Below are 57,671 nucleotides of genomic sequence, written 5' to 3' on the forward strand. Positions count from 1 at the left end.
ATTCCGTTAATCACTGAATTTCCTTACATCAAAAAAATGGACTCAAAGAATTTAGATATACTATGGAAAGAACTTGACATTAAAAATAAGTTGATCTCACTCATAAATTCAAAAATAAGTTAAATGAAATCTTTGGATTCAAAAGCTCCAAATCAAGATTGGCACCCAAATATTTGGCCACCTTTTACACAAATCAATACAAGCAAACCACAAATAGAAGTAACTCATGGTAAAGATGCCCTTCTATTCACTAAGGATCCTAAAAAAGAACTTATAGACGGAATAAGTAGTTGGTGGGTAACTCTTCATGGTCATAGTAACGAATATATTGCGGATGCCATTTTCGATCAAGCAAAAAACCTTGAGCAAGTTATCTTTGCGGATTTCTTACATCCTCAGGCAAAAAAATTAGCAGAAAGGCTTAGTAAATTAACTAAACTAGAAAGACTATTCTTTTCTGATAACGGCTCTACTGCAGTGGAAGTAGCCTTAAAAATTGCCTTCCAATCATGGCAAAATAGAGGTGAGACAAGATCTCAAATAGTGGCTTTTGATGGTGCATATCATGGTGATACATTCGGAGCAATGGCTTTAGGTGAGAGAAATATTTTTAATGAGAATTTCGATGATCTTATGTTCCCAGTTAGGAGAGTCCCATGGCCATCAACTTGGATGAATGATGAAACAGTAGAAAACAAAGAAAAAGAGGCAATTCAAAATTTAGAAACTCTACTTAAAACTCCCACAGTAGCAGTTATCCTTGAGCCTCTTGTTCAAGGAGCAGGAGGGATGAATATGGTTAGGCCACAGTTTATTAAAAAAGTTTATGAAACTATAAAAAATAATAATTCTTTATTAATTGCCGATGAAGTATTGACTGGGTTTGGAAGATGTGGAAGCCTTTTTGCGTTTCAAAAAGCAAAAATCATTCCTGATTTAATAAGTATTTCAAAAGGCTTAACTGGTGGATTTTTACCGATGGGAATTACTTTATGTAAAGAAAACATTTTTCAATCCTTTATTGATGATTCTCCAAGAAAAACTTTTTGGCATGGACATAGTTTTACTGCAAATCCTTTAGGTTGTGCTGCGGCAAACGCTAGTCTTGATTTATTAGAAAAAGAACCTCAAAAATACCTTTCGCTCGAAAAAAAACATTTATCTTATTTAATTCAATTTAAAAATTTACCATACATAAAAAAAATTAGAGTCTCTGGTACAATTGCAGCCTTCGATTTAGAAATTGGGAAGAAAAAAGGTTATTTCAATAATATTGGGAAAGAAATAAAGAGTCGAGCGATGGAGCAAGGTTTATTTATAAGACCCCTCGGGAACGTTATTTACCTCTTGCCACCCCTTTGTATAACCGATGATCAATTAGAAAAAAGTTACTGGATAATCAGGCAAATCTTAGACAATCTGTAGATAACAAATTTAAGGTCCTTGAAGTATTGCATTTTCTACATCTTCTCTATTAATACAATACGAAAATAGCCTTTTAGTTTCTTGTCCTCCAATTTCCCAGTTAACACTCAAATCTTCTTGTTCAAAAATAATAGTGGCATTCCAATTTGATAGTAAGAGATACCATTTAGATGGATTATTACTATCCTTCACAGCACCTAAATCAGTTAGCCACAATTCCAATGATTGCAGTGAATGTTGGTTAATAGGTTTTTTAGAGTGATTCACAAACTTTTTAAAATAATTATTTTATTAACCAAAGGGGTATTGTATCTAATTCTTTACCAGTAAAAGACGCAATAAAAATTGAACAAATCAAACTAATAGAAATGATCATTATTAAGAGGAATAACGAAAACAATTCTCCATTTGAAAAAGGTCTTCTATTCCCTATTAAATTTTGATTATTAGAATCGATTAATAAATTATTGAAAACGTTAACATTATTTTTTCTTCTAGATTTTTCCTTTAGTTTATCATCATATATTTTCCTCAAATTACTATTATTTAAATTTTCATAAGCTTCTAAAACTTCTTGGAATTTACTTTTAGCAACGTCTATTTCTAATGAAGTTGTATCAGGATGCAACTCTATGGAGAGTCTACAAAATGCCTTTCTTAATTCATGATTTGATGCATTTTCATTTACACCTAAAATTTTGTAATAGGAAGTTTCCCCTTTCAAAATAATCTTTTATTAATATTGTAATTCTAATAAATTTTTTCTAAATAGAATGTTTTTAATGGTGAATTTAAAATTGATATTTATAACGAAATGAAAAAACAAAACATTCCAGAAGAAATCTTTTCCTTAATAAATGAACGAGAAATAAATATGTTTCAAGAGTTACAAATTAAAATTAGAGAATTAAATAATAAAACTAATCTAACGAGATTAATTAATGGCGATGATTATTGGATTTCACAAGTTTTTGACAGCATTTGGCCATTTAAAACTTTCCCTAATATTAATTATGATAATAAAAAATTTTTAGATATTGGATCTGGATGTGGCTTTCCTGGTTTAGCTTATGCCATAACTCATCCTAGTTCAGAGATATACCTTATTGATTCTTCAAAAAAGAAAACAGATGCATTAAAAATCTTAATTAAAAAGATCAATTTCAAAAACAATATTCATGTAATCAATAATCGAATTGAAAACATAGCTCATCAATCTTCATTTAGAAATAGTTTCAATATAGCCACCACTAGAGCGGTGAGTAATCCATCAACAGTTTCAGAATATATACTGCCAATGCTAAACAAAGAGGGGTTGGGAGTTTTATATTGTGGCAAATGGGCTGATGAAGAAAGTAAAAATCTAAATAAAACTTTAGAAATTTTAGAAGGAAAATTTAAAGAGAAAAAGAAAATTTTGTTACCAAGAAATAAGGGTACCCGAAATGTTATTCTTATTGAACCAAAAAATTTTTGCCCTGAAATTTACCCAAGAAAAGTTGGCAAACCTGAAAAAAATCCATTATAAAATTATTTCTCTGATAGTCTTTTAGCAACCCTATCTCCAAACTTTTCTTTTAAAATTCTTAATTTATTTATAACTTTTTTTGGATTTATATGGGCTTCTAAAACTTTTAATAATTGGTCTTCAGATACATCCACATCTAATAAGTTAGCGTTACATCCTGGGAACCAATGACTTCCATTACCAAGCAATTGATATCTAGCTTTTGCAAATCCCTCCAAGTCTAACCACTCTACTAAATTTGAGAGCCAAAGCAGAACAGGAATATTAATATTTCCTGGAGTATATTCCCAACTCGGTAAATTTCTATTCCAATTGTGATACCAATCTAAACCTAAAGAATTAACTGATTCCTGCTTTAATTTGTTTATTATCTTTGGAATATACTTATCAGATTCTGACAACAACGAGACAGCTTCTAAATGAAGATCAAAATCTGCCTCTTTTGCAATACCCACACTAAGAGTATGGACATTTTTATTTCTTAAGCAAAAAAGATCATTAAAAACTATAGGATGAAGTGGACTACAAAGTTCCAACATTTTGTTTGAAGGAGTATGCAGATGTCCCCCTTTATCAGTGGGACTTATTATGAAAACACCAAGATCATACTTATTTGCCAAATTTATAACCTTTGTATTTTCTTGATTGATGAAATACCAGTGCAAATTTACATAATCAAATAAGTTTGTTGATATGGCTTTCTCAATAAGTGAAGATTTTCCATGGGTCGAAAATCCAATAGATCCAAGTAATTTTTTTTTTTGCAAACTCCTTAAAATATCTATACAGCCTCCATCTTTAACAGTCTGATGTAAATGTTCAGCTGTATTAATGCCATGTATTGCTAGCAAATCAATTCTTTTAACTCTTAATTTATCAATACTTGTCATAACTTCTCTTTCAAAAATTTTTGGATCGCTATTTGGAGGTATTTTTGTTTGAATAATGTTTGGGATTTTTTTAGTATTTTGAAAACCCATTCCTAATTGAACCTCAGATGTTCCATAGTATTTGGCAGTTTCTACGTGACTTAAGCCATATTTATTTGCCAGATTTAATATGTTTTCTACTTTATTTTGTTCTTCATATGATATCTCCGAAAAATCTAATTGATCCCAACTTTTTTGAAATCTCATCCCACCCAAAGATAAAATAGGAATGTTTAAATTTGTTCGACCAAATCTCCGATATTGCATCTTTTTGAAATTAGTGCTTATTCATTCTTGGTGGTTTTCCAAATGATTGAAACATGTCCCTATCTAGGCTATTCTCCAAGTCATCCAATTCTTCAAACTTGACCCAGTGAATACAATCAACAGGGCAAGTATCTATAGCTTCTTCTATAAGATCGATACTATCTCCATCTTGTCTAATAGCTCTACTTCTACCATGAAATTCATCAACTATGAAAGTGTTCGAAGCAACGTGTACACAATATTTACAACCAATACATTTTGCCTCATCAACCCATACGGCTTTCTCTGCTAATTGTCCACCTAATACAGGCTCAAAGCCTGTTATTTCGATATTCTCTTCAAAATTATTAAATGGATCTATAGAATCCATATTGTGCTATCAGCTATCCCACTTGGTTAAAACCAACTCAATAGAACCATCATTTTTGTTTTTTTGTTCCACAATTTGGTATCCATCATCTATTGTTTTTGAAATAATTGTTTCGTAAGCATACATTTGAGTAACTTTAGAAATGAATCTTTCAACTGGGATCTCGAATTTCCATAAATCTAAGTCAGTAACTAATTCATAAGCATTTGAATTTTTGTCCCATTTAAACCCAACTTTTGTATTACAAGGTAAATTCATGCTTATATCAACTGGTGTAAATTGGCCTCTATAGCCTTTTACTAACTTTTCTTCTTGATTAATAGGATAACCCAGATTAGTTAAAGCCTTGATTAAGGGTTCGGCTTCTTTAAGCTGGGTTTTTATAGTACTAAAATGTGACATTAGATTCGTTGTTTTGTTGGTTTAAGTTTTCATTTTGATTAGAGATGAAAGCATCAGATGTTTTATTCTTAACTATTACTTTACCGAGAGCATCTTCGAGATTTTTAGTAACTTCATTGCATGAATTACCAGTAAATCCCTCAACAGTCTCTTCAACTCTTCCATCTTGATGAATTTTGAATCTCAATGTTTTTTGAGGCATTAAATTCAAGTACTGAGTACTTTTACTTTATATAGAATAACGAAAATATTTTGTTTCAGTTGGTACAAGTTAATTAATTTTAATTTTTATATTGAATATCTGATAAATTAATTATCTCGGTTGTGAGAGATTTAAGAAAATTAAAAAATTTAGTTATAAAAACCTTGCATCCCCATTGAATCCAAAGCTGTTTTTGCTTCTTCCATAACCGAAGGTTCTTTATCAAAAAGGGCTATCTTAGTACATTCATCAACAAAACTTTCTTGAAATGTATTGTTTAATTTTTCGTACAACCTACATAATGACCAAATGCAATTACTTCTAACACCTGATTCATTATCTATCCTTAAACTTATTAAAAGCTGTTCTGCAGCTAATTGAGCGTTTTCATAAGAAACATTTCCAATTTCAGCTAAAGAACTTGACGACCATAACCTTACTGCAGCAACATCATTCTTCAATGCATTTATTAGCGGCTTTAAAACAATTTGATTATCATAATTAGCCAAACTCCATGCAGTCGCTCTTCTAACATAAGCGTTGTCGTCAGTCTCTAAAAGACTGACAAGTTTCTGGACTGCGCTAGGGAATGGATTACGACCTAAAGCGTATACCGCGCTCATTCTCTCTACAGGACAAGGTTGATCAAGTAAAGGTAACAAAAAAGTAAAAGATCTTTGATCTCTATATTCACAAAATATTCTTAAGCCCTGTATTCTTTCTTCTCTATTACCTCTTAGCATTTTCAAAGCTTCATTACACTCTTGAGCGATATTTAAACCTTTTGAAAAAGAATCTTCATCAATCTGCTCTAATGGATCTACTTCAATTTCTAAAGCCAATTCTTGGGCTAAAATATCCGGATCAACAGCGATTTCAGCTAAGCCTTCTTTATTAGGATCTTTATTTTTTGTCATTTTCAAAAACTAAAAATATTAATTAAGTGGAGCAGGTGACATCATATCTCCGGGTAACCAAATTCTTGCGCTAACAGCAAAGAAGGCAATCCCAAAAAGTGAGACGATAGCAAAAGGTAAGATTTTTGTCTTAATAAATCCCAAAGAGTCAAAATTAATTATCACAATAATAACGTGTTTAAGAGACTTTTTAAAAATAATTCTTAGATAATATTATTTCTTGCATTTTGTCTCAATTGACCACATGCAGCATTTTTATCTAGACCTCTGCTTTTTCGAAAGCTAACAGTGATGCCATTATTAGCAAGTCTAGATTGGAATAGCTGAAGAATTTTTAAAGAGGATCGTTTAAATTCAACACCATCAACTTGGTTGTACTGTATTAAATTTACATGGCATTGAAAACCTTTGAGCAAATTACTCAATTCATTGGCATGTTCTAGTTTGTCATTAACTCCACTTAGCATTAAATATTCAAAACTTACCCTACGACCAGTATCTCTTACAAATTGCTTACAGTCTTCAATTATATTTTTGATGTCATAGTTTTTTGCACTTGGTATGATAGTTTCTCTTATTTTTTGATTTGAAGCATGTAAGCTGATTGCTAATGTAAATTGACAATTACCTAAAATTTGAAAAGATTTTGCTGATAATTTTTTAATCATTCTTGGAACTGCAACAGTACTTACAGTTATCTTTCTCTGGCTAATCTGAAAATCCTCATTTATAGATCTAATTGCAAAAAGCAAATCATCAATATTCAATAAGGGCTCTCCCATACCCATAAAAACAATATTATTCACTTTTCTGTTCATTTCATTTTCAATAAATAAAATCTGATCTAATATTTCACTTGTTTTTAAAGATCTCTTTAAACCCTCCTTACCAGTCGCGCAGAATTTACAGTCCATAGGACATCCCACTTGACTCGATAGACATGCAGTAAGTCGTTTTTCTGTAGGTATGCCAACACACTCAATACTTTCATTGTCAACTGTAGAAAGTAATAACTTTAGAGTGCCATCACTAGCTAAAGTCTTTTCTTGCAAACTAAGTTCGCTTACTTTAAAACCATCATCCTTTAATTTTTTTCTGAAATCCAAAGGTAAAACATCGATTTGATCGATGCTTTTTTTCTTATTTCTATAGTTATAGATCCATTTATAGATTTGGCGGCCTCTGAATGCCGCCTGACCATAATCTAAAGCTACATTTTCTAAATCTTTTATAGAACTTCCAAGAAGATTTTTCAAATTATTTTATCTAAAGTTCGAAACTATTTTCACCATAACAGCAAACCATGTTTAAGAAAGAATTCTGTAAGAATAAGCGCAATAAATCCAACCATAGCCATTCTGCCATTAAGTCTTTCATTATAAAAATGAAATCCATAACGAGGTAATTTTCTTTTGGGAACAATCTCTGGCTTAATCATTGCTTACAACTTAAAAATCTATTCTAGTCCCTAAAAATTATAATAGAAAATATTTACTCATCGGACAAAAGTCCTTCCTCTTGTAATCCTTCTAAAGCAGCAGGATCTGGTAATTGATCTTCAGAAAATTGATTTTCAGCACTTGGTCTCGCAAAGGCAGCAAAATTACTGGAAGAAGGATCAATTCCATGTCGATTCCTAGTAGTTTCAAGATCTTCATCACTAGGATCATCAAGTATTGCACTAGAACTGACTGCTGGTGATTGTGGCATATCAACTGTATAGTCTGGTCTTAAGTTTTGAGCTCTTCTATATCCACCAGATTCTTCTGCGAGAATATCAGGATGGGGGCCAGCCTCTGAAGCTAGTTCCTCTACAAATCCACTAAATCCCGTACCTGCAGGTATTAATCTACCAATAATAACATTTTCTTTTAAACCTCTTAACCAATCAGATTTACCTTCAATTGCAGCTTCTGTTAGAACCCTTGTAGTTTCTTGGAATGAAGCTGCTGATATAAAGCTATCTGTATTAAGTGATGCTTTAGTTATACCCAACAAAACAGGAGTGAATTCTGCTGGAGCTCCTCCTGTGATTGCCATTGCTTGATTTGTATCTTCCACTTGCCTCAACTCTATAAGTTCTCCAGGTAAGAGAGTAGTATCTCCAGCATCTTCTATGCGGACTTTACTTGTCATTTGTCTGACAATAACCTCAATATGCTTATCATCGATTGCAACACCCTGGGACTTATAAACATTTTGGACTTCATTCACCATACTTCTTTGTAGTTTCGATATAGATTCTCGAGCTGCATCAATTAATGGTTTTTCATCTTTTAAATCGCTGAAATAACAATCTAATAATTCATGCGGATTTATTGGACCATCAGTTAAAGATTCTCCCCCTGAGACTTGTTGACCATCACTAACCATAATATTTTTTCCAATTAATAGCTGATACTCGTTAACTGAATCATCTTTTTCAATCACAGATAAAGAAACTGATTCTTCGTCATGTCCTTGTTTAATCTGAACAATTCCTGATTTTTTACTTAAAATTGCAGAATCTCTAGGTCTCCTAGCCTCTAATAATTCTTCAATTCGAGGCAATCCTTGAACAATATCTCCAGTTTTCTGTCTCTCAAACACAAGTAAAGCTAAACCATCTCCCCTAAGAACTAAATCTCCATCCTTGACATGTAAAACAGAATCAGGAGAAACCATATAAGGCCTTCCAAGTCTTAAGGTTACTGAACTACTAGAAATTTCTTCAATTTCTCCACAGGAAGTAGATTTCTCAGATTTACTAACAGGATCACCATCAACTACACGATCACCTACCTTAACTACTGCTTTGGTAGTGATCTTAATTTGAATCTTATCTTCTTCTCTTTCAACAATTAACCTTCTAATAGGCTCATCATCAACAACATTTGGCAATTGAACCAATCCTTTTTCTTTACAAAGAATTTGAGTCGTAGCTATTACATCTCCTGCTTTAACTATTTGATTATTTTTAACCTGTAATTCTGTATGCGTTGAGCCATGGCTGGAATCAGATATCGTATCTCTTCTTACAAGAATAGATTCTAAAATTACTAAATTCAATCTATTTATAGATGTATCATTTTTATCTGCAATTGACTCTACATCAATAGTCATCTGAGGAGTAGCGTCAAAACTTTCAACACTTAAATGTGTTCTAAGCAATTCAACTCCTTCAACTGATTTTATCAATTCTCCATCTTTATATGTAAGCCTTTGGATAGCTTTTAAGCCTAAATGCGGTCCTTTTTCCTGTTTAACATGAGTTAATTCAGGTAATTCTGCTTGATCAGGAATAGTAAACTCTTCAACAGTTCTTAATAACAAGCCCCTACATTTGGAAGTTTCTAATTTCTGAACAAATAAGATTTCTTTATTGTCGATATCATCTAAAATCTTTTCCCCCGGATTTACTAAACTCCCTTCTTCTGTAAATCTATTCAAAACTTCTTCATCGTCGCACTCATGAAAAGTTCCATTTCTAACTGTTATTTCACGAAGAATATCATTTTTCTGAGTCACAGTAACAATTCCTGATGTTTGGCTAAATATATCCTTAACTACTTCGGTTCCTGCTTCAATCCATTTCATATCTTCAATCATTAAAAGAGAGATATCCTTGTTTATTTCATGTGTCTCTTGAGGAATCCAAAGCAATGTTCCACCTTGACTTACTTCAAAACCATTTTTAGATGATCTTGCTTTTTTGACACTTAATCCAGGTGAGTATTTTACTAAACCACCAGTTTTTGTACGGAACCTTTCATCACTTAAATCTGCTATGACCTCACCATTACTGATCTTACTACCGGGTGAAGTATTCAAACGATAAGAGGTTCCATCGTTAGATTCCAAATTATAAATTTTGCCTGAATGCGTAGATTCTTCAATGAATTTAAAATTACTCAAAGACATTGAAGTAGTAACAATCTGAACTTCTCTTGAATCTCCTATTGATTCTCTTAATCTAACTTGTCCACCAAACTCACTTGATTGACTTGCCTCTGCCAGAACAGTTCCTTCATCTACAGATTTTCCAGATGTGACAACAGGTCTTGCATTGGGGGGCAAATTATAAACATCACCCGCTAAAACCCATAACCTTCCTAATCTTTGAGCTTTTAAAGTAATATTTCCCTGCCTATCAGTAACCTCCTTTGGTTGAATAACCTTATCGTACTTTACTTGACCAGCCAAATCACAGATAACATCCTTTGTTGCTTTTTCTACGCTCTTCTTTACTGCTCCAACAGTAATTTGGGCGACTGTTATGTCAGAATTAATTTCTTCATCATCTTCAACGAATAAAAGAGATCCACTCGAAACTTCAATTTTTTGAACTTTGCTAGTAGTATTTCCCTGAGGAACTATTTTTAAAACAAAGTCAACTTCTGCTTGTTTGGCTTCTACGCCATGTGGAGTTCTGTAACCTCTTACCTTTGCTTTTGAACTGAATTCAACTCTTCCAGCAACCTTTGATCTTACTACTCCACTTTCAGCAGTTGATACACCTCCTGTATGGAAAGTTCTCATTGTCAGTTGAGTTCCTGGTTCACCAATAGACTGAGCAGCAATAATTCCTACCGCTTCTCCTAAGTCAACCAAATGATTATGAGCCAAAGCCCATCCATAACATCTCCTACAAACAGATCTGTTAGCTTCACATGTTAATGGGGATCTTATTTTTACTGTTCTTATAGATGCTGTCTCAATTTTTTTTGTAAGTAAAGGATCTATTGCAGTATTGTGAGGGACAATTAACTCACCTTTCGAATCTAAGATATCCTCTGCCGTCAGCCTGCCAAGCAGTCTCGTTTGAAATCTACCATCTTCAGCTTCTACTATAATTGATCGTTCTGTCCCACAATCTTCTTCTCTAACAATTACATCTTGGGCAACGTCTACTAATCTTCGAGTCAAATAACCAGAATCCGCAGTTCTCAAGGCAGTATCCACCAACCCTTTCCTTGCTCCATAAGAAGAAATTACATATTCAGTAACTGTAAGGCCTTCTCTAAAATTTGTTCTTATTGGCAGATCAATAATTTCTCCTTGGGGATTAGCCATTAATCCTCTCATACCAACAAGTTGTCTTACCTGGGACATATTACCCCTTGCGCCTGAATTAGCCATCATCCAAACAGAATTTAGAGGATCATTTTGATTGAAGTTATTTTTAACGGCATCCACTAATCTCTCATTAGTTTCAGTCCAAGTATCTATAACCTTTGTGTGTCTCTCGACTTCTGTGATTTCTCCAAGTCTATAGCATTCCTCTGTAGCAGATATTTGCTCTTCAGCTTGTCCTATCAAATCTTGTTTTGCTTGAGGAACTTTTAAGTCATCTACTGAAATAGAAACCGCTGCTTGGGTAGCATATTTAAATCCCAAGTCCTTTAAATTATCAGCCATGGCAGCAGTTATGGCAGTACCATGTGTTTTATAAGACCATGAGACTAAATTTTTTAGGGCTTTCTTATCGACTACTTTATTTTTAAATGACGGTGGCGTTTTAGCTAAAGCAGGCATAGTCACTGGATTATTCTTTTTTGAACTTTTAGTACTTTTACGTACCCTAGATGTTTTTTTTGGTTTAGATGATGTCATGATTGTTAAATGAGTAAAAAGTTTTTAAAGATTAAGTTTGAGATATTGAATCAATGATTGTGTAATTCATCACTACCCTCCCGACAGTTGTAAGAACAAATCTACTTATTAAGTTATTCTGAGAGTCAAATCTATCTCTTTTAAAATTCCATATCTCTAATCTTGAGCCATCTTCTAACTCTTGAGTTTTTTTAGGAGTATTCATTTCGTCTTCATCTTCAACTTCTCCATTAAATCTAACCCATACCCATTCGTGTAAGCTTAGTCTTTTATCTTCAAAAGCAAAAATTACATCTTCTAGTGAAGCGAAAGTAATCTTATTATCTCCAAAATCAGGTTTTCGGTAATTCGGTTGCAAAGCGGTCAGATAATAAGATCCTAAAACCATATCTTGTGATGGAGTAACAATTGGTTCCCCAGTAGCAGGAGAAAGAATATTATTACTAGCTAACATAAGCATACGAGCTTCAGTTTGTGCTTCTAAAGCTAAAGGAACATGAACTGCCATCTGATCACCATCAAAGTCAGCATTAAACGCAGGGCACACTAAAGGATGGAGTTGTATTGCTCTACCTCCAACTAATTTTGGTTCGAAAGCTTGAATACCTAATCTATGCAATGTAGGTGCTCTGTTTAAAAGAATTGGGTGACCGTCAATAACTTCTTGAAGTACCTGCATAACTTCATCGTCAGCTTTTTGTATTAATTTTTTGGCAGCTTTGATATTGTTTACAATATTTTGGCGTATTAATCTATGAATTACAAAAGGTTGGAAGAGCTCAATAGCCATTTCCTTTGGGAGACCACATTGGTGCATTTTTAATTTAGGTCCCACAACTATTACAGATCTTCCTGAATAATCAACACGCTTACCTAGGAGATTCTGTCTAAATCTTCCTTGTTTACCTTCAATGATGTCACTAAGAGACTTGAGTGCTCTATTATTCGCTCCTACAACAGTTCTTCCTCTTCTTCCATTATCTATAAGAGCATCAACTGCTTCCTGAAGCATCCTTTTTTCATTTCTCACGATGATTTCAGGAGCTAAAATTTCTTGAAGCCTAGCTAGTCTATTATTCCTATTAATTACTCTTCTATAAAGATCGTTTAAATCAGAAGTTGCGAACCTTCCCCCATCAAGCTGAACCATAGGTCTAAGATCTGGTGGTATAACTGGAATTGCGTCTAAGACCATCCATTCTGGTTTAGCATTTGTTGCAATAAAATTATCAATTACTCTTATTCTTTTTATAAGTTTTGCCCTTTTTTGCCCCTTACTATTTGTAATCTCTTCTCTGAGCTCCTCAGCAACCTGATTTAAATCAAGGTCCTCAAGTAATTGCTTGAGGGCTTCAGCACCAATTCCCACAAAAGGTTCATTTTCAATTGTTGAATCTTCAGCATAGATTTCATCTTCAATTTCCAGCCATTCATCTTCAGTAAGTAGTTGCTTATATTTGAGTTCTTTATGATCGCCGGGGTCTAAAACTACATAACAGTTAAAATAAACTATTTGCTCTACATCTCTTAGTGGAATATCCAAAAGTATTGCGACATAACTAGGAATTCCTTTCAAATACCAAACATGCGAAACTGGCGCAGCTAATTTTATATATCCCATTCTATGTCTTCTAACTCTACTCTCAGTTACTTCAACCCCACATCTCTCACAAACAATACCGCGATGTCTAACTCTTTTATATTTACCACAATGGCATTCCCAATCTTTAGAGGGTCCAAAAATCTTTTCACAAAACAATCCATCCATTTCTGGTTTGAGCGTCCTGTAATTAATAGTTTCAGGTTTAGTCACTTCACCCACGACTTGTCCATTGGGCAAGGTCCTCTGTCCCCAATCCATTATTCTTTGTGGAGAGGCTATTGAAATTTTGACGTAATCAAAGTGATTTTCAGTTCTTAAGTTGCTGTTAGTCATTTTTGGAAATTTAAATTAGAAGTTTTAATTGAATATTTAATCTTCCTCATATTCCGAGGTTCCCAGAGATTCGTAAGTCGGCCTCGATGGAGTATTTCTTCGGGGATTTATATCTTGCATTAAATCTACCTCTTTTCCTTCATCTGTATAAACACCAATATCTAATCCTAGAGATTGTAATTCTCTCATAAGTACTTTAAAGGACTCAGGAGTACCAGGCCTAGGGATTGGCTTACCTTTAACAATTGCATTAAGAGCTTCATTTCTTCCTTGCATATCATCAGATTTAACTGTTAATAATTCTTGAAGAGTATATGCTGCTCCATATGCTTCAAGAGCCCATACTTCCATTTCTCCAAGCCTTTGCCCACCTTGCTGTGCTTTTCCACCCAATGGCTGCTGTGTGACCAAAGAGTAGGGACCAGTAGATCTTGCATGAATTTTGTCATCTACCAAATGTACTAACTTGAGGAAGTGAGAGTATCCAACCGCAACTGGCTGATCAAATGGTTCACCTGTTCTGCCATCTTTGAGTAATAATTTCCCAGGATCATCAGGATTATAAACCCATGCTTTACCGGGCTGTTTTGAGGCCTCTTCTAGGAATGCTTGTACTGTCTGGTGTGACTTTTCAGCACCATACATTTCATCAAATGGGACAACTTTAACCCTGCAATTTAAATTGGAGGCTGCCCAGCCCATCAATAATTCAAAGACTTGTCCTACATTCATCCTACTTGGGACTCCTAGGGGATTAAGAACTATATCTACAGGGGTTCCATCAGGCAAATAAGGCATATCTTCTCTAGGTAAGATCCTGCTAATAATGCCTTTATTACCATGCCTTCCAGCCATTTTGTCACCAACTTGGATTTTCCTTCTCTGGGCTACATAAACTCTAACAACCATATTGGCCCCGGGAGGTAATTCATCACCTTGTTCTCTGGTATATATTCGAACATCCAATACTCGCCCCTTTTCAGTCTTTGGAACCCTTAGGGAGTTATCTCTAACATCTCTAGCCTTTTCTCCGAAAATTGCTCTCAAAAGTTTTTCCTCAGGTGGTTGATCTGATTCACCTTTTGGAGTAACTTTTCCTACAAGAATATCTCCACTCTCGACAAAGGCACCTATCCTAATTATTCCCATTTCATCGAGATTATTCAAGCTTTCTTCGGAGATATTAGGAATCTCTCTTGTGATTTCTTCAGGCCCTAACTTTGTTTGTCTTGCCTCAATTTCATATTTTTCAATATGTACCGATGTATATAAATCATCAGTTACCATCCTTTCACTTACAAGAATTGCATCTTCGTAGTTGTAGCCCTCCCATGGCATATAAGCGATTAAAACATTCTGACCTAATGCTATTTCCCCTCCTTCACATGCCGATCCATCTGCTAATACTTGTCCAGAGATAACTTGATCTCCAATTTGTACTATAGGTCTTTGGTTTAAGCAGGTATCCTGATTTGATCTTTGATATTTTTGAAGATAATGAAAATGTTCATTACCTTCAGTATCTTTAACAACGATCTCATTAGCATCTACATATGAAACGATTCCATTAACTTTGGTGATAGGAACCATCCCCGAATCTCTAGCAACTTGAGATTCTAAACCAGTCCCAACCAAAGGACGTTCTGGCCTAAGTAATGGAACAGCTTGTCGTTGCATATTTGATCCCATCAACGCTCTATTTGCATCATCATGTTCCAAAAAAGGAATGAGTGAAGTAGCGACTGAAATTACTTGAACGGGGGAGAGCTGAACATAATCGACTTGATGAGGAGGTACTTTTTCAAAATCTTGCCTGTATCTAACAGGTATTAAATTTGCAAGTATATTTCCATCCTTGTCAGTTGCAACATCTCCTGGAGCTACTCTGCACTCGTCTTCAAGATCAGCAGAAAGGTAAACAGGATTGCCTTCTTTATTAACCCTACCATTATTAACTTCCCAAAAAGGTGTTTCAATAAAACCATACTCGTTAACTCTTGCGTGTGTAGCAAGAGAGTTTATAAGTCCTGCATTAGGACCCTCGGGTGTCTCAATGGGACATAATCGTCCATAATGTGATGGATGAATATCTCTTACTGCAAACCCTGCTCTTTCTCGTGTTAAGCCTCCAGGACCAAGGGCAGAGATTCTTCTCTTATGCGTTAATTCAGCCAGAGGATTAGTTTGATCCATAAATTGACTTAATTGACTTGATCCAAAAAACTCCTTTATAGCAGCCACCAAAGGTTTAGGATTAACTAGTTGAGCAGGAGTAAGAGAATCAGTTTCTCCAACGGTCATCCTTTCTTTAATAATTCTTTCTAGACGGTTAAGCCCGACCCTTACTTGATTTTGAAGAAGTTCTCCTACAGATCTCACCCTTCGATTACCAAGGTGATCAATATCATCTAAACTCGCGCCGCCAATATCCAATTCAAGGTTTATTAAATAATCAATAGTAGAAAGAACATCTTCATGTGTAAGTGTTCTAACTTCATCCGGTACAGTAAGTCTCAACTTTTTATTTATTTTATATCTACCAACTCGGCCTAAATCATATCTTTTGGGATCAAAAAATCTACTATGTAATAGTTGTTGTCCTCCAGAAACAGAGGGAGGTTCACCCGGGCGAAGTTTCTTGTAGAGCTCAAGTAAAGCCTGATCTTCTGAATTTATCCCTTCATCATTCGCTGAGTCAATTGAACTCTGATAAAACTCAGGATGCCTAAGTTTATCAACCACATCATTATCAGAGAGTCCCATTGCTCTCATGAGAACATGTGCATTAATTTTTCTAGTTTTATCAACTCTTACATAGAGTAAATTATTTTTATCAGTCTCGAATTTTAACCATGCACCTCTATTTGGGATAACACTCGCGTTGTAAGTTCTTCGACCATTCTTGTCCTGTTCATCTTTGAAATATACTCCTGGACTACGAACAATCTGATTAACAATTACTCTTTCAGCTCCATTAATAATGAAAGTTCCTCTCTCAGTCATTAACGGTAATTCTCCAATAAATACTTCTTGTTCTTTAATTTCCCCTGTCTCTTTATTAATTAATCTGCAAGTCACATACATTTGTGAGGCGAATGTTGCATCTCTTCTTTTTGCCTCTTCAACGTCGTGCCTAGGTCTTTTCAACCTATAATCTTCACCAATAAAATGTAATTCCAATTTACCTGTGTAATCAGAAATTGGAGAAAAGTTTTGTAATTCCTCTATTAAACCCTTTTCCAAAAACCATTTAAAGCTTGCTCTTTGTACTTCAACCAAATCTGGTAGATAAGTAGCTGTTTTTGCTACTTGTAAAGCGCTACTGCTCATCCAAGAAAACCTGAGATTATGTAAGATTTACTATTTACTTTAAATTTACTCAATATTTAGTTGTTTAACTCTTCTTTTTAGTTAAAACCAAACATAAATCTCGATTTCAACAATAAATCAATCTAACAAAAACTAAAAAAAAGTTAGCTTAATAGTTTATAAGATCATTAAATAAGCAGTTAAAACTAAAAATTAAGAAAAATTTCCAGTAATTACTAATACTAGCAGCTTCCGTGTCAACTTAACAAGTCAAATTTAAATAAATCTTCAGCATTCTTGGATGACTCTTTCGCAATTGTCATGAGATCTGTAGATCTTAAATTTGCCATAAAATTTGCAACATTTTCAACGAATGCAGGTTCATTTCTTTTACCTCTATGTGGAACAGGAGCCAAAAAGGGTGCATCAGTTTCAATTAAATATTTATCATTTGGGACTATTTTTGCACAATCATGTATTTCATGTGCTTTAGGAAAAGTTACTATTCCACTAAAACTGATATAAAATCCAAGATCCAAGAATTGCATCATTTCTTTTGGAGTTCCTGTCCAACAATGAAGTACACCTTTAGGACATCTTCCTTCTTTAGTGAGCTTATTACATATCTCGATCATTTGATTTGCAGCATCTCTGCAATGGATAATCACAGGCAAGTCAAGTTCATATGCAAGGTCCATTTGAGGAATAAGAGCATCAATTTGTTGGTTTTTATTTTCATTTTTAAAAAAATCTAGGCCCAATTCCCCAATAGCTACAACTCTTCTATCTTCTTGAGCTGATATTTTTAAAAGAGATTTGGAACTTAGTTCCCATTTTTTTGCTTCAAGCGGATGCAAACCTACTGAATAGTAAATTTCATTAAATTCATGGGCTATTTTTTTTAATTTAGGAATTTCTGTTAATTCACAACAAGCATGTACTAATTTTTTTACACCTTTGGATCGCAATCTAAGAACAACATCCTCGAGATCTTTCTCAAAATTTTCGAATATCAAATGACAGTGGGAGTCTATGAGTTCAATATCGCTCATAAATTATGACCTAAAGTTTTACTTTGCTGTAAGAGTAGTTTTTACAAAATTGTTGATTTTTGTTTTTTTGTTGGCTCCGTTATTCTTATGGAGAACATTCTTTTTAACTGCTTTATCAATTAAACTAAAAGTTTTATTAAGACTGTTTTGCACTAGATTCTTATCATCATCATTAGGCTCTTTTTTATATTTCTCGCAATTCTCTTTAGTTTTTTTAGTCAAAGTTCTTACAGTAGATTTATATGACTTGTTAATTAAACGATTTCTCTCTGCAATTTCTATTCTCTTTTTAGCTGATTTGTTATTGGCCACAGAGGGTAAATAAATATATGATCTTCATCATAACAAATAGATCGACTTCTAATCAATCATATATAATTTGTAAAGGAATAAACTTGGGTTTTAGGCCTTTCAATTTGAAAATTTAAGAATATGAGGATTATTAATAATAAAAAAGAAGCTATCCAAGAATTGAAAAGGATTTCTTCTCGAACTAATTCAGAAAACAATAACAAGATTAATTCAATTGTCGAAAAAATTCTTGAGGAAGTAAAAAATTATGGAGATATAGCAGTGGAAAAATATACTAACAAATTTGATGGTTTCAATCCTGACCCTATGCAAATTAGTGCGGATGAATTAAAGGATGCATGGAATGCAATGGATAGCAATTTAAAACGCTCACTTGAAATAGCTTATAAAAGAATTAGAAAATTCCATGAAAAAGAAATTCCACCATCCTTCACTATAAAAGGCGAACATGGTGATGTAGTTCAAAGAAGATGGAGACCGGTTAAAAATGCAGGTATTTATATCCCTGGAGGTAGAGCTTCTTATCCAAGTACTGTATTAATGAATGCAATACCTGCAAAAGTAGCGGGAGTAGAAGAGATCATAATGGTTTCTCCTGGAAATTCAGAAGGAAAAATAAACAAAACTGTTTTAGCTGCAGCGCACTTATCAGGGATAAATAAAGTTTTTAGAATTGGTGGAGCTCAAGCAATTGGGGCTTTAGCATTTGGCACAAACCAAATCAATAAAGTTGATGTAATTACAGGTCCGGGAAATATCTATGTAACTACTGCTAAAAAACTAATTTATGGCGCTACAGGAATTGATTCTTTAGCTGGTCCAAGCGAGATATTGATTATTGCAGATGAGACGGCTCAAAGCACCTACATAGCATCTGATCTACTAGCTCAGGCAGAACATGATCCTTTGGCTTCTTCAATACTTCTAACTACATCAAAGAACCAGGCAAAAGAAGTTTTAGAGGAAGTTTATAGAATAATAGATGATCATCCAAGAAAAGAAATTTGCATGCAATCTATAAAGAATTGGGGGTTAATAGTTATTTGCGAGAATTATGAATCATGTATTGAATTAAGCAATAACTTCGCTCCAGAACACTTAGAAATATTAGCTTTAGATTCAAAAAAGATTCTTGAAGGCATAGAGAATGCTGGGGCAATATTTTTAGGTAAATGGACCCCAGAAGCTGTGGGAGATTATTTGGCGGGACCAAATCATACTTTACCTACATCAGGAAATTCTAGATTTAGTGGGTCTCTGGGAGTTGAAACTTTTATGAAAAATACTTCAATAATTGAATTTAATGAAAATAGTTTAAAAGTTAATAGTCTTGATATTATCAATCTTGCTAAAAGTGAAGGCTTACATAGTCATGCCAATTCAGTACAAATAAGATTTGAAGATTAACCAACTTTTGAAAGTGAGTAAACAACTGGATTATTGTTTTCAATCTTGCCAACCAATACTTTGTCTGTAAGATCAACGAATAATCCATTTTCTAATACTCCAGGAATATTATTAATACTCATTTCAATATCTTTTGGGTTTTTAATCCCATCATTAAACAATACATCAATGATTAGATTGCCCTGATCAGTAACAACTGGACCAGCTTTTTTATTAGCCATTCTTAAGGTAGAAGTGCCATTCATCTCTAAAATTACATCCTGAACTTGCTTCCATGCATTTGGGAGAACCTCTACAGGTAAAGGAAAAGATTGATTTAAGTTTTTTACGAGTTTAGTTTCATCAACAACAATCAACAATTGATTGGCTTTAGATGCTACTAACTTTTCTCTGACATGGCATGCTCCTCCACCTTTTATTAATTGAAAACTTGGATCAACTTCATCTGCACCATCAATCGCTAAATCTATTTCAGAAACAGAAGCTAAATCAATAAGCGGTATATCTAGTTCGAGCGCTAAAACTTCAGATTGAAAAGAAGTTGGAACGCCTTTTATATTTTTTAGTTTTCCAGATCTTATTTCATCAGCAAGGCTTTTTATCATAAGCGCAGCTGTAGATCCGGATCCTAATCCGAGAGTCATGTCACTCTTTACTTCCCTAATTGCTGCATCAGCAACTATTTGCTTCATTTGAGTTTGTGAATCCAAAATTTTGTTTCTTAGTTTATAGATTATTAAATTTCAATGGATGACTTATGTCAAACCTGGGAGAGGTTCTGGTTTGATATTAATCTGTATCTCTCTATTATCTCTCAAGACATTTAAAAGAAATACTTTTCCAATCTGCGCTTTTTCTACTTCATCTAACAACGCTTTAGGTTCTTCTATGGATATATTTTCGGCTGCTATAACTAAATCGCCTCTTCTCAAGCCTGCTTTTTCAGCAGGGCTGTTAGGTATGACCGATTGAATTAGAGCACCATTTCTTTCGGGCAGTTGAACTAGCGAATTAGGATCTTGATTATGTTCTTTAGCAATTTTAGGATTCAAAGAAATCAATTGGACCCCTAAATATGGATGAACAACTTCCCCATTTTTTAGAAGCTGATCGGAAACAGTTTTAGCTAGATTGATAGGTATTGCAAAACCTAAACCAGCTCCGGGACCACTCCTTACCAATGTATTGATTCCTATTACCTCTCCATTTGAATTTATGAGAGGTCCGCCTGAATTTCCTGGATTTATTGCTGCATCAGTTTGAATAAGATCAAGCCTTTTATCTGAAAATCCTAGGCTATTAATGTCTCTATGTAGACTACTTACAATCCCTAAAGTAACTGTCTTTTCTAAGCCGTAGGGAGTTCCTAGAGCTATTGCCCAGTCTCCAACTTCAAGTTCTTCAGAATTTCCAAGTGGAGCAAAATTAGAATATGTAGAATCCTCAATTTTGACTAAAGCCAAATCAGTTACAGGATCAGTTCCCAAAACTTGGCCATCACAAATGGTTCCATCTGCCAAAGTCACTGAAACATCATCAACTCTCTCTACGACATGAGCATTTGTAAGAACTAATCCATTCTTATTGATAATTACTCCAGAACCTTGACCTCTCTCTCTCTCTGGAGTGATCCCTTGTTCACCAAGCAAGTCTCTCAATAAAGGGTCTAATAGAGTTGGATCAAATTGTTGCCTCTCTACCAATCTCTCAGTATCAATTTTTACGACCGCAGGGCCAACATTTTTAACCGCAGATGATACAAAATTGTGACTTTCATTTGAGGTTAAAGCTAAAACTTCAGCTTTTTGAGAGAAATCAACTAAACAAAAACTAAAAACAATGATAATTTGGATTAAATTAATAAATTTAATCTTGAAAAACTTCATTTATTTACTAATTCTGTGAATTGATTAAATCAATCTAATTGAAGAAATAAATTATTGTTGTTTTTTTGTTTACATCCAGAAAATACAAATTTCTGAATTTTTACAGAAAAAATTTCTTTATTATGTGAAAATTATTTTACATACATTTAAGCTAAATAGGTTTGAATAAAATTAACAACAGTAAAATAGAAACTCTTTTAAAAAAAGTTGCCAATGTACGGGCGTTGCAAATCTGCAGTTTAAATATAAAAACTCATCAAAATCCAATAGTTATAGAAATTTTTATAAAAAAAACTAATGGTGATGATATTTCACTAGATGATTGTGCACTATTTAGTACCCCAGCATCTGAGGAAATAGAAAATTCAAATCTTTTAAATTGTTCATATGTGTTAGAAATTAGTAGTCAAGGGGTCAGTGATGAATTAACCTCAGAAAGAGACTTCAAAACTTTTAAGGGTTTTCCAGTTAATGTTGAGTTAAACCAAAAGAATTCAAAAATAAAATTTCTGAATGGTTTACTTTATGAAAAGTCTAAAGATTATTTAGCTATTAACATTAAAGGTAAAATTAAAAAAATCCCTTTTGATGAAGTACTAAAGATTAGTCTTTCCACATTAAAAGATTAATTATTTTCAACCATTATTCATTTACCCATCATAGATGGCATTAGTTATTCTCCCAGGTTTAAACAATCTTATTGAAGATATTAGTGAGGAAAAGAAGTTGCCTCCTAATATTGTTGAATCAGCCTTGCGCGAAGCCTTATTAAAAGGATACGAAAAATATAGAAGAACTTTTTACATTGGAGTTAACGAAGATCCATTTGATGAAGAATACTTTAGTAATTTTGATGTTGGACTAGATCTAGATGAAGAAGGTTATAGAATTTTATCGAGTAAGATAATTGTTGAAGAAGTTGAGAGCGAAGATCATCAAATATCTCTTACAGAAGTAAAACAAGTCGCTGATGATGCTCAAATAGGTGACACAGTTGTTTTAGACGTTACTCCTGAAAAAGAGGATTTTGGGCGAATGGCTGCTTCAACAACTAAGCAAGTTTTAGGCCAAAAGTTAAGAGATCAACAAAGGAAAATGATCCAAGAAGAATTTGCAGATTTGGAAGATCCTGTTTTAACTGCAAGAGTCATAAGATTTGAGAGACAATCAGTTATTATGGGGGTTAGTTCAGGTATTGGCAGACCTGAAGTTGAAGCCGAACTTCCTAAGAGAGATCAATTACCAAATGATAATTATAGGGCCAACGCAACCTTCAAAGTATTTTTAAAAGAAGTTAGCGAAATAGCAAGAAAAGGGCCACAACTTTTTGTAAGTAGAGCAAATGCTGGTTTGGTTGTTTACTTATTTGAAAATGAAGTCCCAGAAATTCAAGAAGGTACTGTAAAAATTGTTGCTGTCTCTAGAGAAGCAAACCCTCCTTCAAGAGCTGTTGGACCAAGGACAAAAGTAGCAGTTGATAGTGTTGAACAAGAAGTGGATCCAGTAGGTGCTTGCATTGGAGCTAGAGGGGCAAGAATTCAACAAGTAGTTAATGAATTAAGGGGAGAAAAAATTGATGTTATAAAATGGTCATCTGATCCAATTCAATATATTTTAAATTCTTTAAGCCCTGCGAAAGTAGATCTAGTAAGGTTAGTTGATCCAGAAGGGCAGCATGCGCACGTACTAGTACCTCCAGATCAATTAAGTCTTGCAATTGGTAGAGAGGGTCAAAATGTAAGACTTGCGGCAAGATTGACTGGTTGGAAGATTGATGTTAAAAACTCACATGAATACGATCAGGAAGCAGAGGATGCTGCAGTCTCTGAATTAATCACTCAAAGGGAAGATGAAGAGAAGCTTCAGCGCGAAGCTGAGCTAAGATTAGAAGCAGAACAAGCTGAGCGTGCTGCTGAAGATGCAAGATTAAGAGAGCTTTATCCCCTCCCCGAAGATGATCAAGAGTATGGAGAAGAACATTACGAAGGAGAAGAATTTTCAGATAATGATCAATTTGAGACTGTTCAAGAAAATGAAATATCCGCCAAAGAGGAGAGGAAACGGTGATACGACAAACGCCTGTTATGCGTATATGCATTTCATGTAGAAAAACATATAACAGGAAAGATCTTTTCAAAATTACCAAAGATCATAAGCAAGGCATCATGTTTCAAAAGGGAATGGGACGATCAGCTTACATTTGCAAGTCAAAAAAGTGTTACTCAGATTCCAAGATAAAAAAGAAACTTCAAAAAGCTTTAAAAACATCTCTAGAAGCTGAATTTATTGATATTTTTGAAAAAGAAATCACAAGCTACAATGACTATCCCAATTAGGGAATATAATTAAATTAAATCCTCTTTAAATCAGAAAAGAGTACAAATCAGATTAAATGACTATCAGCGATAAAATCAGAATTTACGAACTTTCCAGGGATTTAAGTCTGGATAATAAAGATATATTGGATGCCGCTCAAAAACTTGCAATTTCAGTAAAAAGCCATAGCAGCTCTATAAGTGCAGAGGACGCAAAAAAAATAAAAAATCTTATCAATAAAAAAAATTCTGATAAAAAAATACTTTCTATTAATAAACCTTCAATTAAGAAAGATAATCATAAACAAAAAAAAGAAGACCAATCTCCTGTTAAACCTTCAGCAAAAGGAAACCTTCACAAAGATAACTCTAACAAAAAGACATTATTGATAAAACCTATTAATAAACCTGAAAGTGTAAAAATAATTTCAAATCAAACTAAAAATCCCACCAAACCTAATATAAAAAGTAAGCCCTTACAAAATTTCAACCAAGAGAAAAAAACTTTTCAAAATAACATAACTCCACCTATCAAAAGTCCCACAAAACCTCCAATTCAATTAATTGAAAAGCCTAAAAATATAAATCATAATGTTAAGCCTAAAGACTCTACCAACAACATCTCCAATTCAGAGGACAAAAGACAACTATCAAACAAACCTCATCAAAATTCGAATAAATCTAAAACAAAAAAATTTAATGACAGAAAAAATACTCCTGAGCTCGTAGGAGCACCGATAAGAAGAGACGATATAAATAAGCAAAACAATATTAAACAAAATACTCCTTTAAAACATACTTTCCCAAATAGATCAGGTGCTCCCAATAAACCTGGATCAAGAAATAATCCATCAGGTCAAGGCAGGGCCGGTCAATTTAATAGACAAGATAATCGAAATAGATTAGCTGCTCCCAACAGACCTGGTACTCCCAACAGGCCTGGTACTCCTAACAGACCTGGGATGACTAATAGGCCAGGTTCATTTAATAGACAAGACAATCGAAATAGATTAGCTGCTCCCAACAGGCCTGGTACTCCTAACAGACCTGGAATGACTAATAGGCCAGGTTCTAAATTCAATGGCCAAAAGTCCTCTGGAATAAGGAAACCAGTATCTCCTAATGAACTTTTGCAACTTCAAAAAACCAATAAATCTGAGACAGACAAACTAGGTTCAAATAAAAAAGATAAGCAAAATCTTGAGTCACCTAAGCAGAAGGTTAGAGCTCCTAATAATCGTCCAAGTGCTGCCCCAAGTTCCAAAAAATCCCCTCATAGAGCATTTACGAATAATTCAAAAAAACCAGGAAGGTCCGATTGGGATGACAGTGCAAAACTAGAAGCATTAAGAAATAAAAATCCCCAGAAACAAAGACAGAAAGTTCATATTATCGGAGATAATGATGATTCACTCACATCTGAAACAAGTGGATACTCAGGTGAGAAAATTTCAATATTATCAGCTAGTTTAGCCCGACCAAAGAAAGAAAAATCTAGTGAATCTAAACCACAAAAATCAATAAAACAATTTAAGAAAAAGAAAAAAGAGTCTACAAGACAAAGGCAGAAAAGAAGAGCTATGGAATTAAAAGCTGCAAAAGAAGCTAAGCAGGTAAGACCAGAGATGATAATAGTTCCCGAAGATAATTTAACAGTTCAAGAATTAGCTGATAAATTAAGTCTTGAAAGTTCTGAAATAATAAAGTCTCTTTTCTTTAAAGGAATAACAGCAACTGTAACCCAATCACTTGACTTGGCAACAATTGAAACAGTAGCGGAAGAATTTGGAGTACCTGTTTTACAAGATGATATCCAAGAAGCTGCAGAGAAAACAGTTGATATGATTGAATCTGAAGATGTTGATAGTTTAATAAAAAGGCCACCTGTTATTACAGTAATGGGGCATGTAGATCATGGAAAAACAAGTCTTTTAGATTCAATCAGAGAATCAAGAGTAGCTTCTGGAGAGGCAGGAGGTATTACTCAACATATCGGGGCTTATCAAGTTGAATTTGAACATGAATCTAAAAAGAAAAAATTAACCTTCCTAGATACTCCTGGTCATGAGGCTTTTACAGCAATGAGAGCAAGGGGGACCAAAGTAACTGATGTGGCTGTTCTTGTCGTAGCTGCAGATGATGGTTGTAGACCTCAAACCCTTGAGGCGATTAGTCATGCAAGAGCTGCAAAAGTACCAATAGTTGTCGCAATTAATAAAATTGATAAAGAAGGAGCTTCCGCTGAGAGGGTTAAACAAGAACTTTCAGAAAAAGATTTAATTGCTGAAGATTGGGGAGGAGATACTGTGATGGTTCCAGTAAGTGCAATTAAAAAACAAAATATTGATAAATTACTAGAAATGATTTTATTAGTTTCAGAAGTTGAAGATCTACAAGCAAACCCAGACAGGTCGGCAAAAGGAACCGTTATAGAAGCACACCTAGATAAAGCCAAAGGTCCTGTAGCTACTTTATTAGTGCAAAATGGTACCTTAAATTCTGGGGATGTTTTAGCCGCAGGTTCAGTCCTTGGAAAAATCAGAGCGATGGTTGATGAACATGGAAACAGAATCAAAGAAGCAGGTCCGTCATTCCCAGTAGAAGCTTTAGGATTCAGTGAAGTTCCAACAGCAGGTGATGAATTTGAGGTTTACCCTGATGAGAAAACTGCTCGAGCCATTGTTGGAGAAAGAGCAACAGATGCTAGAGCTACAAAATTAGCTCAGCAAATGGCCTCCAGAAGAGTCAGCTTATCATCCTTATCGACTCAAGCAAATGATGGGGAATTAAAAGAATTAAACTTAATTCTTAAAGCTGATGTCCAAGGTAGTGTTGAAGCGATATTGGGATCACTAGAACAATTACCAAAAAATGAAGTTCAAGTCAGAGTTCTCCTCTCTGCTCCAGGAGAAATAACCGAGACAGATATAGATCTTGCAGCTGCATCAGGGTCAGTAATTATAGGGTTTAACACCTCATTGGCATCTGGTGCAAAAAAAGCAGCTGATGCAAATGATGTTGATATAAGGGAATATGAAGTAATCTATAAACTCTTAGAAGATATTCAATCGGCTATGGAAGGCCTACTGGAACCCGATCTTGTGGAAGAATCATTGGGTAAAGCTGAAGTTAGAGCAACTTTTGCAGTTGGGAAGGGAGCCATCGCAGGTTGTTATATACAAACAGGAAAATTACAAAGAAATTGCTCTCTTAGAGTTGTCAGATCAGAAAAAATAATTTTTGAAGGTAATTTAGACTCTCTAAAAAGGTCTAAAGATGATGTAAAAGAGGTAAATACAGGTTTTGAATGTGGAGTTGGCTGCGATAAATTCTCTTCGTGGATAGAAGGAGATATTATCGAAGCATTCAAATTCGTTACAAAAAAGAGAAAGCTAACTCAATAATTAAATATTTAATCTGTTAATCTTTATCCCTATCTAAGAATAATAAAGTGGGGAAAATTATAGATGCAAAAATTTGTATAATGAGATTATTCGGCTGTAATTCACTACCGCTTAAAATTTTAGAAAGCATTATAAGAAGTCCTAAAAATGCAGATCCACTAAAAGCGATCCATAATATTCTTCTTAATCCCTTGAAAGGAGCCTGGGATTCTTTAAGTAATTTCTTTTTTAATTCAGGATCTACTTTTGACATAAATTCTTAAAATTATAAAATTAAGTCTATATGAAAAATATTAATATTTTAATATTGCCGGTATAGCTCAGCGGTAGAGCAACTGTCTCGTAAACAGTAGGCCATTGGTTCAATTCCAATTATCGGCATTTCAAAAGCAAATTCAAGAAAAATGATTAGTAAAATTTTAAAATTTAAATATCTTTTTAAACTATTTATTTTTATTCCTCTTATATTTTATTTTGGCAAACGAAGTTATATTGCTTTTGATGAAGGATTTTATGCATTACAAGCCAGATGGATACTTGATAAAGGTAATTGGACAATTCCTATGTGGTGGGACGAGTATGTTTTAGATAGAACTATTGGACTACAGTTTTTAATTGCAAAGTCACAAGATATCTTTGGAAGAAATATGTTTTCCGCCTATCTGCCCACAACAGCTGCTGCAGTATTAATGCTATTTATAACTTATAAATTACATGAAGAATTTTTTAATAAAAAATATGCAATTATTTCTCCACTAATACTTTCTACTACATATCTATGGTTTGATTACTCACATTTAGCAACTCAAGATATCATTTATTCATGTTTAGTCACTATTGGAGTATTTTCTTTAGTCAAAATAAAAAGCGAGAAAAACCAATTCTATATTCTACTTTTTGGAATTTGGATTGGTTTATCTTTTATGATGAAAACTTTTCTAGTATTAGTGCCTTTATTATCACTCCTACCATATTTATATATCAAAAAAAATCTTTTATTCAGTAAATTGTTTTGGGTTGGACTGCTCATTGGATTTATTCCATATTTATTTTGGTCATTCTCTATTAACCCTTTTTTAGAAAAAAATATTATTTTTTACTTAGCTGATAAGTTTAATATTCTCTCTAATAAAAATACTTTTACAAATCCTATCTATTATTATTTTTGGAATATTCCTGCAACATTCTTACCATGGAGTATTTTTGGAATTATTGGCACTATATGCAACATTTATGGAAGTAAAGAAAATAAGTATATACTTAGCTTTTTCCCCATAATATTAATAACTATTCAAAGTATTTTTTCTACAAAAACTCCATATTATAATCTACAAATCTCATCTATTTTGACATTAAATACTTATGTAGGCATAAGATATCTCTTCAATTCTAGAAGATATAAAGGAATTTTTATATTTTTCACGTCAAAAATAATTCCATTATTTATAGTCGCTTCCTTATTCACATATTATTTTTTCTTTAGGAACATTAGCAACTTTAATTTTAAGGAAAATACATTTCTAATGATTGGATTATTTTTTTTCGGACTATCTTGGTCATTGATAAAACATAAAAACTCATTTAAAGAAATATTAATAACACTTATAATCGGGCCTTACTTATTGACTTCATTTCTCTTGCAATCAGGATTATTTACCGATAGGTCAAGAGAACTTAGAGAAAAAATGGAATACGTTTCATCTTTAGATATAGTAAAAAATCAACCGATAAAAGTTGATAAAAAAGGAATAGACAATTCTCAATCTCAATCAAAAATCATTAGGATTTCATTGTTAACACCTAAATTAAGCGAAGGGATAGATAGTTTAGATAAATTGAATAAATCAGAGTTAGCATGGACGACTAAATATGAAGAATTAAAAAACAATAATTATTCTTACGAAGTTATATATGAAAATGATATCTTAAACCCATGGAAATTAATATTAAAAAATAAATAACCTGCATCCCCTAAAGTGTAGTCACCAAATTGTATGAAGTAATGACATCAGTAAATTCTTGGAATTTAACGAATAACAAACTTCATCAATTATTCAAAAATAATGACGAATTCATTTCAATTAAAGTTCGGGGTAATACTTGGGAACCAATAACTAGATGGTTAAAATTAGATTCGAGAATTTTTAGAGAAACTACTAGTAAAGCGAGGATAACCTTATGCGATATTGAATCTCTTGCAGAAATTTATAACTACAGATCCATTAGATGGAAAGCAAAAAAATTAACTCCTTTGCCAACTAAAATAATTCCACAATCTTTTAAAAATATTTTTCGTAAACTACCAATCATAAAGCAACTTGCCTATGAAATAGAAATAGTTTTTTATAGATATAATGAAAACAACTCCAACCATTTAATATCCATAGTAATACCGGCAAGAAATGAGGCTGGGAATAAAGAACTTTTAATAAACGCTTTAAATAAATTCAAAAAAATACCCAATAAATTAGAAATTATATTTGTTGAAGGGAATAGCAAAGATAATACGTTTAAAATTCTGGAAGAGTTAAAAGAAAGTTACTCAAATTGCTTCAAGATATCTCTTTTAAAACAAACTTCCAAAGGCAAGAAAAATGCTGTTGTTGAAGGATTTAATATTTCATCAGGTAAAACTCTCGCAATAATTGATAGTGATTTTACTGTAGATATTGATGATAGTATTTCAGCAATTATGGAATCAACCAAAAATGAAAATATTTTAATTAATTGTTCCCGTACAACTTTTCCGATGGAAAAAGATGCAATGAGATGGGCTAACTATATAGGAAATAGACTTTTTGCAATATTTTTATCGATTCTCATAAATAAGCCAGTATCTGATTCACTTTGTGGGACAAAAGTTTTTTCAAGGAAATTCTTTAAACTTATGAAAAAAAATGGTAGTTGGGATTCTAAATCTGACCCATTTGGAGACTTCACAATAATATTTGAAGCAGCAAATAATAATATCAATATACTTAATTATCCTGTTAGATATTATGCCAGAAAATCTGGGGCCCCAAATATATCAAGATGGGTTGATGGTTTAAAACTTCTCAAAGTATGCTGGATTTATATGATTTCTGATATATGAATTGAAATAGATTTTTAGTAGTATTTTCAAAAGATTTTTAATTTCGACAAATTAGTAATAAAGTAGTTAGATTCATGTTGAAAAGAAATTAATTAGAATTTCATGAAATGAATTTTAATTTTGAGTTAAAAAAATTAGATAAAAAAAATTTCCACAGAAAGGATTTTGAAAAAATTCTTACTGTAAGACTTCCTTGTAATCCAATATTTCCAATAGGGCCTATTTATTTAGCAGACCATATTCATAAATGTTTTCCAGGTTTAGAACAGCAATTCATTGATCTAGCAATAATTCCATCTAATAAAGTTTCCAAATATTTAGCTAGAAAAATTGATCAATTTAGACCGCATCTAATCATTTTTTCATGGAGAGATATACAAATTTATGCACCTGTTGATGGTAGAAGTGGAAATCCCCTACAAAACTCTTTTGAGGTTTTCTACTCAAAAAATATTCTTAAAAAAATTAGAGGTTCCTGGGGAGGATTAAAATTAATTGCATCTCATTATGGAGAAATATATAGAAATACTTCTTTAGTCAAGATGGGACTAAAAAGAGCACAAAAATACAATAAAAATGTAAAAGTAATTCTAGGAGGTGGGGCTGTTAGTGTCTTCTATGAACAATTGGGAAATCTACTCCCAAAAGGAACTGTTATTTCAGTTGGAGAGGGAGAGAATCTCATAGAAAAAATCATTAGAGGAGATTCAATAGAAGAAGAAAGATGTTACATTGCTGGACAAAAACCTCGGAACAAATTAATACATGAACAACCTTCAGGCACTGTTAAAACTGCCTGCAACTATAAATATATTAAATCAATATGGCCTGAATTCGATTGGTACATAGAAGGTGGCGATTATTACGTAGGGGTGCAAACAAAAAGAGGTTGTCCTCATAATTGTTGTTTCTGTATTTACACAGTTGTGGAGGGGAAGCAGGTTCGCATTAATCCTGTTAAGGAAGTAATCAAAGAAATGAAACAATTATATGATCTTGGAGTAAGGGGATTTTGGTTCACAGATGCACAGTTTATTCCAGCGAAAAAACATATTGAAGATGCAAAGACACTTTTGCAAGCAATTAAGGACCAAGGCTGGGACGATATTAATTGGGCTGCATACATCAGAGCAGATAATATCGATGCTGAGTTAGCTCAGCTTATGGTTGATACAGGTATGAGCTATTTTGAAATAGGTATCACTTCGGGATCTCAAGAACTTGTTAGAAAAATGAGATTAGCGTATGACCTTGAAACTGTATTAAATAATTGCAGAATGCTAGTCAAATCAGGTTTCAAGAATCATGTTTCAGTCAATTATTCATTTAATGTTTTTGATGAAACGCCCAGCACCATAAGACAAACAATTGCCTACCATAGAGAATTAGAAAATATTTTTGGTAAAGGCTTAGTTGATCCAGCTATATTCTTTATAGGTTTGCAACCTCATACTCTTCTTGAGAAGTACGCTTTGGAGCATAAAATTTTGAAGCCAAATTATAATCCAATGAGCATGATGCCCTGGACAGCGAGAAAACTTCTATGGAATCCAGGATCTTTAGGAGAAAAACTTGGTCAGGTTTGCTTAGAGGCTTTTGATAATCAAGAAGACGAATTTGGCAAAACAGTTATTGACATTCTTGAGAGAGAATACGGAAAGTCTTCCTTAAAAGAATCCCTAAAAGTCCGTCCTTTATCAGAAAGGAAATTAGCTTTCTCTAAATTATAAATTCAACCGTTATTAATCCTCTTTCTCAATTGAACTAGAAATTCCTTTAGATTTTAATGATTCTGAGTAGAATTCTGCTGGCTCTAAATCACAAACAATTACTAAACCCACGCCCGTATTGTGTGCTTCAAGCATTATTGCAATAGCATCTTGTTCACTTAATTGAGGAACAACTTCTCGCAGTGAAATAGTGACATACTCCATAGAATTTACTGGGTCATTATGAAGTAAAACCTTATATTTTGGAGATTTATTTTTTAATTCAGCAGGTTTCTTTTCAATCACTGCTGAATTATTATTTGCAATTTGTTCTAACTTTATAGATAGCATTAAATTTATTAGTGTTTAATTTGTACTAATAATTATATATTAATTATTCTTTCCATTGCATCAAGGACGTTTGATCGTGAGTTGAAGGCTGACAAGCGAAAATAACCCTCTCCTGCTAATCCAAATCCGCTCCCAGGTGTTCCCACTACACTAACTTTTTGGAGAAGGAAATCAAAAAAGTCCCAAGATGTCATTTGATCTGGAACTTTAATCCAGATATAAGGAGCATTGTCCCCACCGTAAACTTTATATCCTGAATTCTGAAGTTTATTTTTCATGATTTTTGCATTTTCCATATAAAAATCAATTAAACCTTTCACCTGTTTTTTCCCTTCAGGAGAATAAACAGCCTCTGCACCTTTCTGAACTACATAACTTACGCCATTGAATTTTGTAGATTGTCGCCTATTCCATAGAGGCCATAATTCTATTTCCTCATTTGTTGAACTCAAACCTTTGAGATCCTTAGGTATTACTGTAAAAGCACATCTGACTCCAGTGAATCCTGCATTCTTTGAAAAAGATCTAAATTCAATAGCACAATCCTTTGCCCCCTCAATCTCATATATTGAATGTGGAATATCATTATCTTGTATAAATGCTTCATAAGCTGCATCAAAAAGTATCAGAGATTTGTTTTGAAGGGCATAGTCAACCCACTTTTTCAATTCTTCTTTTGTGATAGTTGCTCCAGTCGGATTATTTGGAAAGCAAAGATATAAAATATCAACTTTTTTTTCAGGTAGTTTTGGCAAAAAGTTGTTCCCCTCATTTATTGCTAGATATGTTAACCCTTGATAAGTACCATCTTCGAAAGCTTCTCCAGTTCTGCCTGTCATGACGTTACTATCTACATAAACAGGATAAACAGGATCTGTTACAGCAATTGAATTATCCTTGCCAAGGATATCTAAAATATTGCTACTATCGCATTTCGAACCATCAGAAACAAATATTTCTTCAGGTAAAATTTGACAGCCACGAGAAATAAAATCATGCTCAGATATTTTTTCTCTCAGCCAAGAATAACCTTGTTCTGGTCCATAACCTCTGAAACCGTTTATTGTTCCCATGTCATCTAAAGCTTTACCCATAGCTTCTATGCATGCTCTTGGTAATGGTTCTGTAACATCTCCTATTCCAAGCTTAATAATTTCAGCACTCTTATTTGATTGAGAATATATCTTTACCCTTTTAGCAATTTCAGGGAATAAATAGCCTGCTTTGAGTTTTAAATAATTTTCGTTTACTTGAACCACTTTAGATATAAAGAATTTAAACAATACAAGGATAATGGATCAACGTGCTTTAGTGGTGATTAGATGTTAATATTATTGTAGTTATGATTAAATCAAGAGATAATCATAGCTATGAATTCAATTTCAAATATTTTGAAAGTCGTCTAAAGCTTAATACTTAGCATAATTAAATTGCTATTAATCTTAATTTAAAAACTAAAAAATAATAGCCATAAACAATTTCTTTTTTACAAGAGAAAAATTTAATTACTTATTAAGATGATTTTCATAGTTCAAACCACTTAAGAATTAATTATATGTCTCAACAAATTGTCATCGCCGAGCAGGCTCGAATTGCAGCACTCCTCACAGATGATCGAGTTGATGAATTAATAGTCGCGCAAGGTCAATATCAAATTGGCGATATTTTTTTAGGTTCAGTTGAAAATGTTCTTCCAGGCATTGATGCCGCTTTCATAAACATTGGAGAAAGTGATAAGAATGGGTTCATCCATGTATCAGATCTTGGCCCATTAAGGCTCAAAAAAGGAAACTTAGGAATAACTGAATTACTAGAACCAAAACAAAAAGTTCTAGTACAAGTAATAAAAGAACCTACAGGATCTAAAGGTCCTAGACTTTCAGGAAGTATTTCAATACCCGGGAAATATTTGATATTACAGCCACATGGTCAAGGAGTGAATATTTCCAGAAAAATAAATACAGAAACTGAAAGAAATCGTTTAAAGGCTCTTGGGGTATTAATAAAACCACCAAGCACAGGTTTACTATTTAGAACAGAAGCAGAAAAGATAAAAGAGGAACTACTCATTGAAGATTTAGAAAATTTAATTCAACAATGGGAAGAGATTTTAAAAGTTTCAGAGTCCTCTAATCCACCAAAATTAATAAAAAGAGATGATGATTTCTCTCTTAAGATTTTGAGGGATCATGTTAAGTTATCAACTAAAAGTATAATTATCGATAGTGAATTTTCAGTTAAAAGAGCAAAAGATTTTTTAATTAAATGTGAATCTAATGTGGATATTGAATTTCACGATAACGATTTAAACCAACATATTCTAGAAAAGTACGAAATAAAAAAAACTATTCAGAAAGCTCTTGAAACTAGAGTGGAACTTCCTTCAGGCGGATATATAATAATTGAGCCAACTGAAGCTCTTACAGTAATTGATGTTAATTCTGGATCATTTACAAGATCTGCCAACTCCCGACAAACAGTTTTGTGGACTAATTGCGAAGCAGCAGTAGAGATCTCAAGACAAATGAAATTAAGAAATATTGGTGGAGTTATAGTAGTAGACTTTATTGATATGGAATCTAGAAGAGATCAATTCCAATTACTTGAGCATTTTACTTCAGCAATAAAAGATGATTCAGCTAGGCCTCAGATAGCTCAGCTGACTGAATTAGGTTTAGTTGAGTTAACAAGAAAAAGACAAGGCCAAAATATATATGAATTATTCGGAAAAAAATGTTCTGCATGCAATGGCACAGGCCATATAGAGAATCTATTGAATTTTGAAGTTTCTAATCAAAAAATTAAAAACTTTGAAGAAAAAACTAAACAATCAAACATTATAAAAACCCTAGATATAGAAACTTCCCAATCAAATGATAAATATGAAAAAACAATTGAGAAGGGATTACTTAATTCTAAGAACCTTAGTAAGGATGATTCTTCTAATAAAAGAGAAAATGAAAATGATGATTCAAGTACATTAAATTCAAAAGAAAAAAAAATAATAACAGTTGATCTTACTGATGATGAAAAAATTGTTTTCAGTCAATTAGGTATAAATCCACTAATAAAGTTAGGGAAAGAATATCTCAATAGCAATAATTTTGTAAATTTAAAGGACAGTAGTAATGAAAGAGAAAGAACTTCGAATAACAAAAAAACAACATCAAAAAAAGTAAAAAAAATCTCAAAATCTAAAGACTCAGAAGATATTGAAATTCATTTTGAAGCAAATCCTAATTCAAAAGATTCATCAACAACAAAAACTAATAAGAATAAAGAAATTATATTATCAGAAAAGAAGAACGAAATTGAACTTACAGATGAGATTAACAATGCAAGAAAAAAAAGAAGAAGATCCTCTGCAATTATTGAATAAAGTATCCGAAACTGGAATAGATGAAGTTGGCAAGGGAGCAGTTTTTGGTCCAGTTTTTTCGGCAGTTGTAGTTTTAACTAAAAAAAATAAATCTATCCTAAAAAAATTAGGTGTAATAGATAGTAAAAAATTAACTCAAAAAAAAAGACAATCACTTTTACCGAAAATTTTATTACTTTCTTCAGATTATGGAATTGGGCAATCTTCTGCCAGAGAAATAGATCATCTTGGCATCAGAGCAGCTACAGAACTTTCAATGATTAGAGCTTTAAAAAAACTAAAAAAGAAACCAGCTGAAATAATAATTGACGGGCCATTATTATTAAGGCCCTGGGAAGGAATGCAAAGAAATATAGTATCGGGAGATTCCAAATTTACCGCCATAGCTTCAGCAAGTATAGTTGCAAAAGTCTCTCGGGATAATCTAATGGAAAGGTTAGGAAAGAAATACTCAGGATACCTTTTATTTAAAAATAAAGGTTATGGGACGAAGGAGCATCTTTCAATTATCAAAGAAAATGGAATAACTAATCTTCATAGGAAAAGTTTTTTACAAAAATCAAATCTTATTTAACTTACACCAATCTAAAAAATCTTTAACTAATTGCTGTTGAACTCTCGACTTGATACCCAACAAAATTCCATTTAAAACCGAATGGCCAGTAGATTCCAAAATTTTCTTTGGTACTAACTTCAAAAGAGGGGGTTGGCTCACAGATACCCCTAACAGCGCCTCTCCTTCTAATCCAAGATCAGTTGCTTCCAAATTAGCTTTCAAAACAAGATTAAAGTCATCTATCATTCCTAAACCATCCAATCTGCTCTCAAGAGCGCTCATTCTTAAAATTCCATCTTTATTCTCTACCGCGATTGAAACAACAGGGTTAATATCTAATTGAAAAACCTTAAAACTTGTTACTGTATACTTATATCTACCCTCTCCTTCAGGGACTAATTTTTTGGAGTCCAGCATTGCTCCAACGACTCTTTCTTCTTCCTTAAGATACTTAGAGAGATATTCTTTATTTCGTGTTACAGAAAGCTTTAATTTCTGCTTAGCATCAAAAGACAGCATCATTTTTATTTCCTCCAATGCTTATTTGATCTCTTTTTTTCTTACTATTAATCATGCGCAAACAAGTTGCATATTTAGGTCCTAAAGGGACATACGCAGAAAAAGCAGCTCACATATTATCAAAGCTTGCCAATTTTCAGACACCTATATTTGTACCATGTAATGGGTTACATTCGGTTATTAAATCGATAGCCTACAACAATTGTGATGCTGCTGTAGTACCCATTGAAAATTCTGTAGAAGGCGGAGTTACAGCTACTCTTGATGCCCTATGGAAATTTCCTGATATATATATTAACAAAGCGATTGTGTTACCCATCAAACATGCATTAATTAGTGATGGTGAACTTTCAATCATATCTGAAGTATTATCTCATCCTCAAGCATTAGCTCAATGTTCAGAATGGTTATCTGACAATCTTCCCAATGCTATCCCTCTTCCAACAAAGTCAACCTCGGAAGCAGTTAGTATGGTGAAAGGGAGTAAATTTAGAGCAGCAATTGGTTCAAAATCATTAATTGAAATTGAAGGTCTTAAGGAATTAGCCTTTCCTATTAATGATGTTCCAGGAAATTGCACTAGATTTGTCTTACTAAGCAAAGAGATTAATCTTAATTCAGCAAATATTGCGAGTTTTGCTTTCTCATTAATCTCAAATAAACCTGGTGCTTTACTTGAATCTATAAAATATATTGCAGATTATGGATTTAATATGAGTAAGATTGAATCAAGACCTTCAAAAAGAGAGTTAGGAGAATATATCATTTATGTTGATTTAGAATTAAATAAAGAAAACAATATTGGACGTTTTATTGAATTAAAAAATGATCTTCAACCACTTTGCAAAAATTTTGTAGATTTTGGCAATTATTTTTCAGAAAATATTGAACTAAATTGATTTATCCTCTACATTTATAAACTCCAAACTCCATTAAACCTTTTCTAAATGCCCAATTCATAAGAAGTATAGTCGGGATCTCTCTTATGGATTTTAGTATCGCTAATGGGCCAAGAGACAAAATTACTAGAGGTCTTCGAAAACCTTCAATGATGGAATCGTACCATGAAGGGTTTGTATAGGTATTCCAATTTCCGGAAATCACTTTACCTGAACTATATTTATTAGTTCTAAGAATATTACTGAACTCGTTAATGCTAATAAAATTAGGATGTACCCATTGTTCAAGTAATTGATTAAGCACCAACTTTTCAAAAAAAGTTGGGGGGTATGCTCTGAGATCCCTTGAGTTCCAATCAGCCAATGCCAAATACCCTCCAGGCCTCAAAGTTCTCAACATTTCATCTGCAAACTTAGTTTTATTATTCATGTGTGCTCCAGCCTCAACACTCCAAACCGCATCAAATGAACCATCTTCAAATTTCAAATCTAAAGCATCCATAACTTGGAAGTTGCAATTAATCCCTGAAGGAGTGAGTTCTCTTGCTCTTTTCACTTGAGCAGGACTAATTGTAATTCCAGTAACATTAAAACCATAATATTTTGCAAGAATCCTAGAACTTCCTCCTATTCCACAACCTACATCGAGTATTCTGGATCCTTTTGGCAATTTATCTAAGCCACTCCATTTAACTAATTTATGAACAAACTGGATTTTAGCCTCTCTAAAATCAACATCACCCCCCCCTGATGCATAAAACCCTAAGTGTATATGCTCTCCCCACAATCTCTCAAGTAATTTATCCTGTGTCCAAGCATCATATGCAGATGCAACTGTACCAGAAGAAATATATTTTCTCGCATTTACTCTCCAAACGACAGATAATATTAATATGCAAAAAATCAGAAAAGAAAGAGGCAATAGAAATTCAAGCATTTAATTTTCTTTTATATCAGGAAAACTTTCTTTTAGGGCTGTTCTGGCAGCAAGTTGCTTCCTTGTATGATCAAGCATTTCATATTCTCTTTGCAAACGAGTGTATGTATCTCTTTCCTCAAGGAGTCTTTGCTGCTCCTCAGCAACAGGTCCTCCCAAATGAGCCCCTATCCAAAATGATAATTCCATAGGATTATTTGGTAATTTATCGGGCAGATTCTTCTTTGTATTGGTCAATTTGCTTGTAAGATTAATTACGTCACTAAGTGCCTCTTTAACTAAATCTTTTTGAGAATCGAGTTTTTGAAGATTTTCAACATGATCATCACTTATCCAAGTTACCATTGCTGAATAAAAAGGGGTTGAACGAATGATTTCTAAAATTTGAAATCTTTGTTGTCCCATAGTGATAAGATTACTTCTACCATCTTCAGAAGTTTGATGTTTTATTATTTGGGCACAGCATCCAACTTTAGCCATAGTTTTAGATGTTGTATCCCACTTTATAACCCCAAACATCGAGTCTGTTTCAAGAACAGACTGAAGCATGATCCTATATCTCGATTCGAAAATATGTAAAGGTAATATTTCTTGTGGGAATAGTACTACATCTGGCAAAGGAAACAAAGGTAATTCCCTTACTGAGAGCTCTCCCATTAATACCTCATTTATATTTTACATATTAATCAATTTAAGTTGTTTTCGGGATATTTTAAAGTTTAACTTCTATATCTACTCCACTAGGGAGATCCAACTTCATTAATGCATCAATTGTCTTTGCTGAGGGACTATAAATATCGATTATTCTTCGATGAGTTCTTGTTTCAAAATGCTCTCTAGAATCTTTATCAACATGTGGTGACCTAAGGACACAATAAATTTTTCTTTTTGTAGGCAAAGGTATTGGACCTATTGCTGAAGCAGAAGTGGTATCAGCAGTCTGAATTATTTTATCGCAAGACAAATCTAGCATTCTTCTATCAAATGCTTTTAATCTTATTCTAATTTTTTGTTGTGCAATTGCTGCAGTCATAATTCCAAATTAATTTATAATTTAGGGCCAATGATTAGCAATGACCCTAATTAATTTAAGTATATTAGATGATCGAGGTTAAATTCTTAAAATTCAAAAATATTATTTAAGAATTTTAGAAACAACTCCTGCACCAATAGTACGTCCACCTTCGCGGATTGCGAATCTCATACCTTGTTCGATAGCTACTGGGCAAATTAATTCTCCAGTCATCTTGATTCTATCTCCAGGCATAACCATTTCCACATTAGATCCATCATCAGAGGTAAATGCTGTAATTTGACCTGTCACATCAGTTGTTCTGATATAAAACTGCGGTCTATAACCTGCGAAGAAAGGAGTATGTCTGCCGCCCTCTTCTTTTTTGAGGACATAAACTTCTCCTTCAAATTGTGTATGAGGAGTAATAGATCCTTTTTTAACCAGTACCATTCCTCTTTCAATATCTTCTTTCTGAACACCACGAAGCAGTAAACCAACGTTATCGCCAGCCATTCCTTCATCAAGAAGTTTTCGGAACATCTCAACTCCAGTAACAGTTGTTAATCTTGTATCTCTTATTCCAACAATTTCAACTTCTTCTCCAACCTTAACTTTTCCTCTCTCAATTCTACCAGTAGCTACAGTTCCTCTACCAGTAATTGAGAAAACATCTTCAACTGCCATCAAGAATGGTTTATCAACTTCTCTTTCTGGTTCGGGAATGCTAGCGTCTACTGCTTTCATTAGTTCTTCAATTTTTGATTCCCAAGTAGAATCTCCTTCAAGAGCTTTTAAACCTGAAACTTGAACAATAGGAATATCATCTCCAGGGAAGTCATAACTATCTAATAGTTCTCTTATTTCCATCTCAACAAGTTCGATGATTTCTTCGTCATCGACCATGTCGCATTTGTTCAGAGCTACTACAAGAGCAGGAACCCCAACCTGTTTAGCTAGAAGAATATGCTCTTTGGTCTGCGCCATAGGGCCATCGGTGGCTGCACAAACTAGGATAGCTCCGTCCATTTGAGCAGCTCCTGTGATCATGTTTTTCACATAATCAGCATGTCCAGGACAATCTACATGAGCATAGTGTCTACCTTCAGTTTCATATTCGACATGAGCTGTATTAATAGTAATACCGCGCTCTCTTTCTTCTGGAGCACCGTCAATGTCTCCATAGTCTTGAGCCTGAGCTTGACCTTTTTTTGCTAATACGTTTGTAATAGCAGCAGTAAGTGTTGTTTTCCCATGATCAACATGGCCGATAGTACCTATGTTGACATGTGGTTTGTTTCTTTCGAACTTCTCGCGAGCCATTTTGAATTAAAGAATCGAGGGTTTAAGAGTGTTTTAGTTTAGAGATCAGGAGTTGCCCTGATTCTTGGAAATGATAGCTTCAGCAACATTACGAGGAACTTCCTCATAATTTGCGAACTCCATTGAAAATATACCCCGACCTTGAGTCATTGATCGGAGTTGTGTGGCATAACCGAACATTTCGGCTAGAGGCACTTTGGCCTGTACCTTAGACAATCCATCATCAACAGATTGTCCTTCTACTTGACCTCTTCTAGAAGAGAGATCACCAATTACAGATCCAAGAAAGTCGTCAGGACTTTCGACCTCAACTTTCATCATAGGCTCTAAAAGAACGGGATTGCATTTTTTAACCCCATCTTTAAAAGCCATGGAACCTGCAATTTTAAAGGCCATTTCAGATGAGTCTACATCGTGGAATGAACCATCGACTAGTGTTACTTTTACATCAATGAGTGGATAACCGGCAAGAACGCCAGATTCGCAGGTTTCTTTCATACCGTTAGAAGCAGGACCAATGTACTCTTTTGGGACCGCTCCACCAACAATTTTGTTAACAAATTCAAAACCTTTGCCAACTTCAGCAGGTTCCATCTCAATTATTACGTGACCATATTGACCTTTTCCTCCAGTTTGTCTAGCGTATTTACCTTCACCTTTAGAACTAGATCTAATAGTCTCTCTATAAGAGACCTGAGGAGCTCCAATATTTGCTTCAACCTTGAATTCCCTTAACATTCTGTCAACAAGAATCTCTAGATGTAACTCACCCATACCGGCAATCACAGTTTGATTAGTCTCTGGATCAGTACTTACTCTAAAGGTTGGATCCTCTTCAGATAAAGCAGTTAAAGCTTTTGATAATTTTTCCATATCTCCTTTGGTTTTTGGCTCAACAGCAACAGAGATAACTGGTTCTGGGATAAACAATGTCTCTAAAACTATAGGGTCTTCTGTATTACATAAAGTATCTCCAGTAGTTGTATTTTTAAGACCTAACACAGCGCCTAAATCTCCAGCTCTCAATTCATCAACTTCTTCTCTTTCATCAGCTTTTAGAATTACTAATCTAGAAATTCTCTCCTTAGCATCTTTAGTAGAATTCATAACATAACTTCCCTTTGAAAGAACACCTGAATACATTCTTACAAATGTTAATTTTCCATAAGGATCAGACATCACTTTAAAAGCCAACGCACTGAAAGGGGCATTATCATCTGAAGGTCTAACATCTTCTTTACCACTAGGGAGAACACCTTGTATTGGTTTCACGTCAACAGGAGCAGGCAAGTAATCAACAACTGCGTCCAGTACTAGTTGTACACCTTTGTTCTTGAAAGCTGACCCACACAACACAGGAACCAACCCATGTTTTAAAACTCCTTCCCTTATTCCTTTTTTTAGTTGCTCCTCAGATAACTCTCCTGTTTCAAGAAATATTTCTATTAATTCTTCATCATTTTCTGCAACACTTTCCATCAACTTATTTCTCCACTCAGCAACTTGCCCCTCCATATCAGATGGGATCGATCCTTCTTCAATATCTGTACCTAAATCGTTTTTGTAAAGATAAGCTTTATTAGCAACTAAATCAATAATGCCTGTCAGATCTCCTTCGGCTCCAATAGGCAACTGAATAGGAAGGGCATTTGCCTTAAGCCTATCTTTAATTTGCTTATTAACTTTTAAGAAATCCGCTCCAGTTCTGTCCATTTTATTTACAAAAACCATCCTTGGAACAGAATATCTATCTGCTTGGCGCCATACAGTTTCAGATTGAGGTTGAACTCCCCCTACCGCACAAAAAACAGCAATTACTCCATCTAAGACTCGCATTGATCTTTCAACTTCAATAGTAAAATCAACGTGTCCTGGAGTATCTATAATATTAATTCTGTGATCTTGCCAACTTGTTGATATTGCTGCTGCGGTGATAGTTATTCCTCTTTCTCTTTCTTGATCCATCCAATCTGTTACGGCAGCGCCATCATGAACTTCACCTATCTTGTGAACAACACCTGAATAGAACAAAATTCTTTCGGTAGTTGTTGTCTTCCCTGCGTCAATATGAGCGGCTATACCTATGTTTCTTACTCGTTCTAGGGGAAAGTCGCGTGCCAATTTTAAAACTCCAAATAAAAAAAATTTTTGTTAGTTATAGTTCACACTGAAAGTAAACTTTTATAATAATAAACTACTTAAGTACCTTTTTGACGAAATTAATATCTGTAATGTGCAAAAGCTTTATTCGCTTCAGCCATTTTATGAGTATCTTCTCTTTTTTTGACTGAACTTCCAGTTTCATTTGCTGCATCCATCAATTCACCAGCTAGTTTTTGAGACATACTTTTACCATTTCTTGCACGAGAGAACGTAACAAGCCATCTTAATGCCATTGCTGTGCCTCTTTCTTGACGAACTTCCATCGGTACTTGATATGTAGCTCCTCCGACTCTTCTAGCCCTAACCTCTACAAGAGGAGTAGCATTTTTGACAGCTGTTTCAAATAATTCCACAGGGTTACCACCAGTTCTTTCGCTTATTAATGAAAAAGCATCTGACAAAATCTTTTGTGCAGTTGATTTTTTACCATGTTTCATCAACCTAGAAATCATCATTGAGGCTAGACGGCTATTAAATTGAGGGTCTGGAAGAACTGGTCTTTTTACTGCTGCATTGCGACGTGACATGTTTTTTAAAAGTGATGTTTACAAATTAATCTTTTGGGGCTTTTGCTCCGTACTTAGATCTGGATTGACGTCTATCTTTGACTCCAGCAGTATCTAAAGTTCCTCTTATTATATGATATCTAACTCCAGGTAAATCTTTGACTCTACCACCCCTTAAAAGAACTACAGAGTGTTCTTGCAAATTATGACCAATTCCAGGGATATAAGCCGTAACTTCGAAACCAGAAGTTAATCTTACCCTCGCAACTTTTCTTAGAGCTGAATTAGGTTTTTTGGGTGTTGATGTATAAACTCTTGTACATACCCCTCTTCTCTCAGGGCAAGCTTTTAAGGCTGGAGATTTTGTTTTTCTAGTCAGACGTTTTCTTTCTGAGCCTATTAATTGTGATATTGTGGGCATCTAAAATATTTAGATAGATAAAGATTCACCTATCATAACCTTTTACGAGCACCAACTAAAAGTTTTTAACCATATTTTTTTAAAAATTTGTGAAATTAAAATTCTTTGGTAAATATTCATTATCTTTAGTTTTATTTTGATATTTATTTTTATAATGAAAATAAATAACTAAATAGAATTAAATAATCTATGAGAGAGAGTATCAAAAGAATCGACGAGCCATATCATGATAGTTATTCCCCAAATGGAATAATTGGGGAAAAAGATGCGTGTGGAGTTGGTTTCATAGCAAATGTTAAAGGTATAGAAAGCAACTGGATCCTTAAACAATCACTGAAGGGACTTAATTGCATGGAGCATAGAGGAGGTTGTGGTGGAGATAGTGACTCAGGAGATGGAGCAGGCATTTTATGTTCAATACCATGGCAATACCTAGAAGAAGAATTGAATCTAAAAAAGAAAGAAAACTTTAATAGAGGTTTAGGTATGGTTTTTATGCCTAATAAAAAAGATAAAATTGAAGAATGTAAATCAATATGTGATCAGGAAGCAGAAAAATTAAGAGTCAGCAATACAATTTGGAGAACAGTGCCTGTAAATAATGAAACCTTAGGTCCTTTAGCTAAGGCAAATGCTCCATTTATCTGTCAGTGGATTTTATATGTAGATAAAAAAGATCATCAAGATATTGAGAGGCTTTTATTCCAATTAAGGAAAAGAATTGAAAAAAAAATAAGAGAAAATTTTAAAAACCATGTTGGGGATTGTGAATTTTATTTTGCCTCATTAAGTTCTCAAACAGTTGTTTATAAAGGTATGGTTCGTTCTGAAATATTATCTGAGTTTTATAAAGATTTAAAAGAAGAGACTTTTAGAGTCTCATTTTCTGTTTATCATCGGAGATTTAGTACTAATACACTTCCAAAATGGCCTTTAGCTCAGCCCATGAGATTTTTAGGTCATAATGGTGAAATAAATACTCTCTTAGGAAATATTAACTGGGCTAAGGCTTCAGAAAAACATTTAGATGATTTTTGGGGAGATTTATCTAATGAAATCAAGCCGATTGTAGATGTAAATAAAAGCGATTCATCAAATCTTGATGCAACCCTTGAAATTAATATTCGCTCAGGCCAACCAATAACTGATTCATTATTGAAACTTGTTCCTGAAGCATTTAGAGATCAACCAGAACTAGAACAAAGGGATGACATTAAAGCATTTTATGAGTATTCTGCGAGCCTACAAGAAGCTTGGGATGGACCTGCCCTCCTTGTATTTACAGATGGAAATTTTGTAGGAGCAACGCTTGATAGAAATGGTCTAAGACCAGCAAGATATTCAATAACAAATGATGGTTTTGTAATAATGGGTTCCGAAACAGGAGTAGTAGAACTTGAAGAGGAAACAGTAATAGAGAAAGGTCGATTAGGACCGGGACAAATGTTGGCAGTTGATTTTCATCAACATAGAATACTGAGAAATTGGGAGGTAAAATCTGAAGCAGCTCAAAGGCATGATTATAAACATCTCCTTAGTAAAAGAACTATAAAAATAGAAAATAATAAATGGTTTAAAGACTGCAAACTAAAAGACCTTGAGTTATTACAACAACAAACTGCATATGGTTTTTCAGCGGAAGATAATGATCTTATCTTAGATTCCATGGCTTCATTAGCTAAAGAGCCTACTTACTGTATGGGCGACGACATCCCACTAGCAGTGCTTTCATCAAAGCCACATATTTTGTATGACTATTTTAAGCAAAGATTTGCGCAAGTTACTAATCCTCCTATTGACCCTTTAAGAGAAAAACTGGTAATGAGTTTAGAGATGCATCTTGGAGAAAGATGTACACCATTTGAGATTAAAGATCCTAAACCTTTTATCCATTTAAAAAGTCCAATTCTCAATGAGGAAGAACTCATTTCCATTAAAAAATCAAAAATTAAATCTCAAACAATTTCAAGTTTGTTTAATATTGAGGAAGGTATTACAGGCTTAGAGAACCAATTAAAAGCAATTTGTAAACAGAGTGAGCTTTCTATAAAAGAAGGTTGCTCTTTAATTATTATTTCTGATAAAGGAATTAATCCTAAAAAGACTTTTATTCCTCCCTTACTTGCTGTTGGAGCTATTCATCATTATCTTCTGAAAAAAGAAATCAGGCTAAAAGCTTCGTTAATAATTGAGACAGGTCAATGTTGGAGCACACATCACTTAGCTTGTTTGATTGGTTATGGTGCAAGCGCAGTTTGCCCTTGGTTGACATTTGAAGCAGGAAGACATTGGTTAAAACATCCAAAAACTCAAAAACTTATAGATAGTAAAAAGATCAATTCGTTATCAATAACTGATGTTCAAGCAAATATTAAAAAAGCTTTAGAAGACGGTCTGAGAAAAATTCTTTCTAAAATAGGCATCTCACTTTTGTCTAGTTACCATGGAGCACAAATTTTTGAAGCCGTTGGCCTTGGTTCTGACTTAATAACAATTGCTTTTGATGGGACAACAAGCCGAATTGCTGGCATAACACTAAAAGAGTTAACTAATGAAACGCTTTCAATTCATACGAAAGCCTACCCAGAGATAGATTTAAAAAAATTAGAATTCTTAGGATTTGTACAATTTAGAAATAATGGAGAATATCACTCTAATAATCCTGAGATGTCCAAGGTTTTACATTCGGCTGTAAAACAAGGACCTGGATATGATCATTTTGAAACTTACAAAAAACTAATTAGTAATAGGCCTTCCACATCTTTAAGAGATTTACTAACAATAAGTTCAAAAAGAAAAAGCATTCCTCTAGAGGAAGTGGAAAGCGTCGAATCAATTTGCAAAAGGTTTTGCACTGGAGGAATGAGTTTGGGTGCATTATCAAGAGAAGCGCATGAAGTTTTAGCAGTTGCAATGAATAGAATTGGTGGGAAAAGTAATAGTGGCGAAGGGGGAGAAGATCCAGCTCGATTTAATGTTTTAAATGATATTGATGAAAATAATCAATCAGCGACATTGCCATTTATAAAAGGTCTGGAAAATGGAGATACCGCATGCTCAGCTATTAAACAAATAGCATCAGGAAGATTTGGAGTTACACCTGAATATCTGCGAAGTGGTAAACAACTAGAAATTAAAATGGCTCAAGGTGCAAAACCTGGCGAAGGGGGACAGTTGCCTGGTCCAAAAGTTGATTCTTACATTGCAAAACTAAGAAATAGTAAACCAGGAGTAGCCCTTATATCTCCTCCACCTCATCACGATATTTATTCAATTGAAGATTTAGCTCAACTAATTCACGACTTACACCAAGTCCATCCAAAAGCTAAGGTCAGCGTTAAACTTGTTTCTGAAATTGGTATCGGCACTATTGCTGCTGGAGTAAGCAAAGCTAATGCAGATGTAATTCAAATTTCAGGCCATGACGGAGGAACAGGTGCTTCACCTCTAAGTTCTATTAAGCATGCAGGTTTACCTTGGGAACTAGGTGTCGCTGAGGTTCATAAATCTCTACTAGAAAATAACTTACGTGAAAGAGTAATTTTGAGAACTGATGGAGGTCTTAAAACTGGCTGGGATGTAGTTATTGCAGCTTTACTAGGTGCTGAAGAATATGGATTCGGTTCTGTAGCGATGATTGCGGAAGGATGCATAATGGCTAGGGTTTGTCATACAAACAAGTGTCCTGTTGGGGTTGCTACTCAAAAAGAAGAATTACGAAAAAGATTTAAAGGGATTCCCGAAAATGTAGTCAATTTTTTCTTATATATTGCTGAAGAAGTAAGACAGATAATGAGTAGTATAGGTGTTTCTAATATGGAAGAACTGATTGGCAATCAAGAATTTCTTTCTACAAGAAATATCGGCCTTCCAAAAACTTCCAATATTGATCTTTCTTCTTTAGTAAATAATGAATCCTCGACCGAGGATAGATCATGGTTAAAACATTCAAACAATGCACATAGTAATGGTTATGTATTAGAAGACGATTTTTTGTCAGATACTGAGTTCATAGATTCCATTAAAAATCACGAAAAATTAATCAAAGAAATTGAGATAAAAAATACAGACAGAAGTGTTTGTGCGAAAATATCAGGCGAAATTGCAGAACTTCATGGAAACACAGGCTTCAATGGAGAACTCAACTTAAATTTCAAAGGATATGCAGGACAGAGCTTTGGTGCTTTTTTATTGAAGGGAATGAATGTTCAATTAATCGGAGAAGCTAATGATTATGTTTGTAAAGGAATGAATGGAGGAATACTCACAATAATTCCACCAAAAATAGATGAAATCTCCTCCGGACAAGTCATCTTAGGAAATACTTGCCTTTATGGAGCAACAGGTGGGAAATTATTTGCATTAGGAAAATCAGGAGAAAGATTTGCAGTAAGAAATAGTGGTGCTGTGGCAGTAACAGAGGGAGCAGGTGATCATTGTTGTGAATACATGACTGGTGGGAAAGTAGTTATTCTAGGTTCCACAGGAAGGAATATTGGTGCAGGCATGACTGGTGGAATAGCTTTTATACTCGATGAGAATAACGATTTAATTAATAAAGTTAATAAGGAAATAGTTAGCATTCACAAAATAACTTCATCAAAGCAGGAAGATATCTTATTGGAAATTATTAGAGAATATCGAGCAAAAACAAATAGCTTAAAGGCTTCCAAAATAATTGAAAATTGGTCTTATTTCAAGAGCACTTTCAAATTAATAGTTCCCCCAAGCGAAGAAGAGATGCTTGGCATAAAGAGAATGTAGATGCCTTTCTTTGTAAAAACTGAAATCATAAAAAAAGAATACTTAATTAATAATGATTTAAAACGAAAAATAATTAACGAACATATTGATTGGATCAAAAAATTAAAAAAAGAGGGAATTAATATAAAAAGTGGTTTTTTAGTAGATGAGTTAAAGAAGCCAGGTTACGGCGGATTACTTATTCTTGAGATGAATAATTATAAAAATGCACTAAAAATCATTAAGAAAGATCCAATGATTAAAAATGATCTAGTTGAATGGAAATTAAATGAGTGGGTAGATTCAAATAAATGAAAATGCCTACCTTGGATACTTTTTCATAAGCTTTTGAATCTCTTCAGCATGGTAACTGCTTCGAGTTAAAGGAGAACTAACTACTTGCATAAAGTCCAAATCTTTTTCCCCGAAAACTTTAAAATAATTAAATTTTGTGGGACTCACAAATCTTTGAACAGGTAAATGATTAGGGCCAGGAGATAAATATTGGCCAATAGTAACAATATCAACGAAATTTCTTTTTAAATCCTCAAGAAGACTTAAGACCTCCTCATCTTTTTCCCCTAAACCAAGCATAAAACCTGACTTTGTATAAACTTTGGGAGAATAGTCTCTGGTTCTTTTAAGTAACTCAAGAGTTCTCTTATAATTACCCTGAGGTCTTACTTTTTTATATAGCGAAGACACAGTCTCAATATTATGATTTAAAACGTTTGGATTTGAATCAAGAACTTTTTCAAGCGCTTTCCAGTTCCCACAAAAATCAGGAATTAAAAGCTCAATAGTAGTTTCAGGAGACTTTTTTCTTACTTGATTAACACATTCAAAAAATTGAGATGCACCACCATCCTCAAGATCATCTCTATTAACTGATGTAACTACAACATGTTTAAGCTTCATTCTATAAACTGCTTCAGCTAGACGATATGGTTCTGTTGGATCTAATTCTCTTTTAGATCTATCAAAATCAATATCGCAATATGGACATGCTCTAGTACAGCCAGGTCCCATTATTAGGAAAGTGGCAGTTCCACTAGCAAAACATTCACCAATATTTGGACAGCTTGCTTCTTGACATACTGTATTTAGATTTAAATCATTTAACAAATTTGCAGTATTGCCAATCCTCTCAACTTGAGGAGCTTTTACTCTTAACCATTCAGGTTTTGAAATTAAACTATTAGGATTATTAGTCAAATTAATTGTTTCTGGCCTGTAATATTATTTTACTAAAAACAATTTGAATTAACTATTAATCATTTCAAAAATGAAGCCTATTCAATAGAAGTTAAAAAATAGATGAATTTAACAAGTCTATCGATAATTTTAAAAATCCTAATTCAAGTTACTACATAAATAATGTTTTGTTTCAGCAACTATAATTAAAACAGAATCAAGAATGTTGTTTTAATTACAGATATCAGAACGTTTTAGTCACATAGTAAATAAATAATTATGCTGCAATAATTGATTTTTTTTGTACTAATAAGTGTTTTTTTACTTATTTAATGATACAGTAAAAAATATACGTAATAAAACTTTGACTTTTAAATTTAAAAGAAAACGTCTTTTACTATCTGAAAAAAATAAAAACTCTAAAGCAATAGGTTATGCTAGAGCTACCGATAATGAATATGAATATTTAGAAGAGCAAATCAAATCCTTAAAGAAAGAGGGTTGCAGTTTAATTTTCTCTGAATTTATAAGTTTAGATGAAGAAGTCAAACCCCAACTAAATAAAGCTGTAAATTGCTTATCTAAAGGCGATCAATTAATAATAACTCAGCTTGATCGAGCATTTAAAAATAAAAAAGAATGTTTGAGGACAATAAATAAACTCATTAATAAGGATATTAAATTACGAACTTTGACTGGTTTTTTTGCAGCTAATGAATCCTGTAAAACAAATTCTTCAATTTATAAGATTTTATATGAATTAGATAAATTAGAAGAAAAAAGTTTAGGTGAAAGAAAAAAAGAACAGCTATTACGCAGAAAATTATCTGGAAATAATCTCGGAGGAAGGCCCAAAATAAGTCCTTTAAAAGAATCTTTAGTAATCAGATTGCGTAATGAGGGATATTCATATCGATCAATCAGATCACAAACGGGAATTGCATTGTCAACAATAAGAAGAGTGATTTTGGAGGGAGAATTCAAATAAAATGAAGAAGAAAGAAATTGAAAATTTAATTAAAGAAAATTTTAAAGATACAGCATTGCGTATTTATGAATTAGATAATGAAGATAGAAAAAGTTTGTTAGCAGAATATAGAGAATGGATTATGAATGATTTAAATTTTGAAGAAGTAATGATGTTACCTTATGAAGCCTATAGTGATAGATTAGATTCTAATTTCTTAGACGATTTACTTTAAACCTCAATAGTATATCTCTTGTTAAATTCAAATACTTCTTTGGCTATTAATGGTAACAAGGAAGTATCTTTGGAATATTTTTCTCCATTACAAAAAACAACTAATAAAGTGTGTAGAGATTGACCATTAGTCCACCAAGCTGAATCATGTCTAACTTCTGACATTAAACCTGCTTTACTCCAAAGATTAATGCTTTCAGGTAAACCTTCACCCAAAAAACCATCTATTTGATTAAGAGAATCGTTTTTAAGAACAACTTTATTTAAATTTCTTTTTAAAAAACCTCGTAAATTTAAGTCATTTTTTTGATAATCAATATGAATCATAATTTCCTCCAAAATCCTTGCAGCTGAATCAGAATTCATAGAGTTTCTATTTTTATTATCATGTCCATAAAATTCTTTTTCACGACCAAATGGTCCATCATCCCAGGTCTTCTGGCAGCAATTTATACCAATCAATTCCTCCCAATGTAAATCATGTAGCCAATCGTTTATTATACTTCTTTGATATTTCCAATTTTCCCATAATTCTCCTTCAATACAAGGTCCGCTTGTTGTTCCAGTCAGTAAATCAATTAAGAAGCTTGTTGCATTATTACTTGAGAAATACAACATTTTCCTTACTGCATCAATAATTTCATCTGATAATAATAAACTTCCTTTTTTAATCCAATAATATGCAGCGAGGCCATAAACCAACTTGACTATACTTGCAGGGTAAACCATTTTTCTATTATTAATACCAGCTCCAAAACCTTTAAATACACTTTTATCTTCACTTTTATAATTAATCCAAGTTATGGAAATATCTTCTCTTGAAAAATCTTTATTATAAGAGGATGCTTTCCCTAAAATATAATTTAAGGCTAGACCCATCTCTTCACTTATGTAGTAAAAGGACATTGTATGGAAAATTGTAAAAATCCTATCTCACTATTTAAACAAACTAATTTTTCAAAAACTATTTGGTGGAAATTAAAAGTTAATATTTCTGGATATCAAAATGAAAGAGAAGATAAGTTAGTAACTGAAATATTTAAAAATAGAATTTTTAGGTTAATTTATCCAAATATTTATCAACATGCCCATAAATTTTCAAGAATTCTAGTTCAACTTTATGAAGATGGTTACGTCTGTTGGATAAATTTAGATGGATTGATTATTGAGAAATACGAATTAGAAAAAACTGAGATTTTAAAAAATGAACACTTCTTTATAAAAGATAAAGTTGCCTCAATTTTGAAATGGATAGAGGATCAAGCAGAGTTAACTAATGAATACCTTTGGGGAGGCACATTGGGACCCAATTTTGATTGTTCCGGGTTAATTCAGACTGCTTTTTTAAAGCATCGTATTCATCTACCACGAGACTCTTATCAAATAAAAAGTTTTTGTAAGCACCTTTTTTATTTCAAAGAATCTTATGCAGCTCTACAGCCAGGAGATCTTTTATTTTTTGGGAATAAAAAAAATTGTGATCATGTTGGAATCTACAAAGGTGATGGACTGTATTACCATTGTTCTGGAAAGGATTTTGGCAGAAATGGAATAGGATTAGACACCTTAAAAAATTCCAATGACAAAATCTCATTGCATTATAAATCTAAACTAATTTCGGCAGGTAGAGTAATAAGGAATTACAGATGGGATAGAACGATACGTTAGTAAATTGGGGTAACTCTGCAATTTAAAAATAAACTTATAAATATTGCTTTTTTTATTTAGGATTAACCGGCAGTCCAAATATTTTTAATGATTGGCATTATGGTATCTAAGTGTAATGTCCCAACAAGTAGCCAAGCAAAAACAGCTCCTCCACAGCCTCCTAACCAAAATCCACTTGTAAAATCAGCCCAACCAGCTCTTGTAAATAAATCTTTTGGTGGATTATTAACAGTAGCGTCTGGAGGTTGAACATTAGGTGCTTTGCCAGGAGCATTATAAAGAACTAAAAGTGCAGTCAAAATATGCACAGCTCCAATTGCGGCTAGAAGACCGGCCGTTAGGGCAAATTCAGAATTTCTTAAAGGACCAGTCATAGTGAAAGGACCATATAAGAGATATCCAAAAGCAGCTCCAGTTTCTAAACCTCTAAAATTTGGAGAAATACCTTCTCTATAAAAAGGCAAATTATTAATAAAGGCTTTTGTAAAATAGCCACTATTAACTGGAGTAGCTAAATTCCCAACACATGGATCAGTAACTGTTTTTACTGCCCATTGTTCTGCAACACCAATATCATTTGGTTGCACAGAATTATCTATGTATTTTTCATCAAACTTGATTGAACTTGTTGATTCTGAGAATGATTTTTGAAAGTCGCTCATTTTTTTAATAATTTAGTGATTAATAATTTATTCAGTTGCTGTAATAAATCTTCCAATTAATACAATAAAAACAGCAGGCATGGCTATACCAATTAATGGAACAAAAATTGAAGGTAGAAGACTTGGCAAATCAGATGGCATAGTTATTTTAAACATCTTTGAATACTTTAGTATTTATCTGAGAAATAGTGTTAATTTTATTACTGGATGATATAAAAATTATTAACTTTTTACATGTTAAATTTTTTCGCAATATTACTTATTTCTTTAATAGGATTATTAATTCTAATTTTAAAAAAAAGAAAATTTGAAAATGTAATTGCTTTGAGCAATTTCTACTCTAAAAAATTAAAAAAAACTAAAAAAAATAATAATAAATTTATACCTAATAAAAAAAGTTTTCCTTACAAGCATGAAGAAAAAAAATACTCATCATTTTATAAAAATTCTCAAAGAGATAAAATGTTTAGTCTTTTCAAGGGTAATACAGAATGTAAAATAAAAGCATTAAAAATTGCGGAAGAATTGGCTGATAAATCAACTTTACCAATTTTAAGAAAAGGTTTAAGAGATATTTCTCCTGAAGTTGTTGAAATTTCAGCTTTATTAATAAGAGAATTCAAGTAAAAATTCAATCTTGATTGGTACTACTTATTGACCTGATTCTATAAATTGGACGACTTTGACTTTCATGATATGTCCTAATTAAAAGTTCGCTCAATAATCCAAAGCTAAATAATTGAACCCCTGCAATTCCCAATATTAATGCGAACATTAGCAACGGACGATTTCCAATATCCTCACCAATTATTTTTAAAACTATCAAATAAGAACTCATTGCAAGGCTAATCAAAATACTTATAATTCCAACAAAACCAAATCCATACATTGGTCTTGTTAAAAATTTAGTTATAAACCAAACAGTTAGTAAATCCATTAAAACTCTAAAAGTTCTATCGATTCCATATTTACTAGATCCATATTGCCTGCTTCTATGATTGACTTTAATTTCTTTGATTCTTGCACCTTCAATATTTGCTAAAACTGGCAAAAACCTGTGAAGTTCACCATACAACTTAATATCATCTATTATTTCCTTCTTAAAAGCTTTTAATGAGCATCCATAGTCATGCAACTTCAAACCTGTTACGTGAGCTATTAATTTATTCGCTATTTTTGATGGTATCTTTCTATTGATTAATTTATCTTTTCTATCAAACCTCCATCCGCAAATCAAGTCATAACCATTATTAATTTCTGAAATTAATTTAGGAATATCATTTGGATCATTCTGTAAATCACCATCCAAAGTAATGACAATATCGCCTTTAGAATTATCAAAACCTGCTGACATTGCAGCAGTTTGCCCATAATTTTTGCGAAGAGAAATTACTGACAATTCTTTAATTTTAAGAGTTAGTTGCTTTAATACTTGAAGAGTATTGTCTTTAGAACCATCATTTACAACAATCAATTCGAAATTAAATTTATTAGATACCATTACACTTATAACTTCATCCAATAAAAAACCAATACTCTCAGTTTCATTGAAAACAGGGATGATAATAGAAATTAATTGATTTATATCTGACATTTATATTTGATAATAATTATATAATTTTAACTTAATTTAGAACATTAAAATTAAACAAAAAAAAATCACCACAATTGTGGTGATTTAAATTATTTAAAGGAAATTTTAGCCAAACTTTCCTGAAGTTGATGCAATTACAAATGCACCGAATGTCAGAATATTTCCAATAGTGAAATGTGCTAATCCGACTAATCTAGCTTGTACAATTGAAAGAGCAACTGGCTTATCTCTCCAGCCAACAAGGTTTGCTATCGGAGTACGCTGATGTGCCCAAACTAATGTTTCAATTAATTCTTGCCAGTAACCACGCCATGATATTAGGAACATGAAACCAGTAGCCCAAACTAAGTGACCGAATAGGAACATCCAAGCCCAAGGAGATAAAGAATTTACTCCAAATGGATTATATCCGTTAATAAGTTGAGCAGAGTTTAACCAGAGATAATCTCTGAACCAACCCATTAGATAAGTTCCTGATTCATTAAATTGTGCTACGTTACCCTGCCATATTGCTAGGTGTTTCCAATGCCAGTAGAAAGTTACCCATGCTAGTAGATTTAATGCCCAGAACATAGCTAAGTACATAGCATCCCAAGATGAACTATCACAAGTGCCTCCACGTCCAGGTCCATCACAAGGGAATGCATAACCTAAATCTTTCTTATCAGGGATTAATTTTGTTCCTCTAGCATCAAGTGCACCTTTGATAAGGATTAAAGCGGTTGTATGAAGACCTAAAGCGATAGCGTGATGAACTAAGAAATCTGCTGGACCGATAGGTAAGAAAGCACTTAATGCATCTTGTCTGTTGATAAGATCCATCCAATAATGATTACCTGGTAATGAGTTAGCAGCTAGACTTGCTGAGCTAGTAGGATCAGAAAGTAAAGCATTAAAGCCATACATCATCTTACCTTGGGCAGCTTGAACGAATTGAGCAAATACTGGCTCAATTAGAATTTGCTTTTCAGGATTTCCAAAAGCTACAACAACATCGTTATGAACATAAATTCCAAGAGTATGGAATCCGAGCAACATTGTTACCCAACTAAGGTGACTTATCAAAGCTTCCTTTGTTCCAAGAACTCTTGCTAAAACATTATCTTTATTTAATTCAGGATCATAATCTCTCACAAAGAAAATAGCTCCGTGTGCAAAAGCACCAACCATCAAGAACATTGCTATGTACTGATGATGACTATATAAAGCAGATTGTGTTGTATAGTCCCTAGCAATAAAAGCGTAAGAAGGAAGTGCACCCATATGTTGCGCTACAAGAGAAGTTGCTACTCCAAGTGATGCTAAAGCTAGTCCAAGTTGGAAATGTAATGAGTTATTTACAGTTTCATATATTCCATCATGATTTATTCCGAAACTACCTTTATGAGGATCATTAGGGTGTCTAGTATTATGAGCTTCTGTAATCTCTTTTAGGCTATGGCCTATGCCAAAAGTATTTCTATACATATGGCCAGCAATTACAAAAACTGTTCCAATCGCAATATGGTGATGAGCAATATCAGTAAGCCATAATGCCTCACTTTGAGGATGTAGACCACCTAAGAAAGTAAAGATTGCCGTTCCAGCTCCCTCGGCTGTTCCAAATACTTGATCTAATGAATCAGGATTTTGAGCATATGCTCCCCAGTTTAAAGTAAAGAACGGAGCTAATCCTGCTGGGTGTGGTAGCACTGTTAACCAATTATCCCAGCCTACATGTTGTCCTCTTGATTCAGGTATAGCAACATGAACCAAATGACCTGTCCAAGCGATACTACTAAAACCAAATAAGACAGCTAAATGATGATTTAATCTTGACTCTGCATTTTTAAACCAAGCTAGAGAAGGTCTGAATTTTGGCTGTAAATGTAGCCAACCTGCGAATAAAGTCCAACAAGCCAAAATACTCATAAATATTGAAGCTTGGAAAAGTTGCTCATTAGTTCTCATTCCAATTGTGTACCACCAATGATAGAGACCTGAGTAAGCTATGTTTACTGGACCACTAGCTCCAGCTTGTGTCATTGCCTCTGTGATACCAGATCCAAAATGTGGATCCCAAATAGCATGAGCAATAGGACGAACGTGGGTTGGATCAAGTACAAATTGCTCGAAGTTACCTTGCCAAGCAATATGAAACAAGTTACCAGCTACCCAAAGGGCGATTATTGCTAGATGACCAAAATGTGTAGAGAAAAGCTTCTGATAAAGCTTTTCTTCGGTCATACCATCATGACTTTCAAAGTCGTGAGCGGTAGCTATTCCGTACCATATTCGTCGGGTTGTAGGGTCCTGAGCTAGACCCTGGTTAAATGATGGAAATTTTGTTGCCATTGAATTAAAAAGGTGAAGTTCAGGTAATTAGCCCAGGCCGAAAAGGCGAGCGTGGAAGAAAGCCCATGTGGTAGCAATACCACCGACAAGGAAGTGTGTTACACCTACTGCTCTACCCTGAGTAATAGATAAAGCTCTTGGTTGAATAGTTGG

Annotated in this window: 55 protein-coding genes and 1 tRNA gene (2 of these 56 cut by a window edge); 21 read left to right on the forward strand and 35 right to left on the reverse strand. The window is 33.5% G+C overall.

The window, feature by feature from the left end:
• Both bioD and bioA read left to right on the forward strand, forming a co-directional pair.
• Positions 1-123, forward strand: partial view of a dethiobiotin synthase gene (bioD, locus tag HA144_RS08195; protein ID WP_209043570.1) — the end only. 543 nt of this gene lie to the left of the window's left edge; only the last 123 of its 666 coding nucleotides appear in the window; the start codon falls outside the window, past its left edge; the stop codon is at positions 121-123.
• Complete coding sequence (gene bioA, locus HA144_RS08200) at positions 124-1,425, forward strand: adenosylmethionine--8-amino-7-oxononanoate transaminase (RefSeq protein WP_209043571.1); 1,302 nt, start codon at positions 124-126, stop codon at positions 1,423-1,425.
• A 9-nt stretch (positions 1,426-1,434) separates the two neighbouring features.
• Here the strand turns inward: bioA and HA144_RS08205 are convergent, their stop codons facing one another.
• Positions 1,435-1,692 carry a DUF3143 domain-containing protein gene (locus HA144_RS08205; protein WP_209043572.1) on the reverse strand — a complete coding sequence of 86 codons (258 nt, stop codon included), beginning with the start codon at positions 1,690-1,692 and terminating at the stop codon, positions 1,435-1,437.
• A gap of 16 nt (positions 1,693-1,708) precedes the next feature.
• Complete coding sequence (locus HA144_RS08210; RefSeq protein WP_209043573.1) at positions 1,709-2,149, reverse strand: J domain-containing protein; 441 nt, start codon at positions 2,147-2,149, stop codon at positions 1,709-1,711.
• A gap of 90 nt (positions 2,150-2,239) precedes the next feature.
• Between HA144_RS08210 and rsmG the strand changes: the two genes are divergently transcribed.
• Positions 2,240-2,953 (forward strand): 16S rRNA (guanine(527)-N(7))-methyltransferase RsmG, encoded by a 714-nt coding sequence (rsmG, locus tag HA144_RS08215; RefSeq protein WP_209043574.1) that lies wholly within the window; start codon positions 2,240-2,242, stop codon positions 2,951-2,953.
• A 2-nt stretch (positions 2,954-2,955) separates the two neighbouring features.
• Here rsmG and HA144_RS08220 read toward each other — a convergent pair whose 3' ends face one another.
• The 13 genes from HA144_RS08220 to rpsT all read right to left on the reverse strand — a co-directional run bounded on the left by HA144_RS08220 (position 2,956) and on the right by rpsT (position 18,241).
• The gene (locus HA144_RS08220) at positions 2,956-4,149 is read right to left on the reverse strand and encodes an aldo/keto reductase (protein WP_209043575.1); all 1,194 of its coding nucleotides are present in this window, start codon (positions 4,147-4,149) and stop codon (positions 2,956-2,958) included.
• Positions 4,150-4,159: 10 nt separating this feature from the next.
• On the reverse strand, positions 4,160-4,519 hold the full coding sequence (locus HA144_RS08225) for a ferredoxin (protein WP_209043576.1): 360 nt from the start codon (positions 4,517-4,519) through the stop codon (positions 4,160-4,162).
• A 9-nt stretch (positions 4,520-4,528) separates the two neighbouring features.
• The gene (locus HA144_RS08230) at positions 4,529-4,921 is read right to left on the reverse strand and encodes a DUF1257 domain-containing protein (protein ID WP_209043577.1); all 393 of its coding nucleotides are present in this window, start codon (positions 4,919-4,921) and stop codon (positions 4,529-4,531) included.
• Positions 4,908-5,123, reverse strand: a complete 216-nt coding sequence (locus HA144_RS08235; protein WP_209043578.1) for a DUF2997 domain-containing protein — start codon at positions 5,121-5,123, stop codon at positions 4,908-4,910. The genes HA144_RS08230 and HA144_RS08235 overlap by 14 nt, the downstream gene beginning before the upstream one ends.
• A gap of 149 nt (positions 5,124-5,272) precedes the next feature.
• Positions 5,273-6,040 carry a HEAT repeat domain-containing protein gene (locus tag HA144_RS08240; RefSeq protein WP_209043579.1) on the reverse strand — a complete coding sequence of 256 codons (768 nt, stop codon included), beginning with the start codon at positions 6,038-6,040 and terminating at the stop codon, positions 5,273-5,275.
• A gap of 18 nt (positions 6,041-6,058) precedes the next feature.
• On the reverse strand, positions 6,059-6,205 hold the full coding sequence (locus HA144_RS08245; RefSeq protein ID WP_209043580.1) for a hypothetical protein: 147 nt from the start codon (positions 6,203-6,205) through the stop codon (positions 6,059-6,061).
• 38 nt (positions 6,206-6,243) lie between these two features.
• Complete coding sequence (rlmN, locus tag HA144_RS08250; protein ID WP_209043581.1) at positions 6,244-7,296, reverse strand: 23S rRNA (adenine(2503)-C(2))-methyltransferase RlmN; 1,053 nt, start codon at positions 7,294-7,296, stop codon at positions 6,244-6,246.
• Between the two features lie 29 nt (positions 7,297-7,325).
• On the reverse strand, positions 7,326-7,478 hold the full coding sequence (locus HA144_RS08255; protein ID WP_079331166.1) for a high light inducible protein: 153 nt from the start codon (positions 7,476-7,478) through the stop codon (positions 7,326-7,328).
• Positions 7,479-7,531: 53 nt separating this feature from the next.
• A complete protein-coding gene (locus HA144_RS08260) occupies positions 7,532-11,632 on the reverse strand; it encodes a DNA-directed RNA polymerase subunit beta' (protein ID WP_209043582.1) in 4,101 nt (1,366 codons plus the stop codon).
• A gap of 31 nt (positions 11,633-11,663) precedes the next feature.
• Complete coding sequence (locus HA144_RS08265; protein ID WP_209043583.1) at positions 11,664-13,568, reverse strand: DNA-directed RNA polymerase subunit gamma; 1,905 nt, start codon at positions 13,566-13,568, stop codon at positions 11,664-11,666.
• 36 nt (positions 13,569-13,604) lie between these two features.
• A complete protein-coding gene (rpoB, locus tag HA144_RS08270) occupies positions 13,605-16,898 on the reverse strand; it encodes a DNA-directed RNA polymerase subunit beta (protein WP_209043584.1) in 3,294 nt (1,097 codons plus the stop codon).
• Between the two features lie 236 nt (positions 16,899-17,134).
• On the reverse strand, positions 17,135-17,929 hold the full coding sequence (locus HA144_RS08275) for a TatD family hydrolase (protein WP_209043585.1): 795 nt from the start codon (positions 17,927-17,929) through the stop codon (positions 17,135-17,137).
• 18 nt (positions 17,930-17,947) lie between these two features.
• On the reverse strand, positions 17,948-18,241 hold the full coding sequence (rpsT, locus tag HA144_RS08280; protein ID WP_209043586.1) for a 30S ribosomal protein S20: 294 nt from the start codon (positions 18,239-18,241) through the stop codon (positions 17,948-17,950).
• 120 nt (positions 18,242-18,361) lie between these two features.
• On the opposite strand from rpsT, the gene hisD reads away from it, so the two are divergent.
• Positions 18,362-19,648, forward strand: a complete 1,287-nt coding sequence (gene hisD / locus HA144_RS08285; RefSeq protein WP_209043587.1) for a histidinol dehydrogenase — start codon at positions 18,362-18,364, stop codon at positions 19,646-19,648.
• Here hisD and rpiA read toward each other — a convergent pair.
• Both rpiA and HA144_RS08295 read right to left on the reverse strand, forming a co-directional pair.
• On the reverse strand, positions 19,645-20,358 hold the full coding sequence (gene rpiA, locus HA144_RS08290) for a ribose-5-phosphate isomerase RpiA (protein WP_348535050.1): 714 nt from the start codon (positions 20,356-20,358) through the stop codon (positions 19,645-19,647). The genes hisD and rpiA overlap by 4 nt on opposite strands.
• A gap of 45 nt (positions 20,359-20,403) precedes the next feature.
• A complete protein-coding gene (locus HA144_RS08295) occupies positions 20,404-21,534 on the reverse strand; it encodes a trypsin-like peptidase domain-containing protein (protein WP_209043588.1) in 1,131 nt (376 codons plus the stop codon).
• Positions 21,535-21,695: 161 nt separating this feature from the next.
• Between HA144_RS08295 and rimP the strand changes: the two genes are divergently transcribed.
• From rimP to infB, 4 genes are read left to right on the forward strand one after another with little or no spacing between them, the layout of a single operon-like run.
• Complete coding sequence (gene rimP, locus HA144_RS08300) at positions 21,696-22,163, forward strand: ribosome maturation factor RimP (RefSeq protein ID WP_209043589.1); 468 nt, start codon at positions 21,696-21,698, stop codon at positions 22,161-22,163.
• Positions 22,164-22,197: 34 nt separating this feature from the next.
• Complete coding sequence (gene nusA / locus HA144_RS08305) at positions 22,198-23,601, forward strand: transcription termination factor NusA (RefSeq protein ID WP_209043590.1); 1,404 nt, start codon at positions 22,198-22,200, stop codon at positions 23,599-23,601.
• Positions 23,598-23,870 carry a YlxR family protein gene (locus HA144_RS08310; RefSeq protein ID WP_209043591.1) on the forward strand — a complete coding sequence of 91 codons (273 nt, stop codon included), beginning with the start codon at positions 23,598-23,600 and terminating at the stop codon, positions 23,868-23,870. The genes nusA and HA144_RS08310 overlap by 4 nt, the downstream gene beginning before the upstream one ends.
• A 56-nt stretch (positions 23,871-23,926) precedes the next feature.
• A complete protein-coding gene (gene infB / locus HA144_RS08315; RefSeq protein ID WP_209043592.1) occupies positions 23,927-27,253 on the forward strand; it encodes a translation initiation factor IF-2 in 3,327 nt (1,108 codons plus the stop codon).
• A 16-nt stretch (positions 27,254-27,269) separates the two neighbouring features.
• Here the strand turns inward: infB and HA144_RS08320 are convergent, their stop codons facing one another.
• Positions 27,270-27,506 carry a DUF3493 domain-containing protein gene (locus tag HA144_RS08320; protein WP_209043593.1) on the reverse strand — a complete coding sequence of 79 codons (237 nt, stop codon included), beginning with the start codon at positions 27,504-27,506 and terminating at the stop codon, positions 27,270-27,272.
• A gap of 56 nt (positions 27,507-27,562) precedes the next feature.
• Between HA144_RS08320 and HA144_RS08325 the strand changes: the two genes are divergently transcribed.
• From HA144_RS08325 to HA144_RS08340, 4 genes are all read left to right on the forward strand, one after another.
• A tRNA-Thr gene (locus HA144_RS08325) sits at positions 27,563-27,634 on the forward strand.
• Between the two features lie 23 nt (positions 27,635-27,657).
• Positions 27,658-29,214: an ArnT family glycosyltransferase gene (locus HA144_RS08330; RefSeq protein WP_209043594.1), complete on the forward strand. Its 1,557-nt coding sequence runs from the start codon at positions 27,658-27,660 to the stop codon at positions 29,212-29,214.
• 41 nt (positions 29,215-29,255) lie between these two features.
• A complete protein-coding gene (locus tag HA144_RS08335; protein WP_209043595.1) occupies positions 29,256-30,347 on the forward strand; it encodes a glycosyltransferase family 2 protein in 1,092 nt (363 codons plus the stop codon).
• Positions 30,348-30,454: 107 nt separating this feature from the next.
• Entirely contained in the window at positions 30,455-32,077 is a 1,623-nt protein-coding gene (locus tag HA144_RS08340; protein WP_209043596.1) for a photosystem II high light acclimation radical SAM protein, read from the forward strand.
• A gap of 12 nt (positions 32,078-32,089) precedes the next feature.
• Here the strand turns inward: HA144_RS08340 and clpS are convergent, their stop codons facing one another.
• Positions 32,090-32,407 carry an ATP-dependent Clp protease adapter ClpS gene (gene clpS, locus HA144_RS08345; RefSeq protein WP_209043597.1) on the reverse strand — a complete coding sequence of 106 codons (318 nt, stop codon included), beginning with the start codon at positions 32,405-32,407 and terminating at the stop codon, positions 32,090-32,092.
• Between the two features lie 32 nt (positions 32,408-32,439).
• Positions 32,440-33,666 carry an LL-diaminopimelate aminotransferase gene (locus HA144_RS08350; RefSeq protein WP_209043598.1) on the reverse strand — a complete coding sequence of 409 codons (1,227 nt, stop codon included), beginning with the start codon at positions 33,664-33,666 and terminating at the stop codon, positions 32,440-32,442.
• 296 nt (positions 33,667-33,962) lie between these two features.
• Between HA144_RS08350 and HA144_RS08355 the strand changes: the two genes are divergently transcribed.
• Positions 33,963-35,786: an Rne/Rng family ribonuclease gene (locus tag HA144_RS08355; protein ID WP_209043599.1), complete on the forward strand. Its 1,824-nt coding sequence runs from the start codon at positions 33,963-33,965 to the stop codon at positions 35,784-35,786.
• Positions 35,743-36,360: a ribonuclease HII gene (locus HA144_RS08360; RefSeq protein WP_209043600.1), complete on the forward strand. Its 618-nt coding sequence runs from the start codon at positions 35,743-35,745 to the stop codon at positions 36,358-36,360. The genes HA144_RS08355 and HA144_RS08360 overlap by 44 nt, the downstream gene beginning before the upstream one ends.
• On the opposite strand, the gene HA144_RS08365 is transcribed toward HA144_RS08360, so the two are convergent.
• Complete coding sequence (locus HA144_RS08365; protein ID WP_209043601.1) at positions 36,346-36,864, reverse strand: DUF1997 domain-containing protein; 519 nt, start codon at positions 36,862-36,864, stop codon at positions 36,346-36,348. The genes HA144_RS08360 and HA144_RS08365 overlap by 15 nt on opposite strands.
• Positions 36,865-36,914: 50 nt before the next feature.
• Here HA144_RS08365 and pheA point away from each other — a divergent pair, with 50 nt between their 5' ends.
• A complete protein-coding gene (gene pheA / locus HA144_RS08370; RefSeq protein ID WP_209043602.1) occupies positions 36,915-37,760 on the forward strand; it encodes a prephenate dehydratase in 846 nt (281 codons plus the stop codon).
• Between the two features lies 1 nt (position 37,761).
• Here pheA and HA144_RS08375 read toward each other — a convergent pair whose 3' ends face one another.
• From HA144_RS08375 to rpsL, 7 genes are all read right to left on the reverse strand, one after another.
• Complete coding sequence (locus HA144_RS08375) at positions 37,762-38,697, reverse strand: methyltransferase domain-containing protein (protein ID WP_209043603.1); 936 nt, start codon at positions 38,695-38,697, stop codon at positions 37,762-37,764.
• Positions 38,698-39,354, reverse strand: a complete 657-nt coding sequence (locus HA144_RS08380) for an LON peptidase substrate-binding domain-containing protein (RefSeq protein WP_209043604.1) — start codon at positions 39,352-39,354, stop codon at positions 38,698-38,700. It abuts the gene before it with no gap.
• Positions 39,355-39,409: 55 nt separating this feature from the next.
• Positions 39,410-39,730, reverse strand: coding sequence for a 30S ribosomal protein S10 (rpsJ, locus tag HA144_RS08385; protein ID WP_209043605.1), 321 nt, complete (start codon positions 39,728-39,730; stop codon positions 39,410-39,412).
• Between the two features lie 102 nt (positions 39,731-39,832).
• Complete coding sequence (gene tuf, locus HA144_RS08390) at positions 39,833-41,032, reverse strand: elongation factor Tu (RefSeq protein ID WP_002806605.1); 1,200 nt, start codon at positions 41,030-41,032, stop codon at positions 39,833-39,835.
• A gap of 45 nt (positions 41,033-41,077) precedes the next feature.
• Entirely contained in the window at positions 41,078-43,153 is a 2,076-nt protein-coding gene (fusA, locus tag HA144_RS08395) for an elongation factor G (protein WP_209043606.1), read from the reverse strand.
• A 98-nt stretch (positions 43,154-43,251) separates the two neighbouring features.
• The gene (gene rpsG, locus HA144_RS08400; protein WP_209043607.1) at positions 43,252-43,722 is read right to left on the reverse strand and encodes a 30S ribosomal protein S7; all 471 of its coding nucleotides are present in this window, start codon (positions 43,720-43,722) and stop codon (positions 43,252-43,254) included.
• A gap of 25 nt (positions 43,723-43,747) precedes the next feature.
• Complete coding sequence (gene rpsL / locus HA144_RS08405; RefSeq protein ID WP_025915119.1) at positions 43,748-44,122, reverse strand: 30S ribosomal protein S12; 375 nt, start codon at positions 44,120-44,122, stop codon at positions 43,748-43,750.
• A gap of 189 nt (positions 44,123-44,311) precedes the next feature.
• Here rpsL and gltB point away from each other — a divergent pair, with 189 nt between their 5' ends.
• Positions 44,312-48,886: a glutamate synthase large subunit gene (gltB, locus tag HA144_RS08410; RefSeq protein WP_209043608.1), complete on the forward strand. Its 4,575-nt coding sequence runs from the start codon at positions 44,312-44,314 to the stop codon at positions 48,884-48,886.
• Positions 48,887-49,180, forward strand: a complete 294-nt coding sequence (locus HA144_RS08415; protein ID WP_209043609.1) for a YciI family protein — start codon at positions 48,887-48,889, stop codon at positions 49,178-49,180.
• Between the two features lie 6 nt (positions 49,181-49,186).
• Here HA144_RS08415 and lipA read toward each other — a convergent pair whose 3' ends face one another.
• Positions 49,187-50,080 carry a lipoyl synthase gene (gene lipA / locus HA144_RS08420; RefSeq protein WP_209043610.1) on the reverse strand — a complete coding sequence of 298 codons (894 nt, stop codon included), beginning with the start codon at positions 50,078-50,080 and terminating at the stop codon, positions 49,187-49,189.
• A gap of 292 nt (positions 50,081-50,372) precedes the next feature.
• Here lipA and HA144_RS08425 point away from each other — a divergent pair, with 292 nt between their 5' ends.
• Together HA144_RS08425 and HA144_RS08430 are read left to right on the forward strand one after the other, a co-directional pair.
• A complete protein-coding gene (locus HA144_RS08425) occupies positions 50,373-51,047 on the forward strand; it encodes a recombinase family protein (RefSeq protein ID WP_209043611.1) in 675 nt (224 codons plus the stop codon).
• A 1-nt stretch (position 51,048) separates the two neighbouring features.
• On the forward strand, positions 51,049-51,261 hold the full coding sequence (locus HA144_RS08430; protein ID WP_209043612.1) for a hypothetical protein: 213 nt from the start codon (positions 51,049-51,051) through the stop codon (positions 51,259-51,261).
• On the opposite strand, the gene HA144_RS08435 is transcribed toward HA144_RS08430, so the two are convergent.
• Complete coding sequence (locus HA144_RS08435; protein ID WP_209043613.1) at positions 51,258-52,166, reverse strand: serine hydrolase; 909 nt, start codon at positions 52,164-52,166, stop codon at positions 51,258-51,260. The genes HA144_RS08430 and HA144_RS08435 overlap by 4 nt on opposite strands.
• A 3-nt stretch (positions 52,167-52,169) precedes the next feature.
• On the opposite strand from HA144_RS08435, the gene HA144_RS08440 reads away from it, so the two are divergent.
• Positions 52,170-52,928 (forward strand): C40 family peptidase, encoded by a 759-nt coding sequence (locus HA144_RS08440; protein WP_209043614.1) that lies wholly within the window; start codon positions 52,170-52,172, stop codon positions 52,926-52,928.
• Between the two features lie 62 nt (positions 52,929-52,990).
• On the opposite strand, the gene HA144_RS08445 is transcribed toward HA144_RS08440, so the two are convergent.
• Together HA144_RS08445 and HA144_RS08450 are read right to left on the reverse strand one after the other, a co-directional pair.
• Complete coding sequence (locus HA144_RS08445; protein WP_209043615.1) at positions 52,991-53,590, reverse strand: photosystem I reaction center protein subunit XI; 600 nt, start codon at positions 53,588-53,590, stop codon at positions 52,991-52,993.
• 27 nt (positions 53,591-53,617) lie between these two features.
• Positions 53,618-53,731 (reverse strand): photosystem I reaction center subunit VIII, encoded by a 114-nt coding sequence (locus HA144_RS08450; RefSeq protein ID WP_002807990.1) that lies wholly within the window; start codon positions 53,729-53,731, stop codon positions 53,618-53,620.
• 93 nt (positions 53,732-53,824) lie between these two features.
• On the opposite strand from HA144_RS08450, the gene HA144_RS08455 reads away from it, so the two are divergent.
• Positions 53,825-54,217, forward strand: coding sequence for an annexin (locus HA144_RS08455; RefSeq protein WP_209043616.1), 393 nt, complete (start codon positions 53,825-53,827; stop codon positions 54,215-54,217).
• A gap of 4 nt (positions 54,218-54,221) precedes the next feature.
• Here the strand turns inward: HA144_RS08455 and HA144_RS08460 are convergent, their stop codons facing one another.
• The 3 genes from HA144_RS08460 to psaA form a co-directional block, all read right to left on the reverse strand.
• On the reverse strand, positions 54,222-55,184 hold the full coding sequence (locus HA144_RS08460) for a glycosyltransferase family 2 protein (RefSeq protein ID WP_209043617.1): 963 nt from the start codon (positions 55,182-55,184) through the stop codon (positions 54,222-54,224).
• A gap of 105 nt (positions 55,185-55,289) precedes the next feature.
• Entirely contained in the window at positions 55,290-57,518 is a 2,229-nt protein-coding gene (gene psaB / locus HA144_RS08465; RefSeq protein ID WP_011819135.1) for a photosystem I core protein PsaB, read from the reverse strand.
• 27 nt (positions 57,519-57,545) lie between these two features.
• Positions 57,546-57,671, reverse strand: partial view of a photosystem I core protein PsaA gene (psaA, locus tag HA144_RS08470; protein WP_209043618.1) — the end only. 2,178 nt of this gene lie beyond the right edge of the window; the window shows 126 of its 2,304 coding nt (coding positions 2,179-2,304); its start codon lies off the right edge, out of view; it ends in the stop codon at positions 57,546-57,548.

This window comes from Prochlorococcus marinus XMU1404 (assembly GCF_017696175.1).
GTDB lineage: Bacteria > Cyanobacteriota > Cyanobacteriia > PCC-6307 > Cyanobiaceae > Prochlorococcus_A > Prochlorococcus_A marinus_X.

Coding starts and splice junctions, on each gene's coding strand:
- rpoB (WP_209043584.1), bottom strand. CDS start 16,898: ATGAGCAGTAGCGCTTTACAAGTAGCAAAAACAGCTACTTATCTACCA.
- HA144_RS08330 (WP_209043594.1), top strand. CDS start 27,658: ATGATTAGTAAAATTTTAAAATTTAAATATCTTTTTAAACTATTTATT.
- hisD (WP_209043587.1), top strand. CDS start 18,362: ATGAGGATTATTAATAATAAAAAAGAAGCTATCCAAGAATTGAAAAGG.
- HA144_RS08275 (WP_209043585.1), bottom strand. CDS start 17,929: ATGAGCGATATTGAACTCATAGACTCCCACTGTCATTTGATATTCGAA.
- HA144_RS08260 (WP_209043582.1), bottom strand. CDS start 11,632: ATGACATCATCTAAACCAAAAAAAACATCTAGGGTACGTAAAAGTACT.
- HA144_RS08340 (WP_209043596.1), top strand. CDS start 30,455: ATGAATTTTAATTTTGAGTTAAAAAAATTAGATAAAAAAAATTTCCAC.
- HA144_RS08455 (WP_209043616.1), top strand. CDS start 53,825: ATGTTAAATTTTTTCGCAATATTACTTATTTCTTTAATAGGATTATTA.
- rsmG (WP_209043574.1), top strand. CDS start 2,240: ATGAAAAAACAAAACATTCCAGAAGAAATCTTTTCCTTAATAAATGAA.
- HA144_RS08415 (WP_209043609.1), top strand. CDS start 48,887: ATGCCTTTCTTTGTAAAAACTGAAATCATAAAAAAAGAATACTTAATT.
- HA144_RS08335 (WP_209043595.1), top strand. CDS start 29,256: ATGACATCAGTAAATTCTTGGAATTTAACGAATAACAAACTTCATCAA.
- HA144_RS08240 (WP_209043579.1), bottom strand. CDS start 6,040: ATGACAAAAAATAAAGATCCTAATAAAGAAGGCTTAGCTGAAATCGCT.
- nusA (WP_209043590.1), top strand. CDS start 22,198: ATGGCATTAGTTATTCTCCCAGGTTTAAACAATCTTATTGAAGATATT.
- infB (WP_209043592.1), top strand. CDS start 23,927: ATGACTATCAGCGATAAAATCAGAATTTACGAACTTTCCAGGGATTTA.
- HA144_RS08295 (WP_209043588.1), bottom strand. CDS start 21,534: ATGAAGTTTTTCAAGATTAAATTTATTAATTTAATCCAAATTATCATT.
- pheA (WP_209043602.1), top strand. CDS start 36,915: ATGCGCAAACAAGTTGCATATTTAGGTCCTAAAGGGACATACGCAGAA.
- bioA (WP_209043571.1), top strand. CDS start 124: ATGAAATCTTTGGATTCAAAAGCTCCAAATCAAGATTGGCACCCAAAT.
- tuf (WP_002806605.1), bottom strand. CDS start 41,032: ATGGCTCGCGAGAAGTTCGAAAGAAACAAACCACATGTCAACATAGGT.
- HA144_RS08365 (WP_209043601.1), bottom strand. CDS start 36,864: ATGATGCTGTCTTTTGATGCTAAGCAGAAATTAAAGCTTTCTGTAACA.
- HA144_RS08375 (WP_209043603.1), bottom strand. CDS start 38,697: ATGCTTGAATTTCTATTGCCTCTTTCTTTTCTGATTTTTTGCATATTA.
- gltB (WP_209043608.1), top strand. CDS start 44,312: ATGAGAGAGAGTATCAAAAGAATCGACGAGCCATATCATGATAGTTAT.
- HA144_RS08435 (WP_209043613.1), bottom strand. CDS start 52,166: ATGTCCTTTTACTACATAAGTGAAGAGATGGGTCTAGCCTTAAATTAT.
- HA144_RS08225 (WP_209043576.1), bottom strand. CDS start 4,519: ATGGATTCTATAGATCCATTTAATAATTTTGAAGAGAATATCGAAATA.
- HA144_RS08440 (WP_209043614.1), top strand. CDS start 52,170: ATGGAAAATTGTAAAAATCCTATCTCACTATTTAAACAAACTAATTTT.
- psaB (WP_011819135.1), bottom strand. CDS start 57,518: ATGGCAACAAAATTTCCATCATTTAACCAGGGTCTAGCTCAGGACCCT.
- clpS (WP_209043597.1), bottom strand. CDS start 32,407: ATGCTATCTATAAAGTTAGAACAAATTGCAAATAATAATTCAGCAGTG.
- HA144_RS08460 (WP_209043617.1), bottom strand. CDS start 55,184: ATGTCAGATATAAATCAATTAATTTCTATTATCATCCCTGTTTTCAAT.
- HA144_RS08265 (WP_209043583.1), bottom strand. CDS start 13,568: ATGACTAACAGCAACTTAAGAACTGAAAATCACTTTGATTACGTCAAA.
- rpsL (WP_025915119.1), bottom strand. CDS start 44,122: ATGCCCACAATATCACAATTAATAGGCTCAGAAAGAAAACGTCTGACT.
- HA144_RS08380 (WP_209043604.1), bottom strand. CDS start 39,354: ATGGGAGAGCTCTCAGTAAGGGAATTACCTTTGTTTCCTTTGCCAGAT.
- rpsG (WP_209043607.1), bottom strand. CDS start 43,722: ATGTCACGTCGCAATGCAGCAGTAAAAAGACCAGTTCTTCCAGACCCT.
- HA144_RS08255 (WP_079331166.1), bottom strand. CDS start 7,478: ATGATTAAGCCAGAGATTGTTCCCAAAAGAAAATTACCTCGTTATGGA.
- HA144_RS08450 (WP_002807990.1), bottom strand. CDS start 53,731: ATGCCATCTGATTTGCCAAGTCTTCTACCTTCAATTTTTGTTCCATTA.
- HA144_RS08355 (WP_209043599.1), top strand. CDS start 33,963: ATGTCTCAACAAATTGTCATCGCCGAGCAGGCTCGAATTGCAGCACTC.
- HA144_RS08230 (WP_209043577.1), bottom strand. CDS start 4,921: ATGTCACATTTTAGTACTATAAAAACCCAGCTTAAAGAAGCCGAACCC.
- HA144_RS08445 (WP_209043615.1), bottom strand. CDS start 53,590: ATGAGCGACTTTCAAAAATCATTCTCAGAATCAACAAGTTCAATCAAG.
- HA144_RS08320 (WP_209043593.1), bottom strand. CDS start 27,506: ATGTCAAAAGTAGATCCTGAATTAAAAAAGAAATTACTTAAAGAATCC.
- rpsJ (WP_209043605.1), bottom strand. CDS start 39,730: ATGACTGCAGCAATTGCACAACAAAAAATTAGAATAAGATTAAAAGCA.
- HA144_RS08430 (WP_209043612.1), top strand. CDS start 51,049: ATGAAGAAGAAAGAAATTGAAAATTTAATTAAAGAAAATTTTAAAGAT.
- HA144_RS08220 (WP_209043575.1), bottom strand. CDS start 4,149: ATGCAATATCGGAGATTTGGTCGAACAAATTTAAACATTCCTATTTTA.
- HA144_RS08360 (WP_209043600.1), top strand. CDS start 35,743: ATGCAAGAAAAAAAAGAAGAAGATCCTCTGCAATTATTGAATAAAGTA.
- HA144_RS08235 (WP_209043578.1), bottom strand. CDS start 5,123: ATGCCTCAAAAAACATTGAGATTCAAAATTCATCAAGATGGAAGAGTT.